The following is a 57671-nucleotide window of genomic DNA, read 5'->3' on the forward strand; positions in this document are numbered from 1 at the left end:
GGACCGCAACGCGGGCTTCTCCTCCTGTGATCCGGGGCGGCTGTTCCTGCCGACGATCATGGACCCGGTCTACGGCTACCAGGTCACCAATGTCGAGGCGTCCATGGCCTCGCCGTCCTCGCTGCTGCACTGGACCCGCCGGATGATCGAGATCCGCAAGCAGAACGTGGCGTTCGGGCTCGGCACCTACACCGAGCTGCCCTCGTCCAACCCGGCGGTCCTCGCCTTCCTGCGCGAGTACGAGGACGACCTGGTGCTCTGCGTGAACAACTTCTCGCGGTTCGCGCAGCCGACCGAGCTGGATCTGAGCGCCTTCGAGGGCCGGCATCCGGTGGAGCTGTTCGGCGGTGTCCGCTTCCCGGCGATCGGGGAGCTGCCGTATCTGCTGACCCTCGGCGGTCACGGCTTCTACTGGTTCCGGCTCCGCAAGGACGCCGCGTAGCGCCCGTCGCAGACGGGCCCGCACCCCGCGGCGGGGCGTTTCCTCCGCTCCGCCCGGGGCACGCATCAGTAACACCCCGCCCACCGGCGGCGCCCCTCGGGAGCCCGCCGCACCAGGGGAAAGGACGCGACGCCATGTCGGAAGCCGCCACCCGCACCGTCACGACCCCGCCCGGCCTGCTTGCGTCTCTGGAACCACTGCTGCGGGAGTGGCTGCCGCGGCAGCGGTGGTTCGCCGGCAAGGGCCGCCCGGTCACCGGGTTCACCCTGGTCCAGGCGACCGAGCTGCTGCCCGCCACCGCGAAGCTGGGGCTGTACCACCTGCTGGTGCGCGCCCACCAGCCGCTGCTGCCGGGGCACGGCGGCGCCGAGTCCCCCGGCGACTGCTACCAGCTGCTCATAGGCGTGCGCGAGGCGCTGCCGCCCCGGCTGGCGCCCGCGCTGATCGGTCATGTCGATGCGGGGCCCCTGGCCGGCCGGACGGTCTACGAGGCCCTGCACGACACCCGGCCCGCCGAACTGCTCCTGGAGGCACTGCGCACCCAGGCCAGGATCGGCGGGCTTCGTTTCGAGCGGGACCCGCACCAGGAGATACGCGGCGGCCTGGTGCCCCGCCTGGTGACCGCCGAGCAGTCCAACTCGTCGGTCGTCTACGGCGATACGTTCATTCTGAAACTGCTGCGCCGGATCGTGCCCGGGATCAACCCGGACCTGGAGCTGCCGCTGGCGCTGGCCCGCGAGGGCTGCACCCGGGTGCCCCCGCCCACGGCCTGGCTGGTCGCGGACCCCGACGACCCGCCCGGGCCGACGGCGGAACCGTATGTGCTGGCCGTGCTCCAGCCCTTCGTGCAGGGCGCCGCGGACGGCTGGGAGCTGGCCCTGCGGGAGCTGGCCAAGGGCGAGGACTTCGTCGCCGAGGCGCGGGCGCTGGGGCGGGCCACCGCCGAGGTGCACACCGCACTGGCCCGCGCCCTGCCGACCGTCACCCTGGGTCACACCCAGCTGCACGCGATGGTCGAGGGCATGCGGGAGCGTCTCGAGGCCGCCGTCCAGGCGGTGCCGGCGCTGCGCCCGTACGCGGACGGGCTGCGCTCGGCGTACTCGGCCCTCGACGAGCTGGCCGCTGAGGGACGCACCTGGACCGCGCAGCGGGTGCACGGCGACCTGCACCTCGGGCAGTGCCTGCGCTCCCCGGACGGCGACTGGTCGCTGATCGACTTCGAGGGCGAACCGGCCCGCCCGCTGAGCGAGCGGCGCATGCCGCAGCCGGTGGTGCGGGACGTGGCGGGCATGCTGCGCTCCTTCGACTACGCGGCCCGCTCGGTGGACCCGCCGCAGCCGGAGTGGGCCGAGCGCTGCCGGGCGGCGTACTGCTCCGGGTACGGGGAGGCCTCCGGGCGCGACCCTCGGACCGACCCGGTGCTGCTGCGCGCATACGAGACCGACAAGGCCGTCTACGAGGTCGTCTACGAGGCCCGCCACCGTCCCGAGTGGCTCGCCGTACCCCTGGCCGCGGTGCACCGGCTCACCGCGTCCGACCTGACCTGATCTCCCGCGCTCGCCCAGGAGGCTTCGCCCGTGATCCCCCGCCCCGAGTCCCACGAGACGCCCGAGCCGGCACCCGCGGCAGAAGGCCCGGCGCCGGCCGCCGCGCAGCAGACGACCGCCGAGCAGTCCGTGGCGAAGAAGGCCCACGCGAAGAAGGCGGTCGCGAAGAAGGCCGCGGCGCAGTCGGGGACGGCCAGGAAGGCCACCCCCAGGACGGTGGCCGAGAAGAAGGCGGCGGCCACCAGGTCGGCGCAGCAGCCGGCCCGGAAGGCCGTCGCGAAGAAGGCCGCGGCCGGGGACCCGGCGGCGAGCGCGGCCGCGTCACCCTCGTCGTCGCCCGCCTCGTCGGTGTCCTCTGCGGCGGCCGCGTCCGGGCAGGTCACCCCGCCCGAGATGGAGCTGGCCGTGTCCCCGGCGGTCGGGGCCGCGGACCGGGAGCGGCTGGTGAACGGCACGCATCACGCGCCGCACTCCGTGCTCGGGGCGCATCCGGTGCCCGGCGGGGTGGTGTTCCGGGTGTTCAAGCCGTACGCGCTGGGCGTGACCCTGCTCTCCGGCGGTGTCAGTGTCGAGCTGCACGACGACGGGGACGGCTTCTTCTCCGGGATGCTGCCGCTGCGCGAGGTGCCCGCGTACCGGTTGCGGGTGCGGTACGAGGAGGCGGAGCTGGAGATCGAGGACGCGTACCGGTTCCTGCCCACGCTCGGTGAACTGGATCTGCACCTGATCGGCGAGGGCCGCCACGAGCAGCTGTGGACGGTGCTCGGCGCGCACCCCATGACCCACCAGGGCGTGACCGGCACCCGCTTCTCGGTGTGGGCGCCGAACGCGCTCGGGGTGCGGGTGGCCGGCTCCTTCAACTTCTGGGACGGCACCGCCTGCCCGATGCGCTCCCTGGGCTCGACCGGGGTGTGGGAGCTGTTCCTGCCGGGCATCGGCGAGGGCGAGCTGTACAAGTTCGAGATCACCCGGCCCGACGGCTCGCGCACCCTGCGCGCCGATCCGCTGGCCCGCCGCACCGAGGTCCCCCCGGCCACCTCCTCGGTGGTGACCTCCTCGCACCACGTGTGGAACGACCAGGAGTGGATGGAGCGCCGCGCCGAGGTGCCCGCACACCGGGCGCCCCTGTCCGTCTACGAGGTGCACCTCCCCTCCTGGCGCCCCGGTCTCACCTACCGTCAGCTCGCCGAGCAGCTCCCCGCCTATGTCAAGGACCTGGGCTTCACGCACGTGGAGCTGATGCCGGTCGCCGAGCACCCCTTCGGCGGCTCCTGGGGCTATCAGGTCACCGGCTTCTACGCGCCCACCGCACGGCTCGGCACACCCGACGACTTCAAGTACCTGGTGGACGCGCTGCACCGGGCCGGCATCGGTGTGATCATGGACTGGGTGCCGGCGCACTTCCCGCGCGACGAATGGGCCCTGGCCGAGTTCGACGGGCGGCCGCTGTACGAGCACGAGGATCCGCTGCGGGCCGCGCACCCCGACTGGGGCACGCTGGAGTTCGACTTCGGGCGTCGCGAGGTGCGCAACTTCCTGGTGGCCAACGCCCTGTACTGGTGCGAGGAGTTCCACATCGACGGACTGCGGGTGGACGCGGTCGCCTCGATGCTCTACCTCGACTACTCGCGCGAGCCGGGGCAGTGGACGCCGAACGAGCACGGCGGGCGGGAGAACCTGGACGCGGTGGCGTTCCTGCAGGAGATGAACGCGACCGTCTACCGCAAGGTGCCCGGGGTCGTGACGATCGCGGAGGAGTCCACGGCCTGGGACGGCGTCACCCGGGCCACCCATCACAAGGGGCCCAGCGGTTTCGGCGGGCTCGGCTTCGGCTTCAAGTGGAACATGGGCTGGATGCACGACTCGCTGCAGTACATGAGCCACGACCCGATCCACCGCCGCTACCACCACCACGAGATGACCTTCTCGATGGTGTACGCCTACAGCGAGAACTATGTGCTGCCGATCTCGCACGACGAGGTGGTGCACGGCAAGAAGTCCCTGGTGTCGAAGATGCCCGGCGACTGGTGGCAGCAGCGCGCCAACCTCCGCGCCTACCTCGGCTTCATGTGGGCCCACCCCGGCAAGCAACTGCTGTTCATGGGCCAGGAGTTCGCCCAGGGCTCGGAGTGGTCGGAGGTGCACGGCCCGGACTGGTGGCTGCTGGACCCGAACTACGGTGCCGAGGCCGACCACCGCGGCGTGCGCGAACTGGTCCGCGACCTCAACACCGTCTACCGGGGCACCCCGGCGCTGTGGCAGTGCGACACCGAGCCGTCCGGCTTCCGCTGGGTGACCGGCGACGCCGCCGAGGACAATGTGCTGGCCTTCCTGCGCTACGACGAGGACGGCACCCCGCTGCTCGCGGTCTGTCACTTCGCCCCCGTGGTCCGCGACGACTACCGCATCGGCGTCCCCGACGACGTCCCCGCCTGGCACGAGACCCTCAACACCGACACCACCCGCTACGGCGGCAGCGGCGTCACCAACCCCGACCCTCTCAAACCGGACGCCCAGGGCTGGCACGGCCTTCCCGCCAGCCTCCGTCTCACCCTGCCCCCGCTCGCGACGATCTGGCTGCGCCCGGCCTGACCGGCCGGCCCGGACGGGGGCAGCCGGTGCCTGCTGCCCGGCCCGTCCGGTCGGCTCGGTCAGGCCACGTCGACCAGGCCCTTCGGGAGGGGCTCGGTGTGCAGGATGCCGAGGCGCTGGGTGGCGCGGGTCAGGGAGACGTAGAGGTCGCTGGTGCCGTAGCGGGCGGGCTCGACGACCAGGACGGAGTCGAACTCCAGGCCCTTGGCCTGCTTCGGGTCGAGCAGGACGACCGGCTGGGTGAGATCGGGCTCGGCGCCGGCGGTGAGGGCGTCCGTGCGGGCGGCGATCGTGCGGTGCAGGTCGCGCGGGGCGATGACGGCCAGCCTGCCCTCCTCCGGGGTCAGCTCGCGCACCGCATCGGCGACCGCGCCGGGCAGGTCGTCCACCGCCCGGATCCAGGGCTTCTCACCGGTGCTGCGCACCGAGCTGGGCGGCTCGAAGGAGGGGTTCTCCGCGCGGACCACGGCCGCGGCGACCTCCATGATCTCGGCAGGGGTGCGGTAGTTGACGGCGAGCCGGGTGTGCTCCCAGCGGTCCTCGACGTAGGGCGCCAGGATGTCCTCCCAGGAGCCGACCCCGCCGGCCTCCGAGGTCTGCGCCGGATCGCCGACCAGCGTCATCGACCGGGTCGGGATGCGCCGCATCAGCATCCGCCAGGCCATCGGCGACAGCTCCTGCGCCTCGTCCACGATGATGTGCCCGAACGCCCAGGTCCGGTCGGCGGCGGCGCGCTCCGCGGCGCTGCGGTGGTCCGCCTCCTCGTGCCGTTCCGCGAAGCGCTCCGCGTCGATGATGTCGTGTGCGGAGAGCACCTCGGAGGCCTCGGGGTCGTCCTCCTCCTTGTCCTCGAACTCGTAGGTCCGGGACGCGTAGGAGACGTCGAGCACGCCTTGCGCGTAGGCGATCTGCCGCAGCCGCTCCTGCTCCGCCCGCTCGCGCTCCAGGCGGTCGTCCTCGCCGAGCAGCTCCGCGGCCTCGTCGAGCAGCGGCACGTCGGAGACGGTCCAGTGCCGGGTGACCGGGCGGCGGACGGCGTCGGCGTCCTCGGGGGACAGGAACGCGTCGGGTTCGGCGAGGAAGCCGGCGACCAGCTGCTGGGGGGTGAGCCGGGGCCAGAGCCGGTCGATGGCGGCCCACACCTCGGGGTTCTCGGCGAGCTCGTCGCGGATCTGGGTGATGTCGCTCGCGTCGAGCAGGTTGGACCCGTCGAACGGGTCGGTGCCGATGCGTTCCGCGTACAGGTCGGTGAGGGTGTTGAGGATGTGGCCCTCGAAGTGCTCGCGGGCCGCGTTGTGCGGCAGCTTGGTGGCGCGGGTGCGTTCCCGGGCGACGTTCACCAGGCCGTCGTCGAGCATCAGGATGGTGCGGTCGTGCTCGATGGTGATGACCGGGTCGGGCAGCGCCTGCCGGCTGCGGACCACCTCGGCGAGCACGTCGGCCATGTCGGCCCGGCCCTTGACGGCCGCCGCCCTGGGCGTGTCGGTGCGGGTGGCCTTCACCCCGGGGAAGAGCTCGCCGACGGTCGACAGCAGCACCCCGGTCTCGCCCAGGCTGGGCAGCACCTCGCCGATGTAGCCGAGGAACGCCGGATTGGGGCCGACGATCAGCACGGCGCGGCGGGCCAGCAGCTCGCGGTGCTCGTAGAGGAGGTAGGCGGCGCGGTGCAGGGCGACGGCGGTCTTGCCGGTGCCGGGGCCGCCCTCGACGACCAGGACGCCGCGGTGCGGGGCGCGGATGATGCGGTCCTGGTCGGCCTGGATGGTGCGCACGATGTCGGCCATGCGGCCGGTGCGCGCGGAATTGAGCGCGGCGAGCAGCACGGCGTCGCCGCTGGGGTCCTCGTGCCCGGTGCGGGTCTCGTCGCCGAGGTCGAGGATCTCGTCGTGCAGGGCGGTGACCCGGCGGCCCTCGGTGGAGATGTGCCGGCGGCGCCTGAGCCCCATCGGGGTGTGGCCGGTGGCCAGGTAGAAGGGGCGGGCGACCTCGGCGCGCCAGTCGATCAGGATGGGGGTGCGGTCGGCGTCGTCGGCGCGCAGGCCGATCCGGCCGATGTGGTGGGACTCTCCGGAGGTCAGGTCGATCCGGCCGAAGCACAGCGAGCCGTCCACCGCGTTGAGCGCGGCGAGCAGCCCGGAGCGCTCGGCGACCTGGATGTCCCGCTCCAGCCGGGCCTGCATCGGCGTGTGGCCCTGGGCGAGCGCGTCGGTGAGGGAGTCCTCGGTGACGCCCCTGAGGGCGTCCACGCGTGCGTACAGCCCGTCGATGAATTCCTGTTCGCGCCGCAATTCATCGTCCGGAAATTCGGTGTTTGACAATTCCGCTCCCGCCCGGATATACTGTGCTCACTGAACTTCTCCGCGACTTCTTGATGAAGAAGTCGCGAATCAATGAATATACGCAAGGAAAACCCCCGAGCGCAATTGCCGGGGGTTTTCCTTTGTCTCGGGGCGGCTCGACGCTCCGCCCGGTGCGGCCCGCCCCTCGCCCCTCCGGGCGACGAGGCCCGTCCGCGGCCCGACGAGCGGACACGGCCCGGGTTCAGGCCCGGGCCGTGTCCGCGTGCCGCGGTGCGGGGAGGATGCCGGCGAGGGCCGGGTCAGGCCTTCGCCAGCTCCTTCTCACCGCCGCCGGACTCCGGCAGATCGGCACCGTCCGCATCCGCGGCCGTGCCGGAGCCGTGGTCGTCCAGGAGAGTCCTCTCGTCGAAGGGCAGCCGGCCGGCCAGGACCTCGCCGACGCGCTCCTTGTCGATCTCCTTGGTCCAGGTGCCCACCAGCACCGCGGCGACCGCGTTGCCGGCGAAGTTGGTCAGGGCGCGGGCCTCGCTCATGAAGCGGTCGATGCCGACGATCAGGCCGATGCCGTCCACCAGGGCCGGCTTGTGCGACTGCAGACCGCCGGCCAGCGTCGCCAGGCCGGCGCCGGTGACGCCCGCCGCGCCCTTGGAGGCGACCAGCAGGAACAGCAGCAGCGGGATCTGCTCGCCGACCGACATCGGCGTGCCCATGGCGTCGGCGATGAAGAGCGAGGCCATGGTCATGTAGATCATGGTGCCGTCGAGGTTGAAGGAGTAACCGGTCGGAACGGTGATGCCGACCACCGGCTTGCTGACGCCCAGGTGCTCCATCTTCGCGATCAGCCGCGGCAGCGCCGACTCCGAGGAGGAGGTGGACAGGATCAGCAGGAACTCCCGGCCCAGGTACTTGAACAGGGTGAAGATGTTCAGGCCCGAGACGATCCGCAGCAGCGCGCCGAGCACCAGGAAGATGAACAGCACACAGGTGACGTAGAAGCCGAGCATCAGCACCGCGAGGCTCTTCAGCGCGTCCAGGCCCGCCGAGCCGGTGACCGCGGCCATGGCGCCGAAGGCGCCGACCGGGGCCGCCCACATGATCATGGCGAGGACCCGGAAGACCAGCCGCTGGATGTGCTCGATCCCGCGCAGGACCGGCTGCCCCGCCTTGCCCATGGCCTGCAGGGCGAAGCCGCAGAGCAGGGCGACCAGCAGGGTCTGCAGCACCTCGCCCTGGGTGAAGGCGGAGACGATGGTGGTCGGGATGATGCCGAGCAGGAACTCGGTGGTGTCCTTGGCCTCCGCGTCGACCTGGGCGTGCCCGGTCTCCTTCACCGCCTCGGTGACGGCCAGCCCGGCGCCGGGCTCCAGGACGTTGCCCACGATCAGGCCGATGGCCAGCGCGACCAGCGACATCACCAGGAAGTAGACCAGCGCGATGCCGCCGACGGCGCCGACCTTGGCGGCCTTCCGCACCGAGCCGATGCCCAGCACGATGGTGCAGAAGATGATCGGCGAGATCATCATCTTGATGAGGTTCACGAACCCGGTGCCGATCGGCTTCAGCTCGACCGCGAAGTCCGGTGCGATCAGCCCGACCGCGATACCGAGTGCGACCGCGATGATCACCGCGATGTAGAGGTAATGCGTGCGGTCCCGTCTGGCTGCGGGGGCCGTTCTCGGGGTGCTGGCGGCCACGGCTGCCCTCCTTGACGTCTTCGTCGGCGAACACCGGCGTGCGGCTCACGTCCGGGGAATCGGGGAATAGGGGAATGCCGTGACTATGGCGTGCCCTGTGAGTGCGGTCACCCTTCCGTTCATTTAGTTCACCGGGCGGTGCCCGTGCAGACTGGCGGCATGCGCATCCCCGTCCCCCGGCCCCGCAGCCTCGCGGGCCAGCTGTTCGCCGTGCAGGCCGTGCTGATCGCGGTCGTGGTGGCCGGGTACGCGCTGTTCGCCTACGTCAGCCACCGCGGCCAGGCCGAGGACGCGGCGGGCCGGCAGGCCACGGCGGTGGCCCGCTCGGTGGCCGACTCGCCGTCGGTGCGCGAGGCCATCCGCGGCCCCGACCCCTCGGCCGGACTGCAGCCCTATGCGCTGGCGGTGGTGCGGCACACCGATGTCGACTTCGTCACGATCATGGATCCCAGGGGCGTCCGCTGGACCCACCCGGACCCGGACCAGATAGGGCGCCCCTTCATCGGCCACATGGCCCCGGCCCTGCAGGGCCGCACCTTCACCGAGACCTACACCGGCACGCTCGGCCCGTCCGTCCGCGCGGTGACCCCCGTACGGGACGGCGGCAGGATCGTGGGCCTGGTCAGTGCGGGCATCCGGGTGGAGGAGATCAGCCAGCGGGTGGAGGAGCAGCTCACGGCACTGCTCGCGGTCGCGGCCGGCGCCCTCGCTCTCGGTGCCGTCGGCACGTATGTGATCAACGCGCGGCTGCGCCGGCACACCCATGGCATGAACGCCACCGAGCTCAGCCGGATGCACGACTACCATCAGGCGGCGCTCCACGCCGTGCGCGAGGGGCTGCTGATGCTGGACGGGCAGTACCGGGTGGCGCTGATCAACGACGGCGGCCGGGAGCTGCTCGGCGTGGCGCCGGAGGTGGACGTGGTGGGCAGATCGGTGGCGGACCTGGGTCTGCCGGCCCCGCTGACGGGTGCGCTGCTGGCCTCCGAGCCCCGGGTGGACGAGGTGCACCTCACGGCGGAGCGGGTGCTCGTGGTGAACACCTCACCCGTGTCTGGCGGGGAGCGGCGCGGCACGGTGGTCACCCTGCGCGACGTCACCGAGCTGCAGTCGCTGATGGGCGAGCTGGACTCCGAGCGGGGCTTCACCCAGGCGCTGCGCTCCCAGGCGCACGAGGCGGCGAACCGGCTGCACACCGTGGTGTCGCTGATCGAGCTGGGGCGGGCCGAGGAGGCGGTGCGGTTCGCGACCGCCGAGCTGGAGCTGGCGCAGGCGCTCACCGACCAGGTGGTGGCGGCGGTGAGCGAGCCGGTGCTCGCGGCGCTGCTGCTGGGCAAGACGGCGCAGGCCCATGAGCGGGGCGTGGAGCTGGTGGTGTCGGAGGACAGCCGCCTGGACGACGGGCTGCTGCCGGACTCGCTCCCGCCGCGCGACCTGGTCACCATCCTGGGCAACCTGATCGACAACGCGGTGGACGCGGCGCAGGGCGGCGTCGGGCCCCGGGTGACGGTGACGGCGCTCACCGAGCGGGGCGAGGAGCTGGTGCTGCGGGTCTGCGACACCGGGCCGGGCGTGCGCCCGGAGCACGCGGAGGCGGTGTTCGAGCGGGGCTTCACCACCAAGCCCTCCGGCCCCGGCGGCCGCGGCCTGGGGCTCGCCCTGGTCCGCCAGGCGGTGAACCGGCACTCGGGCACGCTGGCGGTGAGCCCGGGGCCGGAGGGCGGGGCGTGCTTCGAGGCGCGGCTGCCGCTGACGCCGGCTCCGCCGGCACCGGCGGGCCCGGCCCGTCCGGCCGCGGTCCAGGGGGGCGAGTCGTGACCGGGCAGCCCATCAGAGTCCTGGTCGTCGAGGACGACCCGGTCGCCGCCGACGCGCATGTGATGTACGTGGGGCGGGTGCCGGGGTTCGTCGCCGTGGGCAAGGCGCACACCGGCGGCGAGGCCCGCCGGATGCTGGAACGCACCCCCGTCGACCTGCTCCTGCTCGACCTGCACCTGCCCGATGTGCACGGTCTGCAGCTGGCCCGCTCGCTGCGCGCCGCCGGGCATCACGCCGACGTCATCGCGGTGACCTCGGCCCGCGATCTCGCGGTGGTGCGGGAGGGGGTGTCCCTCGGGGTGGTCCAGTACGTGCTGAAGCCGTTCACCTTCGCCACCCTGCGCGACCGGTTGGTCCGCTACGCCGAGTTCCATGCCGCGGTCGGCGAGGCGAGCGGGCAGGACGAGGTGGACCGGGCGCTCGCCGTGCTGCGGGCGCCGGGCCCGGCCGCCCTGCCGAAGGGACTGAGCGGCCCGACCCTGGAACGGGTGACGGGCGCGCTGCGCGGCGCCGAGGAGGGCCTCACCGCCACCAAAGTCGCCGAGGCGGTGGGCATCTCCCGTATCACCGCCCGCCGCTACCTGGAGCACCTGGTCGACACGGGCCGGGCCCACCGCAGTCCCCAGTACGGCCAGGTGGGCCGCCCCGAACTGATCTACCGCTGGGTGCGGGGGAAGTAGACCGGGCCGCCGGTATCAGGCGCGGGGCGTCGGAGCAGCCCGCCCGCGTCCTGCGCCCCGGCCGATTCGCCGCACGCTCATTGACCTGACTAGACCACTCAACTTACGTTCGCCGGGCAGCCGTCCACGCGCCACGACGAAGTGCGCCCAGGAGGTCATGCCCGTGCGCCCCACCGCCGCCCTCCCCCACGTCATCGCCCTCGCTCTGGCCGCCGCAGCGACCCTCACCGCCTGCGGCGGCGGCTCCGGCAGCGACCCGGACACGCTGAGGGTCTCCTTCAAGCAGTCCACGGACAACAACATCAAGGTGATGGACACCTACATCGCCGGCATCAAGGAGCAGTTCGAGAAGGAGAACCCCGGCAAGAAGGTCGAACTGGTCCCCATCAAGGCCCCGGACGCGGAGTACTACACCAAGCTGCAGCAGATGCTGCGCTCCCCCAAGACCGCGCCCGACCTGGTCTACGAGGACACCTTCCTCATCAACTCCGACATCACCAGCGGGTACTTGAAGCCGCTGGACGCGTATCTGAAGAAGTGGAAGGACTGGGACCAGTTCATCGGCACCGCCAAGGCCGCCACCCGCGGTGAGGACGGCAGGATCTACGGCGTCCCGGACGGCACCGACACCCGCGGCCTGTGGTACAGCAAGGACATCTTCGCCCGGGCGGGCCTGCCCGGGACGTGGCAGCCGAAGACCTGGGAGGACGTCCTGGACGCCGCCCGCACCATCAAGAAGAAGGTGCCGGACGTCATCCCGCTGAACGTCTACACCGGCAAGCCGGTCGGCGAGGCCGCCACCATGCAGACCTTCGAGATGCTGCTCTACGGCACGGGCGACGGCACCTCGGACCCGCTGTACGACAAGAACAGCAAGAAGTGGATCACCGCCGGGAAGGGCTTCGAGGACTCCCTCGCCTTCGTCGAGACGGTCTACAAGGAGAAGCTGGGCCCTGAGGTCTCCGACGCGCTCGACCCGAACGTCGGCACCCGGGTGCGCGGCGAATGGCTGCCGCAGGGCAAGCTCGGCATCGCGCTCGACGGCTCCTGGCTGCCGCAGGACTGGCTGGAGGGCAGCGGGCACGAGTGGCCCGAGTGGTCCGAGGAGCTGGGGCTCGCCGCGATGCCGACCCAGAACGGGCAGGCCCCCGGCAAGGTGAGCATGTCCGGCGGCTGGGCCTGGTCCATCCCTGCCAAGGCCGCCAACCCCGACCTGGCCTTCGAGTTCATCAAGACGATGCAGACCAGGGCCAACGCCCAGAAGTGGTACATCGCCAACTCCGGCATCGCGGTGCGCAAGGACGTGGCGGGCGACCCCGAGTACGTCAGGGCGCAGCCCGGCATCAAGTTCTTCACCGACCTGGTGTCGAGCACCCATTACCGGCCCGCCTATCCGGCGTATCCGAAGGTGTCCACCGCCATCCAGGAGGCGATGGAGGGCGTGACCACGGGTGACCTGTCGGTCCGGGAGGCCGCCCGCGGCTACGACGAGGCCCTGAAGGACGCCACCGGCAACCAGGTCATCGAGAAGTAGCGACGGAACGAGCCCATGACCGCCGCCGCACCGCACACGGGCCCGGAACTCGCCAAGGTCCCTCCGGGCCCGCCCGCGCCCGCCTCCGCCCGCCGCGGCGGGCTGCACCGTCTGCTGCCCCGCTTCCTGCCGCTGGCCCCCGCGCTCGTCCTGCTGCTGCTGTTCCTGGCGGGCCCGATCGCGTACTGCGTGTTCATCGCCTTCACCGACCTGCAGCTCACCGGTCAGGCCGAGGAGTCCTTCATCGGTCTGGAGAACTTCCGGCGGGCGTTCGCCGACGACGAGTTCCTCGACGCCGTCTGGCTGACGCTGGTGTTCACCGTGGTGTCGGCGCTGGTCGGGCAGAACACGCTGGGGCTGGCGCTGGCCGCACTGATGCAGCGGGCGTCGAGACCCGTGCGCACCCTGACCGGTGGCATCGTTGTCACCGCCTGGGTGCTGCCGGAGGTGGTGGCGGGCTTTCTGCTCTACGCCTTCTTCCGGCGGGAGGGCACGCTCAACGCCGTCCTGGACTGGCTTCATCTGCCCACCCAGAACTGGCTGTTCACGCTGCCGATCCTCGCCGTGTCGTTCGCCAACGTCTGGCGCGGCACCGCCTTCTCGATGCTGGTCTACTCGGCCGCCCTCGACGAGATCCCACGGGAGATCACCGAGGCCGCCGAGGTGGACGGCGCCGGCGGCTGGCGCCGGATGTGGCACATCACGCTGCCGATGATCCGCCGCTCCATCGGCACCACCCTGATGCTCAACACCCTGCAGACCCTGTCGGTGTTCGGGCTGATCTGGGTGATGACCCGGGGCGGTCCCGGCGGGAGGAGCCAGACGCTGCCGCTGTTCATGTACGAACAGGCCTTCCAGAACAGCCTGATCGGGTACGGCACGGCCGTGGCCCTGCTGCTTCTGCTGGTCGGCGCGCTGTTCTCGGCCGTCTACATGCGTCTGCTGCGGACGGAGGTCTGATCCGCCGTGCCCCTGCCCCTCCCCCACCGCGCCCGCCCGCTCGCCTCCCGCCGCGCCGCACGCCGGCTCGCCGCCGACGCGGGGCTGCTGGTGGTGGCCCTCGCCTTCGTGCTGCCGCTGGCCTGGGTGGTGCTGTCCGCGCTCGATCCGCACGCCGGCCTGCGGGTGAAGGCGCCGGACGGGCTCACCCTGGAGCACTTCGACGCGGTCCTGACCGACGAGATCACCTTCACGCCGCTGCTGAACAGCCTCCTCCTGTGCGGCGGCGCGACCGCGCTGACCGTGGTGTGCGCGGCGCTCGCGGCGTATCCGCTCTCCCGGTTCCGTTCCCGCCTGAACCGGCCGTTCCTGCTGACCATCCTCTTCGCGACCAGCCTGCCGATCACCGCGATCATGGTCCCGGTGTACGCGCTGTTCGTGCAGGTCGACCTGATCGACACCCGGCAGGGGACGATCTTCTTCTTCGCCGCCTCCCAGCTGCCGTTCGCGATCTGGCTGATGAAGAACTTCATGGACGGCGTGCCCAGGGAGCTGGAGGAGGCGGCCTGGACGGACGGGGCGTCCACGCTGCAGTCGCTGGTGCGGATCGTGCTGCCGCTGATGGGGCCCGGTGTGGCGGTGGTGACCGTGTTCTCGTTCGTGATGATGTGGGGCAACTTCTTCGTGCCCTTCATGCTGCTGCTGAGTCCGGATCTGATGCCTGCCTCGGTGAGCATCAACGACTTCTTCGGCAACCGCGGCATGGTCGCCTACGGGCAGCTGGCGGCGTTCTCGATCGTCTACTCGACGCCGGTGATCCTGCTGTATGTGCTGATCGCACGACGTCTCGGAGGAGGTTTCGCGCTGGGCGGCGCGGTGAAGGGATGACCCGGGGCGGGTTCCGGACCGGCGAGGGTGACCGTCGGTAGCAGTAGCTTCCTACAATCCGTAACGTTGGCCGAACCGACCGTAGTCATCCGCGCGGCGGATTCCCTAGCTTGTCGGCCGTGCACCGAGCCACTCCCCCGAACGACCCCTCGCCCCCTCCGTTCAACGCACACGCCGCCCGCCGGCTGCGGGCCGCCCTCGGCATGGGCCCGGACCAGGTGGCGCACACCCTGCGCGCCTCCTACGGTCTGCCCCATGTGACACCCCACCTGGTGGTCGCCTGGGAACGCGGCACCGCCGCCCCCTCCGGTCCCGAACTCACCGCGCTGGCCGGGGTGTTGTGGTGCTCCCCCGGTGAACTCATCGGCCGCCCGGGCACCTTGCGCGAGCACCGCATCGCGCGCGGCCTGGCGGCCGAGGACGTCGCCCGCACGGTGGGGCACGAACTCCACGCGTATCTGCGGATGGAGGAGACCGGCCAGTGGCGCGGCTCCGACCGGCAGACCGCCGTGCTGGCCGAACTGCTCGCGCTGACCCTGGCCGACCTGATCACGGTCACCGGGCGCGAGGACCGGCTGGCGGAGCTGCTGCGCAGTGCCGCGACCACGCGCTGGCAGGGCTACGTCCGGCCGGTCGGCAGACTGGCCCCGCTGGACCGGCGGGTGCTGGAACGGGCGCTGCAGCGGCTGCACCAGGACTACCAGGGCCACATGGCCGCCACCCTCAGCTGGGGCGGCGGCAGCGGTGACGCGGGGGACGAGGGCCGGCAGTTCCTGGAACGCGTCGTCGACCACTTCTGGGCGGCGGTGGAGGAGTACTCCGGCTCCCGCTAGGCACCTCGCGACGGGGGCTCCGGCTCCCGCTAGGCACCTCGCGACTGGGGCTCCGGCGCCCGTAGGCACCTCGCGACACGGGGCTCCGGCTCCCGGCAGGGGCCGGCCGGCGGGCGACCAGGCGGCCGGCACGGACCGGGAGACGGCACCCCGCGCAGGCCGGACGGCGGACCGGTACCGGCCGGACGGCGGGCTAGAAGACCGACTCGGCCTCGTCCATGCGGTCCTTCGGCACCGTCTTCAGCTCGGTGACCGCCTCCGCCAGCGGGACCATCACGATGTCCGTGCCGCGCAGCGCGGTCATCTTGCCGAACTCGCCCCGGTGCGCGGCCTCCACCGCGTGCCAGCCGAAGCGGGTCGCGAGCACCCTGTCGTACGCGGTCGGCACGCCGCCGCGCTGCACATGGCCGAGGATGACCGGCTTGGCCTCCTTGCCCAGGCGCCGCTCCAGCTCGTGGGCGAGGGCGGTGCCGATGCCCCGGAAGCGCTCGTGACCGAACTGATCGATCTCGCCCTTGCCGTAGTCCATGGTGCCCTCCGCCGGGTGCGCGCCCTCGGCGACGCAGATGACGGCGAACTTCTTGCCGCGGGCGAAGCGGGCCTCGACCATCTTGACCAGGTCGGCGGGGTCGAAGGGGCGCTCGGGCAGGCAGATGCCGTGGGCACCGGCGGCCATGCCGGACTCCAGGGCGATCCAGCCGGCGTGCCGGCCCATGACCTCGACGACCATCACCCGCTGGTGGGACTCGGCGGTGGTCTTCAGCCGGTCCATCGCCTCGGTGGCGACGCCGACGGCGGTGTCGAAGCCGAAGGTGCGGTCGGTGGAGGAGATGTCGTTGTCGATGGTCTTGGGCACGCCGACCACGGGCAGGCCGGCGTCGGAGAGCATGCGGGCCGCGGTGAGCGTGCCCTCGCCGCCGATCGGGATGAGCGCGTCGATGCCGAAGTCGCGGATCATGTCGGAGGCGTTCGCGCAGGCCTCGCGCAGCCGGTCCCGCTCGAGCCGGGAGGAGCCGAGGATGGTGCCGCCGCGGGCCAGGATTCCGCTGACCGCGTTGAGGTCCAGGGGCCGGTAGCGGCCGTCGAGCAGGCCGGAGTAGCCGTCCTCGAAGCCGATGACCTCGTCCCCGTAGTTGTCGACCGCGCGGTGCACGACCGACCGGATCACGGCGTTCAGGCCGGGGCAGTCGCCGCCTGCGGTGAGAACTCCGATGCGCATCGTGCTGTGTCTCCTGGTCGCTGTCGATACCGGTGAGCCATGTCCGATTCTTTCACGTCCCCCGGGGCGGCGCCGACGCCGGACGGGTGGGCGCCCTAGCCAGCGCCAGAGGTATTGTCAAGAGGGTTCTGCTCACCTTCGCGGGTGATCTTGCAGACGCCGGTATGACAACGCGGTCCCGGCGTACGCGAACCCCGGCAACGACGCATCACACCCCGACGACGGCACACCCCGGCCCCCGGCGACGACGATCACCACCACCGACGAGCACCGGCGGACCCGGACCCGGAACGCCGGAACCGGCGAGACAGACGAAACGGAGAGCGCGCGTGACCCGCAGCGTGTACGTGACCGGCATCGACCGCGGCGACGGCCGCCAGGTGGTCGAGCTGGGAGTCATGGAACTGCTGACCCGGCAGGTCGACCGGGTGGGCGTCTTCCGCCCCCTGGTGCACGACGGGCCCGACCGCCTCTTCGAGCTGCTGCGCGCCCGCTACCGCCTCTCCCAGGACCCGGCCACCGTCTACGGCATGGACTACCAGGAAGCCTCCGCGCTCCAGGCCGAGCGGGGCACGGACGAGCTGGTCTCCACCCTCGTCGACCGCTTCCACCTGGTCGCCCGGGACTACGACGTGGTGCTCGTGCTGGGCACCGACTACGCCGACACCCAGTTCCCGGACGAGCTGTCGCTGAACGCCCGGCTCGCCAACGAGTTCGGCGCCTCGGTGATCCCGGTCGTGGGCGGCCGCAAGCAGACCGCCGAGTCGGTGCGCGCCGAGACCCGCAACGCCTACCGGGCCTACGACACGCTCGGCTGCGATGTGCTCGCCATGGTGGTCAACCGGGTGGCCCGCGAGGACCGGGACGAGATCGCCGAGCGGCTGGCCACCCGGCTGCCGGTGCCCTGCTGGGTGCTGCCGGACGAGCCGGCCCTGTCCGCGCCGACCGTCGCGCAGGTGGCGAACGCGCTGGGCGCCAAGGTGGTGCTCGGCGACGACTCCGGGCTCGCCAGGGACGCCCTGGACTTCGTCTTCGGCGGCGCCACGCTGCCCAACTTCCTCGCCGCGCTGACCCCCGGCTGCCTGGTGGTGACCCCGGGCGACCGCGCCGATCTGGTGGTGGGCGCGCTCGCCGCGCACAGCGCCGGCACCCCGCCGATCGCGGGGGTGCTGCTCACCCTGGACGAGGTGCCCGGCGAGGACGTCCTCACCCTGGCGTCCCGCCTCGCCCCCGGCACCCCGGTGCTGTCGGTGTCCGGCACCAGCTTCCCCACCGCGGAGCAACTGTTCTCCCTGGAGGGAAAGCTGAACGCGGCCACGCCGCGCAAGGCGGAGACCGCGCTCGGCCTGTTCGAGCGGTACGTGGACACCGCCGGGCTGACCCGGCGGGTGTCCGCGCCCAGCAGCGGCCGGGTCACCCCGATGATGTTCGAGCACAAGCTGCTCGAGCGGGCCCGCTCCGACCTCCGGCGGGTGGTGCTGCCCGAGGGCACCGAGGAGCGGGTGCTGCACGCGGCGGAGGTGCTGCTGCGCCGGGGCGTGTGCGAGCTGACGCTGCTCGGCCCCGTGGAGCAGATCCGCAAGAAGGCCGCCGACCTGGGCATCGACCTCGGCGACAGCCGGCTGATCGACCCGGCGGTCTCCGAGCTGCGGGACGGCTTCGCCGAGAAGTACGCCGCGCTGCGGGCGCACAAGGGCGTCACCGTGGAGCTGGCCTACGACGTCGTCTCGGACGTGAACTACTTCGGCACGCTGATGGTCGAGGAGGGACTCGCCGACGGCATGGTCTCCGGTTCCGTGCACTCCACGGCCGCGACCATCCGGCCCGCCTTCGAGATCATCAAGACCAGGCCGGACGCCCGCATCGTCTCCTCGGTGTTCTTCATGTGCCTGGCCGACAAGGTGCTGGTCTACGGCGACTGCGCGGTCAACCCGGACCCGGACGCCGAGCAGCTCGCCGACATCGCCGTGCAGTCGGCGGTGACCGCGGCCCGGTTCGGCGTCGAGCCGCGGATCGCGATGCTGTCGTACTCCACCGGCACCTCCGGCTCCGGTGCCGACGTGGAGAAGGTGCGCGAGGCGACCGAGCTGGTGCGTGCGCGCAGGCCCGATCTGAAGATCGAGGGGCCGATCCAGTACGACGCGGCGGTGGAGCCGTCGGTCGCCGCGACCAAGCTGCCGGGCTCGGAGGTGGCCGGCCAGGCGACCGTGCTGATCTTCCCCGACCTGAACACCGGCAACAACACCTACAAGGCGGTGCAGCGCTCGGCGGGCGCGATCGCCGTGGGACCGGTGCTGCAGGGTCTGCGCAAGCCGGTCAACGACCTGTCCCGGGGCGCCCTGGTGCAGGACATCGTCAACACCGTCGCCATCACCGCCGTCCAGGCCCAGAACGACTCCACGACCGGGAAGGCTTCCGCCCAGTGACTGCCACGCGTGTCCTCGTCCTCAACTCCGGCTCCTCGTCAGTGAAGTACCAGCTGCTCGACATGCGCGACAGCAGGCGGCTGGCCACGGGGCTGGTGGAGCGGATCGGGGAGCAGACCTCCCGGGTGAGGCACACCTCGGCGGCGGCCGGGGACAGCCGGGAGCGCACCGGGCCGATCGCCGACCACGACGCCGCCCTGAAGGCCATGGCCGAGGAGCTGGCCGCGGACGGCCTGGGCCTGGACTCCCCGGAGCTGGCCGCGATCGGCCACCGGGTGGTGCACGGCGGGAAGCACTTCACCGAGCCGACCGTCATCGACGACACCGTGCTCGCCGAGATCGAGCGGCTGATCCCGGTGGCGCCGCTGCACAATCCGGCCAACCTCACCGGCATCCGCACGGCCATGACCCTGCGCCCCGACCTGCCCCAGGTGGCGGTGTTCGACACCGCCTTCCACACCACGATGCCGGAGTCCGCCGCCCGCTACGCCATCGACGTGGCGACCGCCGACGCGCACCGCATCCGGCGCTACGGCTTCCACGGCACCTCGCACGCCTATGTCTCGCGCGAGACGGCGCGGCTGCTGGGCCGGGCGCCGGAGGACGTGAACGTGATCGTGCTGCACCTGGGCAACGGGGCGTCCGCCTCGGCGGTGCGGGCCGGCCGGTGCGTGGACACCTCGATGGGGCTGACTCCCTTGGAGGGGCTGGTGATGGGTACGCGGTCCGGAGACATGGACCCGGCCGTGATCTTTCATTTGATGCGCGTCGGGGGAATGTCCGCCGACGAGATCGACACTCTGCTCAACAAGAAGAGCGGCCTGATCGGGCTCTGCGGCGACAACGACATGCGCGAGATCCGCCGCAGGATCGACGAGGGTGATGAACAGGCGAAGCTGGCGTTCGACATCTACATTCACCGGTTGAAGAAGTACATCGGTGCCTATTGCGCCGTTCTCGGGCGGGTGGACGCGGTGGCCTTCACCGCCGGGGTCGGCGAGAACTCCGCGGAGGTGCGCGCGGCGGCCGTGGCGGGCCTGGAGCCGCTGGGTCTGGCGGTCGACGCGGAGCGCAACGCGGTGCGCGGCGAGGGACCGCGGCTGATCTCGCCCGAGGGCGCGCGGGTCGCGGTCGCGGTGGTTCCGACGGACGAGGAAATGGAGATCGCCACTCAGACATACGCACTGGTCGGAAACAACGACTGAGAACAAGTGAGCGTCGGGAATCTCATTTGTATATTCCGCCAGACGGAATATTCCGCTGCGAAACAAACCGATAGGATCGCCCCATGCGCCGTTCGAAAATCGTCTGTACTCTCGGCCCCGCGGTCGACTCCCACGAGCAACTCGTCGCCCTGATCGAAGCCGGCATGAACGTGGCCCGCTTCAACTTCAGCCATGGCAGCCACGCCGAGCACCAGGCCCGCTACGACCGGGTCCGCGCCGCGTCCAAGGAGACCGGCAAGGCCATCGGTGTGCTCGCCGACCTCCAGGGCCCCAAGATCCGCCTCGAGACCTTCGCCGAGGGTCCCGTCGAGCTGGTGCGCGGTGACGAGTTCACCATCACCACCGAGGACGTGCCGGGCGACAAGACGATCTGCGGGACGACCTACAAGGGGCTGCCGGGCGACGTCTCCCGCGGCGACCAGATCCTGATCAACGACGGCAACGTCGAGCTGAAGGTGCTGGACGTCGAGGGCTCGCGGGTGAAGACGATCGTCATCGAGGGCGGCGTCATCTCCGACCACAAGGGCATCAACCTGCCCGGCGCGGCCGTGAACGTGCCCGCGCTGAGCGAGAAGGACGTCGAGGACCTGCGGTTCGCCCTGCGGATGGGCTGCGACCTGGTCGCGCTGTCCTTCGTGCGGGACGCCAAGGACATCGCCGACGTCCACCGGGTGATGGACGAGGAGGGCCGCCGGGTCCCGGTCATCGCCAAGGTGGAGAAGCCGCAGGCGGTGGAGAACATGGAGGACGTCGTGATGGCGTTCGACGGTGTGATGGTCGCCCGCGGCGACCTGGCCGTCGAGTACCCGCTCGAGAAGGTCCCCATGGTGCAGAAGCGCCTGATCGAGCTGTGCCGCCGCAACGCCAAGCCGGTGATCGTGGCGACCCAGATGATGGAGTCGATGATCACCAACTCCCGGCCGACCCGCGCCGAGGCCTCCGACGTGGCCAACGCGATCCTGGACGGCGCGGACGCGGTGATGCTGTCGGCGGAGTCCTCGGTCGGCGCCTACCCGATCGAGACGGTCCGGACGATGTCGAAGATCGTCCAGGCGGCCGAGCAGGAGCTGCTGTCCAAGGGCCTGCAGCCGCTGGTGCCGGGCAAGAAGCCGCGCACGCAGGGCGGTTCGGTGGCCCGCGCGGCCTGCGAGATCGCCGACTTCCTCGGCGGCAAGGGCCTGGTGGCCTTCACCCAGTCGGGCGACACCGCGCGGCGGCTGTGCCGGTACCGCGCCGTGCAGCCGATCCTGGCGTTCACCACGGACGAGAGCACCCGCAACCAGCTGACGCTCAGCTGGGGCGTGGAGCCGCACGTGGTGCCGTTCGTCAACAGCACCGACGAGATGGTGGAGCTGGTGGAGCAGGAGCTGGTCCGGCTCAGCCGGTTCAACGAGGGCGACATCGTGGTGATCACCGCCGGTTCCCCGCCCGGCGTCCCCGGCACCACCAACATGGTCCGCGTCCACCACCTGGGCGGCCCGACCGGCTGACGGCCACCGGCAGGCCGGCCGGCGCACGTCGGGCGAGGACGCCGAAGACACCGAGGGCGCCCCCTGGGATCAGGGGGCGCCCTCGGTGTGAGCGGCTCCCGGAATGGTCTTGACGCGGGCTCAGTCCGTGACGAACTGGTGCAGCCCGGGCACGTGCAGGGTGCCGCCGAACTGGCCGGCCTGCTGCACCTTCACATTGGTGAAGTAGATCAGCGGGATGTTCAGCGGCGGCGGGTGCTCCGGGTCGAACGTGACGGGTATCAGCCCGAGCAGGTTGCCGGAGATGCGCTCCGTGTACATCACGGTGTCGCCGTTGCGGATGGTGGACGTCGAGCCCTTGGCGGCCTGCACGTGGTACGTCTTGCCGGACTGCGGGTCCTTGACGGTCTGGTGCAGGTCGCCGATGTCGGTGCCGGCCGAGACGACGTACTTCAGCACCTTCTTGGTGGTGCCGTTGGCCGTCTTCACCTTGACGATGCCCTTGTAGTCGGCGCCCTTCAGCAGCAGCGAGCTGGCGTCCAGGAACCAGGGATCGTCGGGCAGCGGCACGGTGTTGTCGATGCCGCCCTCGGCATCGGTGGCGACCGGGCAGTCCTCGAGATCGACCGCCGCGGCGCTCTCCGACGGGCTCGGCGAGGCAGAGGCCTCCGGAGTGGCCTCCGCGGCCTCCTCGGCGGCCTTCTGGGCCTTCTCCGCCGCGCCCTCGGCCGCCTCGCCCGCCGTGCCGGCGGCGTCCTCGGCGGCCTCCTTCGCGGCACCCGCGGCCTTCTCGGCGGTCTCCTCGGCCTTGCCCCCGGCGTCCGCGGACTTCTTGGCGTCCCCGGCGGCCTTCCCGGTCTCCGAGGGGGACGGGGCGGGACTCTCGCTCTCCTCCGCCTCGGCGGCCCGGCCGGGCGTGAGAAGGTCCTTGATCCCCTCGCCGATCTTCTCCAGGAGGTTCTTGTCGGTCTCCGAGGGGGACGGCGCGGGCTGCTCGGAGGCGGTGGCGGACGGGGCGGGCCCGGCCTCGTCGTCGGAACCTGAATCCGGCGAAGAGGACGTGCCCTTGTCCGCCTGCTCCCGCGCCTGCGGGGCCTGCTGCGCATCCGGCTTCGCGGCCGGCTTCTCGGCAGCGGCGCTCGCCGAGGGGGTGGGCGTGGGCGACGCCGGGGCGTCGTCCTTCTTCTCGTCCTTGTCCTTGGCGTCCTCGTCCTTGGCGTCCTTCTCGGCGTCCTCCGCCGCCTCGATCGCCGTCACGCAGTCCTTGTACTCGTCCGCGGTCAGGCTGTTCGACGAGCCCGGCTCGTCCTTGGCCTGGGCGAGCGTGGGGGTGAACCCCATGCCCATCAGGACCGCGGTCGGCATCGCCGCGAGGGCTATCGCCTTGCCCGCCGGCATCTGGAACCTGGTGAACAGCGGCTTCTTGGGAGCCGCGTGACGCGGCCCGGTTCTCACACGGGACGCCTCCGCATCAGTCCCGTGGGTCACCTCGTCAGCCGGCACTGTGCCTCCCGTTCGCCCCGTTCGCCGGGCTCGTTCCTGACAGATCGTTCGGCTCGCCCACCGTGGTGTCGTCGGCGGACTTCAGCAGCGTGGTGTCGCGGTCCGCGCTCTCCGGGGCGTCGCCCTGGTCGCCCGCGGCGGCCGCGGGCTGCTCCTCGGGCGGGGTGCCCGGCGCCCACGACACGGCCATCGCCCCGCCCACCAGGGCGAAGAGGAAGCCGATGAGGAAGCCGCCGAGGTTGGAGACGGGAATGGACACCAGCGCCAGCAGGATCGCGGCGACACCCGCGAAGACCCGTACGTGCTTCTGGAACCAGAGGCTGACGCCGAGGACGACGAGCAGCACGCCGATGATCAGGGACCCGGCGCCCGCCGTGGTCGCCATGGCCAGCGTCAGATGTCCGATCTGGAGGTTCGCGTACGGGAAGTAGGCGATGGGGAGTCCGCCGAGCATGACGAACAGGCCGGCCCAGAACGGCCGCGCGCCCCGCCAGGCGCGGAACTGCAGCCTCCGGCGAGTGAACTGGCCGGATGCGGCAGGAGTCTCGGCGCTCATGGAAAACAGCTCCCTGGTACGGCGTTGCTGTGGTGGTGATGTGCTCCGCGCGTGAAGACGCGGGCGGAAGGTGGACGGGCGGGGGCGCCGCGGCTCCCCCGCCCGTCACAGAGTGCTCAGTAGCACTCCTTGACACCCTTCGAGAGCGACATCTTCAGGCCGCTCAGCTTGAAGGTTCCGGCGGTGGTGGCCCACGCCGTCTGCTTCACGTCGGTCAGCGTGGCCGACTCGGCCTGCTGAGCGAACCCGTACGGGTTGGCCTGCTCCTTGCCGCCCTTCATGCCGGGACCCTTGTTGGCGTCCTTGGCCGCAACACCGATGTCGATGTTGTTGAAGGTGGCGTTGGCCTCGAGGTCCTCGACGTCGATGTAGAGGTTCTCGGCCTCGACCGGCTTGTCGGCACCGGCCTTCAGCATGAGGCTGACATTGCCGAAGAGCGGCACGTCCGGGGTGACCACGGACTGGCACATGTTCCGGATCTTCGCGGACTTGAACGCCGAGACGGCGACGGGGTGAGCCGTCTTCTCGCCCTTGAGCGTGTAACCCGAGTCGATCGCCCCGTACTGGGAGAAGCCCGTACCGTCGAGCCGGTCCGCCGTCACCTTGAACGACTGGCCGGAGACGCTGAACGAGGCGGCGAGAGCACCCTGCGCGAGGGCGACACCTATCGCTGCCGTGGCGGCAACGCTGGGCACCATGACCACAGCGAACCGCTTCCATCTGGTCCCGCCACGCACCTGGGACTCCATATTTCCTCCTTCTCGGACGTACATCTCCTGCTCCGACCCGCCGCCTTGGACGACGGCTCAGCCGGGCAGGGATGGGAGAAGTGCTACGTCCTCGGGAAGGAGAGCGCCTGCACCCGGCGGCGCACTGAGCGCCCGAGTCACCGGCGTTCACCCCCGAGCGACAACCACTGGTCGCGCCTGACACGCATCACGCACAACCCTGCCGGACAGGCTTCGCCGAGCCGGCGAAGACCCCCCTGTCCAAGAGCCGGCACCACTGCCGCCGGCTCTGCTCGGTGGGGACCCAGGAACTCCCGTGACCCGACCGGCTGTCGGGTACGGGAATGGACCGAGCGTCGCCGATCGTGGTGCATTCTCGCCGCCCGCACAAGGGGGTTCGTTACTGGCTAGTAACGGGCCGATAACCGCGACACGACGCAGGGGTCTCGGTCGGCAACGGAGGGTGTCCCGGAGGTGGTGTACAAAACCATTGATCACCGGACAGAATCCGACAGATCAACGGGGACGGTTTACTCGCAGTAACAGCGGCCGCGATTACCAAGATTTGGTAAAGCGCGGCCGCAGCGACCTCTTCTCGACCAACCTTTCACTCGGGCACCAGGGTTCCGGTACCCGGCGGGGCGGGCGTGAACCAGCCGCGCGCCCCGCTCAGACGGTGGCGTGCCCCGGCTCAGAACAGGGCACGGGCCAGCGCCCTGCGCGCGGCGACCACGCGCGGATCCTCGGCGCCGACGACGTCGAACATCTCCACCAGCCGCACCCGGGCGGCCTCCCGGTCGTCACCCTTCGTGCGCGAGACGGTGTCGATGAGGCGGCCGAAGGCGTCCTCCACGTGTCCGCCCGCCAGATCCAGGTCGGCGGCGGCGATCTGCGCGGCGGCGTCGTCCGGCTTCTCGGCGGCCTCCCTGCGCACCTGCTGCGGGTCCATGTCCCGCACCCGCTGGAGCAGCTCCGCCTGGGCGAGGCCCAGTTTGGCCTCCGTGTTGCCCGGCTCCTCGGCCAGCACGTTCTTGTACGCCTGGATGGCACCGGGCAGGTCGCCCGCGTCCAGCGCCTGCACGGCGGCGTCGAGGAGGGCGTCGTGCGGTCCCGCGGGCCTGGCCTCGGCGGCCTTGGCGCCGCCGCCCGGCTCCGCCTCGGGGTCGACGACGAGCCCGGTGAGGCCGAAGCGCTGCTCGGCTACCTGCACCAGCTGGTCCAGGGTCTGACGGATCTGCGCCTCGCCGGCCGCGCCCTGGAAGAGCGGCAGCGCCTGGCCGGCCACCACCGCGAAGACCGCCGGGATCCCCTGGATCCCGAACTGCTGCATCAGCATCTGGTTGGCGTCGACGTCGATCTTGGCGAGGAGGAAGCGCCCGTTGTACTCGACCGCGAGCCGCTCCAGCACGGGGCTGAGCTGCTTGCAGGGCTCGCACCACTCGGCCCAGAAGTCGATGACGACCGGGACCTCGGTGGAGCGCTGCAGGACGTCGCGCTCGAAACCGGCCTCGTCGACGTCGATGACGAGATCGGCCGGGGAGACGGCACCGGGGCCGCCGCCCTTGCGCGCCGCCTCGGCGCGCGCCTGCTCCGCCTTCGCCTTGGCCTCCTGGGCCGCCTTCACCGCGGCGAGGTCGACGACTCCGCTCATGGACATGTTCCGTGGCTGCATGCGTCTATCCTCCCCCGTACTGCGCGCCTGCGTGAAAACCGCGGTGAAAGCCTGGCCGGCGGGGGCTGCGCGGCCCCCGCGACGCCTGCGGTGTATCGGCGCCGGGGTCCCCACCCCGCGCCTGGTGCTGCTGTGGTTGTCGCTCCGGCACGTCGGTCACTCGTGCTTTCGCTACGACTCGTAGCGTAATGCCAAGCGGAGCCGGAGGGACCCCTTCAGCCGGTGATCTCCCTCACGACTGCACGGAAACCGGCCGGTTATGGTCGTTCCATGCAGACGCGCACCCCGGCAGGCCGCACCGGCCGCCCCCGCAGCGCCAGCGCGGATGCCGCGATCCTGGCGGCCACCCGTCAGGCGCTGGTGGAGCTGGGCTGGTCCAAGCTGACGCTGGGCGACGTGGCGACCCGCGCCGGGGTCGCCAAGACGACCCTCTACCGCCGCTGGTCGGGCAAGAACGAACTGGTCGTCGACGCGGTGGCGGAGCTCTTCGACGAACTGAGCCTGCCCGACCGCGGCTCGCTGGCCGCCGACATGGAGGGCGTGGTGCTCCAGTTCGCGGCGATCCTGGCCCGCCCCGAGGCGCGCAGCGGCCTGATGGCGGTGGTCGCCGAGGCCACCCGCGACGAGGCGCTTCGCGAACGCATCCGGGCATCCATCGTCGACCGCCAGAAACGGCTGGTTCTCGCGGGCCGGGCGCGCGCCGAGGAGCGCGGCGAACTCCCGCCGTCCACGGACCCCGAGGAGTCGGCCCGCACGGTGGACCTGATCTTCGACATGGTGGCCGGCGCGGTGGTCCACCGCACCCTGGTCAGTGCGCAGCCGGCGGACGAGGAGTGGGTCAGGGCCTTCACCCGGGTGATGCTGCAGGGCCTGGCGGCGGCGTAGCGAAAGCGAATCACCGCGCAGCCGGATGCCCACCGGAGATCCGGGAGCCGCGTGCACCAACACGCCCGCAGTTCCGCGGCACGCGGGGCGCCCGGGACCCCCGGAAGGGCCCCGGGCGACCGGTGTTCCACTCTCCTGCGGCTGGAGCTCCTCAGCGGCTCCGGGCTGCGGCGGCCGGGCTGCTCAGAAACCGGCCGGCTCGGTGTACACGCCCCACTCGTCGCGCAGCGCGTCGCAGATCTCGCCGAGGGTGGCCTCCGCCCGCACGGCCTCGAGCATCGGCTCGATCATGTTGGCGTCGGACCGGGCGGCCTCGATCATCGCGTCCAGGGCGCGGCGCACCGCCGCGTCGTCGCGGGCGGCCTTGCGCTCCTTCAGCAGGCGCACCTGCTCGCGCTCCACCTCGTGGCTGACCCGGAGGATCTCCAGGTCGCCGGTGACGGAGCCGGTGTGCACATTGACGCCGACGACCTTCTTGTCGCCCTTCTCCAGAGCCTGCTGGTAGCGGAAGGCGGACTCGGCGATCTCGCCGGTGAACCACCCGTCCTCGATGCCGCGCAGGATGCCGGAGGTCATCGGTCCGATCGGGTGCTTGCCGTCGGGGTGGGCGCGCAGACCGCGCTCCTTGATCTGGTCGAAGATCTTCTCCGCGTCCGCTTCGATGCGGTCCGTGAGCTGCTCGACGTACCACGAACCGCCCAGCGGGTCGGCCACGTTGGCGACGCCGGTCTCCTCCATCAGCACCTGCTGGGTGCGCAGCGCGATCTCGGCGGCCTGCTCGCTCGGCAGGGCGAGGGTCTCGTCCAGGGCGTTGGTGTGCAGCGAGTTGGTGCCGCCGAGCACCGCGGCCAGCGCCTCGACGGCGGTGCGCACCACGTTGTTGTACGGCTGCTGGGCGGTCAGCGAGACACCGGCGGTCTGGGTGTGGAAGCGCAGCCACTGCGCCTTCTCGGTCCTGGCGCCGTAGACGTCCCGCATCCAGCGGGCCCAGATCCGGCGCGCGGCGCGGAACTTGGCGATCTCCTCGAAGAAGTCGACGTGCGCGTCGAAGAAGAACGACAGGCCCGGGCCGAACACGTCCACGTCCAGGCCGCGGCTGAGGCCCAGCTCCACGTAGCCGAAGCCGTCGGCGAGGGTGTACGCCAGCTCCTGCGCGGCCGTCGCACCGGCCTCACGGATGTGGTAGCCGGAGACGGACAGCGGCTTGTAGGCGGGGATGCGCGCGCTGGTGTACTCCATCAGGTCGCCGATGAGGCGCAGATGGGGCTCCGGCTGGAAGAGCCACTCCTTCTGGGCGATGTACTCCTTGAAGATGTCCGTCTGCAGCGTGCCGTTGAGCACGGAGGTGTCCACGCCCTGGCGCTCGGCGGCCACGAGGTACATGCAGAAGACGGGCACGGCGGGCCCGCTGATCGTCATGGACGTGGTGACGTCCCCGAGCGGGATGTCCTTGAACAGGACCTCCATGTCGGCGGCCGAGTCGATGGCCACGCCGCAGTGGCCGACCTCGCCGAGCGAGCGGGGGTCGTCGGAGTCGCGGCCCATGAGCGTCGGCATGTCGAAGGCGACGGACAGGCCGCCTCCGCCGTTGCCGAGGATCATCTTGTACCGCTCATTGGTCTGCTCGGCGTTCCCGAACCCGGCGAACTGCCGGATGGTCCAGGTCCGCCCCCGGTATCCCGTCGGATACAGCCCGCGGGTGAACGGGAACTCACCCGGCCACCCGATCCGCTCGAACCCCTCGTACCGGTCCCCGGGCCTCGGCCCGTACACCGGCTCAACGGGATCCCCGGAGAGCGTGGTGAAGTCGGCGTCCCGCTTGCGAGCAGCGTCGTACCGGGCCTGCCAACGACGGCGGCCCTCCTCGATGGCGTCAGCGTCCATGCTCCAAATTTACTTGGACGTCCTACTAAATGATAGTGGCGCAGCTCAGGACGGGTGACCGAGTGCCGTCGGCCACCGGATACCCTCGACGGCATGAAGAAGAGCGTCCTGACCCGCTACCGCGTGATGGCCTACGTCACCGCAGTCCTCCTGGTACTGCTGACGGTGGGCGTGATCGGCAAACGCCTGCTGCACCTGGACGGGTTCGACAGCTTCGTCACGGTGGTGGGCATCGCCCACGGCTGGCTGTACGTGCTCTACCTGATCTTCGCCTTCGACCTGGGCAACAAGATGAAGATGCCGGTGGGCCGCCAGCTCTGGGTGCTGATCGCCGGCACCATCCCCACGGCCGCCTTCTTCGTCGAGCGCAAGGTGACCCGCGAGGCCGAGCCGCTGATCGCCGGCAAGACCGACGCCGAGCCCGCGACGGCCTGACACCCCGGCGCGAGCCCGGTTCTCATCCGGTGAGGCCGGGCCTCACGTGGTGACTCACTCCTCCTTGAAATCCCCCGCAGCCATGCGCAGGGGGCGGAGGATGGCGAAGAGTTCGGCGCACTCCTCGGCGTCGTAGACGCCGAGGCCGAAGTCCATGGCCATCAGGTCGCGGGTGGCGGACTCGACGACCTCGCGGCCCTTGTCGGTGATGGAGGCGAGGGTGCCGCGGCCGTCGTTGGGGTTGGGGCGCTTGGCGACCAGGCCGGAGCGGACCAGGCGGTCGACCGTGTTGGTGACCGAGGTGGGGTGGACCATCAGGCGCTCGCCGATCTTGGACATCGGCAGCTCGCCCGACTTGGAGAAGGTCAGCAGCACCAGGGCCTCGTAGCGCGCGAAGGTGAGCCCGTACGGCTTGACCACCGCGTCGACCTCGGCCAGCAGGATCTGGTGCGCGCGCATGATCGACGTGATCGCCGCCATGGACGGCACATTGCCCCAGCGCTGCTTCCAGAGCTCGTCGGCGCGGGCGATGGGATCGAACGAGAGACTGAGCGGCTTCGGCACGGCACCGACCTTACCGGCCGGTCATATGCTGGTCAGCCCTGTCTCGGAGTTCGGTACCGGAAGCGTGCGGTGAGGCGTCCGGTCATCCCTCGGCGAGGTGGCGCTCGACCGTCTCGACCTTGGAGGTCAGGCCGTCCGTGACGCCGGGACGGATGTCCGCCTTGAGGACCAGGGAGACGCGGGGCGCGCGGGCCTCCACGGCGGCCACGGCGCGCCGGACGACGTCCATGACCTCGTCCCACTCGCCCTCGATCGAGGTGAACATCGCGTCGGTGCGGTGGGGCAGCCCGGACTCGCGGACCACGCGCACGGCGTCGGCGACGTACTCCCCCACGTCCTCACCGACGCCGAGCGGCGTCACCGAGAAGGCGACGATCACGCGTTCACCACACCTTCCTTGCGGGCGCGGGAGGCGATCACCGCGTCCTCGGCCTCGCGGCGCAGCCTGCGGTCGGCGAGGAATCCGCCGGCGGGCAGCACCGCCATCACGAAGTAGTAGGCGGCGGTCTTCAGCGGCCACTTGGTGCGGTTCCAGGCGTCCGCCCAGAACAGCACGTACAGCGTGAAGAGCAGGCCGTGGACCGCGCCCATCACCGGGACCGCGTTGAACTCCGTGGTCCGCTTCAGCACCGAGCAGACGAGCAGCAGCAGGAAGGACACGGCTTCCGGCGCGGAGACGAGGCGCAGCCGGCGGAGCGCGGTGGCGGTTTTGATGTCCACGGATCACCTTCGGGGGGAGAGGCGGGAACGACTGTTCTTGTGAATGTACGCACAAGCGCTCGGCCATTGTGGCAAACGGTGTTCCTGGGGGTTCGCTCAGGGTCCGTCTCCGCCTTCAGGCCCTGTTCGGCCCGGCAAACCGGCCGCTACCGTGCCATCTGTGGCGATGTTCCGACTGCAGAGCAGCAAGGTGCTCGCCGTCGACATGACCGGAGATGCCGTGAAGGCCAAGAACGGCTCGATGGTCGCGTACGACGGCGAGATGGCGTTCAAGAAGCTCACCGGGGGCGGTGAGGGCATCCGGGGCATGGTGACCCGCCGGCTGACCGGCGAGCAGATGACCCTGATGGAGGTGAAGGGACACGGCACCTGCTTCTTCGCCGACCGGGCGAGCGAGATCAACCTGATCACGCTGCAGGGCGACAAGCTGTACGTGGAGTCCAGCAACCTGCTGGCCACCGACGGCGGCCTGCGCACCGGCACCACCTTCACCGGCCTGCGCGGCGCCTCCCAGGGCAACGGCCTGTTCACCACGACGGTCGAGGGGCACGGACAGGTGGCGGTGATGTCGGACGGTCCTGCGGTGGTGCTCCGGGTCAGCCCGCAGTACCCGCTCTCCGTCGACCCCGGCGCCTACGTCGCGCACCGGGGGAACCTGCGCCAGTCCTTCCAGTCGGGCGTGACCTTCCGCACCCTGATCGGCGAGGGCGGCGGCGAGGCCTTCCAGATCCGCTTCGAGGGCGACGGACTGGTGTACGTCCAGCCCAGTGAGCGCAACACCATCGCGGGGGACGTCTGACATGGGCTTCCGGGAGATCAACTCCAAGATGATCGAGGCCACCGTGGCGCCCGGTCAGAAGCTGTTCAGCCAGCGCGGGGCGATGCTCGCCTACAAGGGGGAGGTCAGCTTCACCCCCAATGTCATGGGCGGCCAGGGCGGCGTGATGTCGATGATCGGCCGGCGCGTGGCGAACGAGGACACGCCTCTGATGACGGTGGAGGGCAACGGCACGGTCCTGTTCGGGCACGGCGGCCACCACATCGAGGTGATCAACCTCTCCGGCGACACCCTCTACGTGGAGGCGGACCGCCTGCTGGCCTTCGAGGGCACCCTGCGGCAGAGCACGGTCTTCCTGGGCTCCCAGGGCGGGGTGATGGGCATGGTGCGGGGCCAGGTCTCCGGGCAGGGCCTGTTCACCACCAGCCTCACCGGGCACGGCGCGGTCGCGGTGATGGCGCACGGCGGCGTGATCGAGCTTCCGATCACCCCGGGCCGCCCGGTCCATGTGGACCCGCAGGCCTATGTCGCCCACCACGGCGACGTCCGCAACAAGCTGTCCACGGCACTCGGCTGGCGGGACATGGTGGGCCGCGGCTCGGGCGAGGCGTTCCAATTGGAGCTGAGCGGCAGCGGAGCGGTGTACGTCCAGGCCTCGGAGGAGAAGCTGTGAGCACCTACGGAACGGCCCCGGGCGCGGGCCCCGCCGTGTACGACCCGGTGACCCTGCCGTCCGACGACAACGTCGACCCGTACACCTTCTGCGTGGAGCTCAAGGGGAACCAGTGGTTCCTGCAGAAGGGCAAGATGATCGCCTACTACGGCTCGGTCGAGTTCAACGGCATCGGGCACGGGCGACTCGACCGACTTGTCCGAACCTCGTTCCATTCGCCACTGCACGCGAGCGACTGGGTGGTGGCCGAGGGCTCGGGCAAGATGCTCCTCGCCGACCGGGCCTTCGACGTGAATGCGTACGACCTGGATGAGGGCAACCTGACCATTCGCTCGGGCAACTTGCTCGCTTTTCAGCCAAGTCTGTCACTGAAGCAGTCCATCGTTCCCGGCTTTCTCACGCTCATCGGAACCGGGAAGTTCGTGGCTGCGTCAAACGGTCCGGTGGTGTTCATGGAGCCCCCGGTCCGGGTCGACCCCCAGGCCCTGGTCGGATGGGCCGACTGCCCCTCTCCGTGCCACCACTACGACCATGGGTACATGACCGGCGTAATGGGCGGTCTACGTGCGCTGACGGGCCTCGGCGGGACCTCCGGCGAGGAGCATCAGTTCGAGTTCGTGGGGGCGGGCACGGTGCTGATGCAGTCGTCGGAGGAGCTGATGCCGGAGCTGGACACGGGGGCCACTCCGCAGCAGGCGGGAGTGCCGGGCGCCGGGATGTCCGGCGGTCACGGGCAGGGCCCGGGCACACCGCGCCTTCCCGGACAGCTGGGGGACCTCCAGCGTCGCTTCGGGCTGTGAGCGGTAGTCTGCGGAGTGTGACATCGAACGCGTGCACGCCGTCTACGTCACACGCCACCCCTCACTAGTTCGCTTTTCAACTTCTTAGGTAGACTTCATTCATGGAGACCGAGACGGCCACCCGCTGGCTGACCGATGCGGAGCAGTGCGCCTGGCGCACCCACCTGGAGGTCAACAAGCTGTTGACCTACCAGCTCGAGAAAGACCTGCAGCCGTTCGGCCTGACAATGAACGACTACGAGATCCTGGTGAACCTCTCCGAGACGGACGACCACCGGATGCGGATGAGCGACCTCGCGTCCGCCACCCTGCAGTCCAAGAGCCGCCTCTCCCACCAGATCACCCGGATGGAGAACGCCGGCCTGGTCCGGCGGGAGAACTGCGAGTCCGACCGCCGCGGCCTCTACGCCGTGCTCACCGACTACGGCATGGAGACCATGCAGAAGGTCGCACCGCACCACGTGGCATCCGTACGCCGGCACTTCATCGACCTGCTGTCGCCGGACGCCCTGATGGAACTCGACAAGGCGCTCAAGCCGATCGCGGAGCATCTGCGCGGCCAGCGCGGACGGCCCTGACAGGGGGCACACCACATCCGGTCCGGGCCCGTGTCCGGATCGGTGCCCGATCCGGATGCACGGAACGACGGACCGGCCCTCCGAGGCGGCCCGACCGGCCGGCCGGTCAGTTGCCACGCCGGTCGCCGCCCCGGCTGCCACGTCGGTGGCCGCGCCGACTGCCACGTCGGCTACCACGTCGGTGGCCGCGCCGGCTGCCGCGTCAGTCGTCGCGCCGCTCGCCGCCCAGCAACGGCAGGCGGAGCTCGAACAGGGCTCCGCCCGCCGGGGCGTCGCCGACCGTGAGCGTCCCGCCGTGCCGCACGGCGACGTCCCGGGCGATGGCCAGGCCCAGACCCGCGCCGCCCGCGTCGCGGCTGCGGGCCGCGTCCAGCCGCACGAACCGCTCGAAGATCCGCTCCCGGTCGGCCTCCGGGACGCCCTCGCCGTCGTCGGCGACCCCCAGCACCGCCCGGCCGCCCTCGCGGCGGACCACGACCGTGACCGTCTCCCGGGCGTGCCGCTGGGCGTTGTCGAGGAGATTGGCCAGCAATCGCCCCAATTGCCCCCGCGATCCGGCCACTTCGACCGGCTCCGCGTCCACGACCACCCCGGTGCGCCCGGCGCACTCCTCCCGGGCCAGCGCCGCCAGGTCCACGGGCGTCTCGGCGGGCCTCTCCCCCGCGTCGAGACGGGCGAGCAGCAGCAGGTCCGCGGCGAGCTGCTGGAGCCGCACGGTGTCGTGCACGGCGCCGTCGATGTCCAGCAGGTCGGGGTGGGCGGCTGCCACCTCCAGCTGGGTGCGCAGGGAGGCGATGGGGCTGCGCAGCTCGTGCGAGGCGTCCGCGACGAACCGCCGCTGGCGTTCCACCGACGCCTCGAGCGCGGCCAGTGTCTCGTTGGTGGTGCGGGCCAGCCGGGCGATCTCGTCGTGCGTAACCGGCTCCGGCACCCGCCGGGCGAGGTCCTCGGAAGCGGTGATCGCGGCCATCTCCCGGCGGATGCCCTCCACCGGGCGCAGCGCCCGACCGGTGACCAGCCAGGTCACCCCGGCGACCACGGCCAGCAGCACGGGGAAGCCGATCAGCATGCCGGTCAGCGCGGTGCTCACCGCGCTGCGCTCGGCGGACAGCGCCGCACCGGCGTGCACGGTGAGGCGGCCCCGGTCCTTCGTCTCCACCTCGACCGTGGCGAAGCGGTAGTCCTCCGTGTCGCCGTCGAGGGTGGCGGACCCGCTGGTGAAGCCGGTCTCCGGGGCGATCTCGCCCGGCTCCAGGCGCTCGCCGCCGTCGTCGTCACCGTCACCGTCGCCGTCGCCGTCGCCGTCGCCGTCGCCACTGTCGTCGGAGTCGTCGCCGTCCCCCCGGCCCTCCCGGCCGTCGGTGCGCTCCGTCGCGGACGGCGCCGGGGCCACCTCGTCGACTCCCGTACCGCTGATCCGCTCCAGGTCCTCGGTCGCCGCGACCAGCCGCCCTTCCTCGTCCACGACCTGCACCGGGCCGTCATCGCCGTCCAGCCCCGACAGGTCCTCGTACGCCGTCCCCGCGGCCAGCTCGGAGGCGACGGCGCGGGCGGAGCGCTCCGCCCGCGTGCCCGCCTCCTCGGTCAGACTGGAGCGCAGGGAGAGCAGGACGGCGGCGCCGGCGGCCAGCAGCGCCACGGCGACCACCAGGGTCGCGGCGACGGTCGCCCGGGCACGCACCGAGCCGAACAGCCGCCTCATCGGGCCGTCTCCGGCTCTTCCGGAACCTCCAGGCGGTAGCCCGCGCCGCGCACGGTGCGGATCAGCGCGGAACGCAGCTTGCGGCGCAGGGCGCTGATGTACACCTCGACGATGTTCGGGTCGCCCTCGTAGGCGAAGTCCCAGACGTGCTCCAGGATCTCCGCCTTGGACACCACCTCGCCCGCGCGCAGCACCAGGAACTCCAGAACGGCGAACTCCTTCGCGGTGAGCGCGACTTCACCCGCCCCCAGGAACACCCGCCGGGCGGCCGTGTCCACCTTCAGATCGCCGTGCACATGGACCGGGGAGGCCCCGGCGGTCCGGGCGTGGCGGCGCAGCAGCGCCTTGACCCGGGCGACCAGGACGACGTACGAGAACGGCTTGGTCAGGTAGTCGTCCGCGCCGGTGTCCAGGCCCTCGGCCTCGTCGTACTCGCCGTCCTTCGCGGTGAGCATCAGAATCGGCACGTCGTGCCCGGCGGCGCGCAGGGCGGCGCAGACGCGGTAGCCGTTCAGGCCGGGCAGCATGATGTCGAGGATCACCAGGTCGTACGTGCCCTCGGTGGCCTGGTGCAGGCCCTCCCGGCCGTCGTGGACGACGTCCACGAGGTAGCCCTCGGCGGCGAGGCCCTTGGCGAGCGAGACGGCGAGACGCTTCTCGTCCTCGACGATCAGCAGCCGGTACGGGCGGCGCGGGGCGCCTCCGGCGGGGCGGTGGCGGGACACGGGCGGGCGCATGCCACCAGGGTGGCAAAGAGAACCTGAAGTTCTTTTCAGGTGGCTTCAGCTTCCTCTCAGGGTCGTTCGGCGACATTGGCGGTGTCGGACATCGCAGTGACTCGGGAGGAGTCGGCATGAAGCGCAACATTGTGATCGCCGTGGTGACGGCTGCGGCACTGGCGGGCGGCGGCACGGTCACCGCACTCGCGCTGTCGGGGGACGACGACGCGCAGGCGACGAAGACGCGGAACGCTGCGCAGGCCCAGCGGACAACGGAGGACGACGACGCGGCCCGAGGCGACCGCGACGACCGCGACGACGACCGGGACGACCGCGACGACGACCGGGACGACCGTGACGACTCCCGGGGGCCCGGGGACGACCAGGGGCCCGGGGACGACCGGGACGACTCCCGGACCCCCGCTCCCGGAGAGGTGACCGCGGCCGAGGCCATCGCCGCCGCGCTCGGGCACACCCCGGGCACGGCCGTCTCCGCGGAGCTGGAGGACCACGGGGACGACGGCGGCACGGCCGTGTGGGAGGTCGACGTCCTGGACAAGGACGACACCTGGTACAGCGTGCGCATCGATCCGGACACCGGGAAGGTGCTGGGGTCGTACCAGGACGACGAGGACGACACGGCCGAGGTTCGTGCCGCTCTGAAGGGCGCGTCGGTCACGGCCGAGGAGGCGGCGAAGGCCGCGGCGGCCAAGGGCACCGTCACATCGGTGGATCTGGACGACGACAACGACAGGGCCTGGGAGGTCGAGACGAACGGCTCCACCGAGTGGAAGGTCGCCCTCACCGGCACCACGGTCACTCCGGACCGCGACGACTCCACCGACGACGACTGATCCGAGCTGACCCGGGCTGATCTCGCCCCCGCCGCCCCTTCCCATCCCCGACCCCCGGGGGCTCCGCCCCGGACCCCCGCATCGGCCCTCGACGCGCCTCGTCCTCAAACGCCGGACGGGCTGATTCTGCGCACCCTCCCTCCTCACAGCCGGGGAAGTCACAGCAACGGGCACACAGGCCCGAACACCCCGAACGGGCACGGCCACCCCACCGACTCCCACGGCGACCGGGCAGCGTCCCGAATGGTTCGGGGGAGCTTCAGTCGAGCACGACAGGCCGCCCGAGTCAGGCGGCCGGCGGCAAAGAAACCGGGGCCCGGGGCCGGAGCTCTCAAGAGGCGCACTCGCACCCGACCCATCCGGACACCGGGCGGGCAAAGCCCGGGTGCCGGGGGTTCGGGGGCGGAGCCCCCGACACAGACACCCCCAGCCGACCGAGCCGACCAGCAAGCACAAACCCGAACACCCCAGGCCGGCACTCTCAACCGACCGCACCGGACGGCGGGCAGGCAAGACACGAGGCCCGGAGACCGAGCCCTCGAGACAGGCACTCCAGCCGACCCAGCCACCCACCCACCAAGCAGGCGAGCCGGACACCCCAAGCCGGCACTACCAGCCAACGCCCAACGGGCGGCGGGCAGACAAGGCCAGGGTTCGGGGGCGGAGCCCCCGGGGCGGGTGGTTGCAGCCGACCGAGTCGGGTGGGGGGGTGGACAAAGGGCGGCGGAATCCGCGAAGCGGGGCGCGTCAGTTTTCGGTCAGGCTCTGGATGAGCTCGTCCGCCGCGCGGTACGGGTCCAGCTCGCCGGAGACGATGCGCTCGGCCAGTGCACCGAGCCGCCGGTCGCCGTGCAGGTCTCCGATGCGCTCCCGCAGGGCGGTCACGGCGATCGTCTCGACCTCGCGCGCGGCCCGCGCTCTGCGCCGCTCCGCCAGAACGCCCCGCTCCTCCATCCACGCCCGGTGCTTGTCGAGCGCCTCGACGACCTCCTCGACGCCCTCCCCCTTCGACGCCACCGTCTTGACGATCGGCGGACGCCAGTCACCGGGCTTGCGGGCCTCGCCGAGGCCCAGCATGTGGTTCAGCTCCCGCGCCGTCGCATCCGCCCCGTCCCGGTCGGCCTTGTTGACGACGTAGACGTCACCGATCTCCAGGATCCCGGCCTTGGCCGCCTGGATCCCGTCGCCCATGCCCGGCGCCAGCAGCACCACCGACGTGTCGGCCTGGGAGGCGATCTCCACCTCCGACTGCCCGACGCCGACCGTCTCGACGAGGATCACGTCGCAGCCGGCCGCGTCCAGCACCCGGATCGCCTGGGGTGCCGCCCAGGCGAGGCCGCCCAGGTGGCCCCTGGTGGCCATGGAGCGGATGTAGACGCCGGGGTCGGAGGCGTGCTCCGACATCCGGACCCGGTCCCCGAGCAGCGCCCCGCCGGAGAACGGCGAGGAGGGGTCGACGGCCAGGACGCCGACCCGCTTCCCCTGTTTGCGATAGGCGGTGACCAGCGCCGAGGTGGACGTCGACTTGCCCACCCCGGGAGAGCCGGTCAGGCCGACCACGTACGCGTTGCCGGTCAGCGGCGCCAGCGCCGCCATGACCTCCCTGAGCTGGGGGGACGCCCCCTCCACCAGGGAGATCAGCCGGGCCACGGCCCGGGGCCTGCCCTCCCTGGCCTGGGCCACCAGAGTGGAGACGTCCTGCATCACAGCTCCGTTCACGAGAGTCAACCGGCAAACAACGAGGCAAGGCTCAGGCCTTCGGCACCCGCACGATCAGCGCGTCACCCTGACCGCCGCCACCGCACAGCGCCGCCGCACCGACACCGCCGCCGCGCCGCTTCAGCTCCAGCGCCAGGTGGAGCACCAGCCGGGCACCGGACATGCCGATGGGGTGGCCGAGGGCAATCGCACCACCGTTGACGTTCACCTTTTCGGTGGACACGCCGAGGTCCTTCATCGACTGCACGGCGACCGCGGCGAACGCCTCGTTGATCTCGATGAGGTCGAGGTCGGAGACCTCCAGGCCCTCCTTCTTCAGCGCGTGCCGGATCGCGTTGGACGGCTGCGACTGGAGCGAGTTGTCCGGTCCCGCCACGTTGCCGTGGGCGCCGATCTCGGCGATCCACTCCAGGCCCAGCTCCTGCGCCTTGGCCTTGCTCATCACGACCACGGCCGCCGCACCGTCCGAGATCTGTGAGCTGGAGCCCGCGGTGATGGTGCCGTCCTTAGCGAAGGCGGGGCGCAGCTTGCCGAGGGACTCGACGGTGGTGTCGCCGCGGATGCCCTCGTCCTTGCTGAAGAGCACCGGGTCGCCCTTGCGCTGCGGGATCTCCACCGGGGTGATCTCGGCCTCGAAGACGCCGTTCTTCTGGGCGGCGGCGGCCCGCTGGTGGGACAGCGCGGCGATCTCGTCCTGCTCGGCGCGGCCGATGCCGAGGCGGGTGTTGTGCTTCTCGGTGGACTCGCCCATGGCGATGCCCTCGAAGGAGTCGGTCAGACCGTCGTACGCCATGGCGTCGAGCATCTGGACCGCGCCGTACTTGAAGCCCTCGCGGGACTTGGGCAGCAGGTGCGGGGCGTTGGTCATGGACTCCTGGCCGCCGGCCACGATCACGTCGAACTCGCCCGCCCGGATCAGCTGGTCGGCGAGGGCGATGGCGTCGAGGCCGGAGAGGCAGACCTTGTTGACGGTGAGCGCCGGCACGTTCATCGGGATGCCGGCCTTGACGGCGGCCTGACGGGCCGGGATCTGCCCCGCCCCGGCCTGGAGCACCTGCCCCATGATCACGTACTGGACCTGGTCGCCGCCGATCCCCGCACGGTCGAGGGCGGCCTTGATCGCGAAGCCGCCGAGGTCGGCTCCGGAGAAGGACTTCAGCGAACCGAGCAGCCGCCCCATCGGGGTGCGGGCGCCGGCGACGATGACGGACGTCGTGCCGTTCGCTGCGGAAGTCGTTGCGGAAGATGCAGAAGACATGAGCTGCGATCCCCTTACCGGCCTGCACAGCCGAGGAGTGAACGAGGGTTTACTTCGAATGTACTGACGCTGTACGGACCGCGTCATCGGCCCTTCGGTGTGATCGCGCGCACGTTGCGTAACCAGGCCGGGGGCGCTCCACTGAATCCATGCTGACGCGAATCGACCACATCGGGATCGCCTGTTTCGACCTGGACAAGACCGTCGAGTTCTACCGGTCGACCTACGGCTTCGAGGTCTTCCACACCGAGGTCAACGAGGAGCAGGGCGTGCGCGAGGCCATGCTCAAGATCAACGAGACCTCGGACGGCGGCGCCTCCTACCTGCAGCTGCTCGAGCCGACCCGGGAGGACTCCACCGTCGCCAAGTGGCTCGCCAAGAACGGCGAGGGGGTGCACCACATCGCCTTCGGTACGGCGGATGTGGACGGGGACGCGGCCGCCATCAAGGACAAGGGCGTACGCGTTCTGTACGAAGAGCCCCGGCGCGGCTCCATGGGGTCACGCATCACCTTCCTGCACCCCAAGGACTGCCACGGCGTACTGACCGAACTGGTCACTTCGGCGCCCGTTGAACCGTCCGAGCACTGACCCACGTACATATGGGCCGGTAGGGTTGGGTGCGGTCGCCGCTCGATCCAGGGTGACCAGGTCCTGCCGTCACGGGTGGCAGGACCACCGGGGTCCGGTTTCGGGGGGCGAGCGCCGGGGCAGCAGCCCATGCTCAGCCGTTGATCTGACACCATTCCCCGGGGGCCCCGTTCGGCGGATGGACGGGAGCCCGGCCAGACTTGCGACCAGGGGACGGATGGGACCGCGCAGTGCGGGGCTACGAGAGCCAGGAGCGAGAGCCGGCGGCTGACGTCGACCACCTCTCTCGGTTCGAAGCCGAGATGAAGCGGCTGAAGACCGAGCGGGAGAAGGCGATCCAGCACGCCGAGGACCTCGGCTACCAGGTCGAGGTGCTGCGCGCCAAGCTGCACGAGGCGCGCCGCACCATCATGTCCCGGCCCGCCTACGACGGCGGCGACATCGGTTACCAGGCCGAGCAGTTGCTGCGGAACGCACAGCTGCAGGCCGATCAGCTGCGGGCGGAGGCCGAGCGGGAGCTGAGCCAGGCCCGCGCCCAGACGCAGCGCATCCTCCAGGAGCACGCGGAGCAGGCGGCGCGGCTCCAGGCCGAGCTGCACCAGGAGGCCGTGACCCGGCGCCAGCAGCTCGACCAGGAGCTGGCGGAGCGCCGGCAGACGGTGGAGAACCACGTCAACGAGAACGTGGCTTGGGCCGAGCAGCTGCGGGCCCGCACCGAGCAGCAGGCCCGCCGGCTGCTGGAGGAGTCCCGCGCGGAGGCCGAGCAGGCGATGGCCGCCGCGCGTGCGGAGGCCGAGCGGCTGACCGCCGAGGCCCGTCAGCGGCTGCAGAGCGAGGCCGAGGCGGCCCGCGCCGAGGCGGAGCAGATCCTGCGGCGGGCCCGGGCGGACGCCGAGCGGCTGCTGAACGCCGCCTCCACGCAGGCGCAGGAGGCCACCGACCACGCCGAGCAGCTGCGCACCTCCACGGTCACCGAGTCGGAGGCCGCGCGCCGCCAGGCGATGGAGATGAGCAAGGCCGCCGAGCAGCGGATGGCCGAGGCGGAGGCGGCGCTGCGCGAGGCGCGGGCCGAGGCGGAGAAGGTGCTCGCCGAGGCGAAGGAGACCGCCGCCAAGGCGATCGCCTCCGCGGAGGCCGCCAACGAGACCCGTACGCGCACCGCCAAGGAGCAGGTGGCGCGGCTGGTCGAGGAGGCCACGAAGGAGGCCGAGCAGACCAAGGCCGAGGCCGAGCAGGTCATCGCCGACGCCCGCGCGGAGGCCGAGAAGATCGTCGCCGAGGCCTCGGAGAAGGCCAGGACGCTCACCGCCGAGGAGACCGCGACCCAGCTGTCGCAGGCCGCACGGACCGCCGAGGACGTGCTCAACAAGGCGTCCGAGGAGGCCAAGCAGACCACCAGGGCGGCCGCCGAGGAGGCCGAGCGGATCCGCCGTGAGGCGGAGGCCGAGGCGGACCGGCTGCGCGCGGAGGCGCACGACATCGCCGAGCAGCTCAAGGGCGCGGCGAAGGACGACACCAAGGAGTACCGCGCCAAGACGGTCGAGCTGCAGGAGGAGGCGCGGCGGCTGCGCGGCGAGGCCGAGCAGCTGCGCGCCGACGCGGTGGCCGAGGGCGAGAAGATCCGCGCGGAGGCCCGCAAGGAGGCCGTGGCGCAGATCGAGGAGGCGGCGAAGTCCGCCGAGGAGCTGCTGGCCAAGGCGAAGGCGGACGCGGACGAGCTGCGTACCACCGCGCAGACCGACAGCGAGAAGGTCCGCACCGAGGCGATCGAGCGGGCCACCACGCTGCGCCGGCAGGCCGAGGAGACGCTGCAGCGCACCCGCAAGGAGGCCGAGCGGCACCGCGAGGAGGCGGCGGAGAAGGCCGAGGCGGTCCTGGCGGACGCCGAGCGGGCGGCGCGGGAGCTGCGCGAGGAGGCGGAGCGTGCCGCCGAGGCGCGGCGTGCGGAGGCCGCCGAGGAGCTGACGCGGCTGCAGCAGGAGGCCGAGGAGCGGCTGGCCGCGGCCGAGCAGGCGCTGAGCGAGGCCCGCGAGGAGGCGGCCCGGATCCGCCAGGAGGCCGCCGAGGAGACCGAGCGGCTGCGCACCGAGGCCGCGGAGCGGATCCGCACCCTGCAGCAGCAGGCGGAGGCGGAGGCCGAGCGGCTGCGCACCGAGGCGGCGGCGGACGCCTCCGCGTCCCGCGCGGAGGGCGAGGCCGTGGCGGTGCGGCTGCGCAGCGAGGCCGCGACGGAGGCGGAGCGGCTGAAGGCGGAGGCGCAGGAGAGCGCGGACCGGGTGCGCGCCGAGGCGCAGGCGGCCGCCGAGCGGCTGGGCACCGAGGCGTCGGAGACGCTGGCCGCCGCGCAGGAGGAGGCCGCCCGGCGCCGGCGCGAGGCGGAGGAGCTGCTGGGCGCGGCCCGGCAGGAGGCGGACCAGGAGCGCGAGCAGGCGCGGGAGCAGAGCGAGGAGCTGCTGGCCGCGGCGCGCAAGCGGGTCGACGAGGCGCAGGCCGAGGCCGTGCGGCTGGTGGAGGAGGCCGACCGGCGGGCCACCGAGATGGTGTCGGCGGCCGAGCAGCACGCGGCGCAGGTGCGCGAGTCGGTGGCCGGGCTGCACGAGCAGGCCCAGGAGGAGATCACCGGGCTGCGCAGCGCCGCCGAGCACGCGGCGGAGCGCACCCGGCGGGAGGCCGAGGAGGAGGCGGACCGGGTCCGCGCCGACGCCTACGCGGAGCGGGAGCGGGCGAGCGAGGACGCGAGCCGGCTGCGCGCCGAGGCCCGGGAGGAGACCGAGGCCGCCAAGACGATGGCCGAGCGCACGGTGTCGGAGGCGATCACCGAGGCCGACCGGATCCGCGCGGAGGCGAGCGAGTACGCCCAGCGGGTGCGCACGGAGGCGTCGGAGGCGGTCGCCGGGGCCGAGGAGAGCGCGGCGCGCACCCGTGCGGAGGCCCGCGAGGACGCCAACCGGATCCGTTCCGAGGCGGCGGAGCAGGCGGACGCGCTGGTCAGCGAGGCGCGCAAGGAGGCGGAGCGGCTCACCGCGGAGACGGTCACGGAGGCGGACCGGCTGCGGGCCGATTCGGTGGCCAAGGCCGAGAAGCTGATCTCGGACGCCACCAGCGACGCGGAGCGGCTGCGGTCCGAGGCGGCGGAGGCGGTCGGTTCGGCGCAGCAGCACGCGGAGCGGGTGCGCGAGGAGGCCGACCGGGTGAAGGCCGAGGCCGAGGCGGAGGCGGAGCGTCTGGTGGCGTCCGCCCGCGAGGAGGCCGAGCGCACCCTGGACGAGGCGCGCAAGGACGCCAACAAGCGGCGCAGCGAGGCGGCCGAGCAGGTCGACAAGCTCATCACGGAGACCACGGCCGAGGCGGACAAGCTGCTCGCGGAGGCGCAGCAGCAGGCGCTGAAGACCAAGGCGGACGCGGAGTCGCAGGCGGACACCATGGTGGGCGCGGCCCGCAGCGAGGCCGAGCGGATCGTCTCCGAGGCGAAGGTGGAAGGCAACTCGCTGGTCGAGAAGGCCCGTACGGACGCGGACGAGCTGCTGGTCGGCGCGCGCCGGGACGCCACGCAGATCCGGGAGCGCGCCGAGGAGCTGCGGGACCGCATCACCGGCGAGATCGAGGAGCTGCACGAGCGGGCCCGCCGGGAGGCGGCCGAGACGATGAAGTCGACCGGTGACCGCTGCGATGCGCTGATCAAGGCGGCCGAGGAGCAGCTGGCCAAGGCCGAGGCGAAGGCGAAGGAGATCGTCTCGGAGGCCAACTCGGAGGCCGGCAAGGTGCGTATCGCCGCCGTGAAGAAGGCCGAGGGCCTGCTGAAGGAGGCCGAGCAGAAGAAGGCGGCGCTCGTCAAGGAGGCCGAGGAGCTGAAGGCCGAGGCGGTCCGCGAGGCGCGGCGCACGGTCGAGGAGGGCAAGCGCGAGCTGGAGGTGCTGGTGCGGCGCCGTGAGGACATCAATGCCGAGATCTCGCGGGTGCAGGACGTCCTTGAGGCCCTGGAGTCCTTCGAGGCTCCGTCCGGTTCCAAGGAGAACGGCGTCAAGGCGGGAGCGTCGGTGGGGGCGCCCCGCTCGGGAGGCAAGTCCTCCGAGAGCTAGGGGCCGTTGGACGGCCGGTCCCCCGGCGGCCGGAACCGGTCGGGCGGCCCGTTCCCGGGCTGCGGCGACGGGGGCGCCCCGTCCCGGGACTGCGGGGGCCGGCGCGGCGGCCTGCTCCCGGGCGGCGGGGGCCCGTTGGGCGGCCCGTCCCCCGGCGGCCGGGGCCCGAGGGGCGCTCCGCCACCGGGCCGCAAGGACCTTCCGGCCGCCCCGTCCCGGGCGGCAGGCACCTTCCGCCGGGCCTGTCTCCGCCGCCCGCGGTGCCGCTCCGACGGCGCACGGTCCGCCTCCGTGTGCGGCCAGGGGGTCACGCGGGCGGCGGAGACAGGCCCGGCGAAACGGATGAAATCACCCCGGCTCGGGGGGCTTTGACCAAGGCTTTGGCAAGTGGTCCGGCGGTCAGCCACTCAAAAGGGGTGTCATTCTCCGTATCAAACGTGCATCCGCTCGATGACACACCGCTTCGGCCCCTAGGATTCCACCTATCACCTCACCGGTCTCATTCGACAGGAACCCCATGAGCGACACTTCCCCCTACGGCTTCGAGCTTGTGCGGCGTGGGTACGACCGCGCTCAGGTGGACGAACGTATCTCCAAGCTCGTCTCCGACCGTGACAGTGCACTCGCCCGCATCAGCGCCCTGGAGAAGCGGATCGAGGAGCTCCACCTCGAGACGCAGAACGCACAGGCACAGATCAACGACGCCGAGCCGTCGTACGCCGGCCTCGGCGCCCGCGTCGAGAAGATCCTGCGGCTCGCCGAGGAAGAGGCGAAGGACCTGCGCGAGGAGGCCAGGCGCGCGGCCGAGCAGCACCGCGAGCTCGCCGAGTCGGCGGCCCAGCAGGTGCGCAACGACGCCGAGGCCTACGCGGCGGAGCGCAAGGCCAAGGCCGAGGACGAGGGCGCCCGGATCATCGAGAAGGCCAAGAGCGAGGCCGCCCAGCTGCGCGCCGAGGCGCAGAAGGACGCGCAGTCCAAGCGCGAGGAGGCGGACGCCCTCTTCGAGGAGACCCGCGCCAAGGCCGCGCAGGCCGCCGCCGACTTCGAGACGAACCTCGCCAAGCGCCGCGAGCAGTCCGAGCGCGACCTGGCCTCCCGTCAGGCGAAGGCGGAGAAGCGCCTGGCGGAGATCGAGCACCGGGCCGAGCAGCTGCGTCTGGAGGCGGAGAAGCTGCGCACCGACGCCGAGCGCCGTGCCCGCCAGACGGTGGAGACCGCGCAGCGCCAGGCCGAGGACATCGTGGCGGACGCCAACGCCAAGGCCGACCGGATCCGTTCGGAGTCCGAGCGCGAGCTGGCCGCCCTGACCAACCGCCGCGACTCCATCAACGCCCAGCTGACGAACGTCCGCGAGATGCTCGCCACGCTGACCGGTGCCGCGGTGGCCGCGACCGGCACGCCCGCCGAGGAGGAGCCGGTCTCCCGCGGGGTCCCCGCCCAGCAGTCCCGGTAACGTCCTCGCGGACGCAGGCCATAAAAGTGTGAAGCCCTCTGCCACTGAGGTGGCAGAGGGCTTTGTCGCCCTCTAGCGTGGGCGTCATGATCGAGCTCGAGGGGCTGACCAAGCGGTACGGCGAGAAGATCGCGGTGAACAATCTGACGTTCACCGTCAGGCCGGGCATCGTCACGGGCTTTCTCGGCCCCAACGGGGCGGGCAAGTCCACCACGATGCGGATGATGCTGGGCCTGGACCGGCCCACCGCGGGCGATGTGCGGATCGACGGCAAGCACTACGACCAGCTGAAGGACCCGCTGAAGTACATCGGTGCACTGCTCGACGCCAAGGCGGTGCACGGCGGGCGCACCGCCTTCAACCACCTGCTCTGCCTCGCCCAGAGCAACGGCATCCCCAAGCAGCGGGTGCACGAGGTGCTGGACACGGTGGGCCTGACCGCGGTGGCGAAGAAGAAGGCCAAGGGGTTCTCCCTCGGCATGGGCCAGCGGCTCGGCATCGCCGCCGCGCTGCTCGGCGACCCGCAGATCCTGATGTTCGACGAGCCGGTCAACGGCCTCGACCCGGAGGGCATCCACTGGATCCGCACGCTGATGAAGTCCCTCGCCGCGCAGGGGCGTACGGTCTTCGTCTCCTCCCATCTGATGAGCGAGATGGCGCTGACCGCGGACCATCTCGTGGTCATCGGCCAGGGCAGACTGCTCGCCGACACCTCGATGGCCGATTTCATCGCCCGCAACTCGCGCTCCTACGTCCGGGTGCGCAGCCCGCAGCGGGAGAAGCTGCTCGACGTGCTGCACCAGGCCGGCCTGACCGCCCAGGACGCGGGGGACGGGGCGCTGGAGGTGGACGGCGGCAAGGCCGAGTACATCGGGGAGCTGGCGGCCCGGCACCAGCTGGTGCTGCACGAGCTGAGCCCCCAGCAGGCCTCCCTGGAGGAGGCGTTCATGCAGTTGACCGCGGAGTCGGTGGAGTACCACGCGCACTCCGGCACGCCCGCCGCCCCGCAGCAGTGGGGCGAGGGCTGGAAGAAGGGCTGAGCTGAGCATGGCGGCAACACAGGTCGTCCGGTCCGAATGGACCAAGATCCGGTCGGTGGCGTCCACGGTGTGGACGCTGTCCCTGGCGGCGGTGGTCACCATCGCGCTCGGCATGCTGATCTCGGCGCTGTCGAAGGCCGAGTTCGACAATCTGAGCACCCGGGACCGGCTCTCCTTCGATCCCACCTTCATCAGCTTCGCCGGGATGAGCCTCGGCCAGCTGGCGATGATCGTGTTCGGGGTGCTGGTGGTGTCGAACGAGTACAGCACGGGCATGATCCGCGTCTCGCTGGCGGCCGTGCCGCAGCGCGGCACCTTCCTCTTCGGCAAGATCGCGGTCGCCACCGCGCTCGCCCTGGCCGTCGGCATGGCCACCAGCTTCGCCGCGTTCTTCCTCGGCCAGGCGATGCTCGGCGAGCACAAGGCCTCGATCGGGGACGACGGGGTGCTGCGGGCGGTGATCGGCGGCGGCCTCTACATGACGCTGATCGCGATGTTCTCGATGGGCGTGGCCGCGATGCTGCGCTCGCCGATGCTGTCGCTGGGCATCCTGATGCCGTTCTTCTTCCTGATCTCCAGCATCCTCGGCAATGTGGACGCCACCAAGAAGGTGGGCCAGTTCCTGCCCGACCAGGCCGGCAGCAAGATCATGCAGGTGGTCACGCCGATCGGCGACGACACCCCGTACGGGCCCTGGGGCGGACTCGGGATCATGGCGCTGTGGGTGGTGGCGGCGCTGATCGGCGGCTATGTGCTGCTGAAGCGGCGCGACGCACAGTGAATGATCACCTGCGAGCAGTTTTTACCTCGTCTTGAACGGAACCGTCAGCGCCTGGATATCCTCCTAACCCTTACGGGGGCGTGTGCCCCGCTGTCCTAACCTTCCGATGGGTGCGGAGCATGATCGAGGCAGTCGGCCTGACCAAGCGGTACGGCGACAAGACCGCTGTGTACGACCTTTCCTTCCAGGTGCGGCCCGGAGCTGTCACCGGCTTCCTGGGCCCCAACGGCTCGGGCAAGTCGACGACGATGCGGATGATCCTCGGCCTGGACAACCCCTCGGCCGGGCATGTCACGATCAACGGCTACCCCTACCGCCGGCTGCCCAACGCCGCCCGCCACGTCGGCGCGCTGCTCGACGCCAAGGCCGTGCACGGCGGCCGGTCCGCCCGCAACCATCTGCTGTGTCTCGCCCAGATGTCCGGCATCCCGGCCCGGCGGGTGGACGAGGTGCTCGGGGTCGTCGGCCTGCACGAGGTGGCCAGGAAGCGGAGCAAGGGCTTCTCCCTCGGCATGGGCCAGCGGCTCGGCATCGCCGCCGCGCTGCTCGGCGACCCGCAGGTGCTGCTCTTCGACGAGCCGGTCAACGGCCTCGACCCGGAGGGCATCCTCTGGGTGCGCAATCTGATGAAGTCCCTCGCCGCCGAGGGCCGCACCGTCTTCGTCTCCTCGCACCTGATGAGCGAGATGGCGCTGACCGCCGACCACCTCATCGTGATCGGCCGCGGGCGGCTGCTGGCCGACATGAGCGTGAAGGACTTCATCGCCGCCAACTCGGCCGGCTTCGCGCGGGTGCGCACCCCGGACACCGAGCCGCAGGCCAGGGAGAAGCTGTCGGCCGCCCTCACCGAGGCCGGCGGGCACGTGCTGCCCGAGCAGGACGGCGCGCTGCGGGTGACCGGGCTGCCGCTGCCGCGGATCAGCGACATCGCCCACGACAACGATGTACGGCTGTGGGAGCTGTCGCCGCATCAGGCCTCGCTGGAGGAGGCGTACATGCGGATGACGCAGAGCGCGGTCGACTACCGCTCGACCACCGACCAGAAGGCCGGGCTCCAGCAGCCGTTGCCGCCCGGCGCGCTGCCGCCCGTCCCGGTACCGGGCCAGGGCCAGCCGGGCTGGTATCCCCCGCCGCCGCCCCAGCAGGGGCAGCCCTACGCGCCGGCGCAGGCCCCCGCAGGCACCCCCGCGGCCAATCCGTACGCCCAGCCGGCCGGGCAGCCCGGGCAGCAGGCCCCGCAGGCCCCTGCCGCGCCCGCCGCGCCGCCCGCGAACGCCCCCTCCGCCGACGACCTGACCAAGCCCGAGGACGCCCGATGAGCACGCCCCAGCCCCCGATGCCGCAGACCGCGCCCGAGTGGCAGGCCGCCGAGTCCGGCTACACCTCGCCGATCCCGGTGGTGCGCACGCACCTCGGGCACGCCATCGCCTCCGAGTGGACGAAGATCCGCTCGGTGCGCTCCACGATGTGGACGCTCGGGGTGTTCGTGCTGCTGGTCGTCGGCATCGGTCTGATGACCGGTCTGGTGATCGCCGGCCAGGACGCCGACCTCGGCGGCGAGAGTCCGCTGGGGCTCGGCTTCTTCGGGCTGCTGCTCGGCAGCATGTGCCTGATCACGCTGGGCGTGCTGACCACGGCTTCCGAGTACGGCACCGGCATGATCCGCACCACCATGGTCGCCTGCCCGTCGCGGGCCCGGGTGCTCGCGGCGAAGGCGATCGTCTTCTTCCTGGTCGCCTTCGTGGTGACCCTGGTGTCCGCCACGCTCATCGGGATGCTGCACGTGGCGATGCTCGAGGGCAACGGGGCGAAGGACCCCTCGGGCGGCGAGTGGCTGAAGGGCACCGTCGGCGTCTCGCTCTACCTCGCCCTGCTCGGCACGCTGTCGCTCGCGGTGGGCTCGCTCATCCGGCACTCCGCCGGGGCCATCACCATCATGATCGGTGTGCTGCTCGCCCCGCTGGTGGTGGCACTGTTCATGTTCTCGGACTCGCTGAGGGACGTGCAGCAGGCGCTGTTCGAGTACTCCATCCCGAACCAGATGAGCGTCTTCTACGCGAACTCCCTGAGCGAGTCGGGCCCGTCCGGCTGGGATCCGGTGCTGATCATGCTGTGCATCACCGGGGTGGCTCTGGGCGCCGCCTTCGCCGTGCAGGAGAGCCGCGACGTGTGATCACCCCGCGGCTGCCCGCGGACAACCCGCGGACTCGGACTCCCCGCGGACTCCGCCGGGGCTCCCGCGCCGGCCGCGGGGCGCTCAGAACCTCGGCGCGTTTCGGGACCGCTGCACCCGCGTGGTGCGGCGGTCCTTCGCGTTCCAGCAGGCCTTGTGCCAGTGCCGGCGCTCGTCCACCCCGGAGAACTCCGGCCAGGCCACCACGTGCGGCACCCCGTCCGGGATCAACTGGTCGCAGCCCGGGCAGCGGTAGGACTTGCCCCGCGCGCTGGCGCCCGCCACGTGCCGCACGCTCCAGTCCTCGCCCTGCCAGCTCTCCGTGGACTGCCAGCCGCCGTAGCGGCCGGAACGGTCCTCCTCGGCGCTCCGGCCGGACGAACCGGATCCCTTCGGTCGGTTGCGACGCGGGGACACAGGACACCTCACGGGGCTATACAGGATGCACGGGCCGCATCCAGCCTACGTGCCCGCCGCCGGGGCACGCGCAAGGCTCCGGCCGTCACACGGCCCCGTCCGGCGACGCCGCGCCCGCTTCCGAGCGGCCGATTCTGCAGACAATCCGCAAATTCCTCCGCCCGGCCGTGTCCTCGGCACGTGTCAGGCGGTTATGCCGTGTGGGGGAGCTCCGCGTCGGAGCCAAGGAAGCAGGAAAGCAATGCGCGTTGGAAGTTTCGTGTTGGCCGCCCAGTTCCCCGGGCAGGGCGAGGGGGAGGCGCTGCACCGCGCGGTCCGCTCGGCCGAGGTGGCCGAGGAGGCGGGGCTCGACACGGTCTGGCTGGCCGAGCACCATTTCGTGCCGTACGGCACCTGCCCGTCGGCGGTCACCCTGGCCGCGCTGCTGCTGGGCCGCACCCGCCGGCTCAGGGTCGGCACGGCGGTCAGTGTGCTGCCCACCACCCACCCGGTGACCCTCGGCGAGCAGGCCGCGCTGCTGCACATCACCAGCGGCGGCCGCTTCTCGCTGGGCGTGGGGCGCGGCGGCCCCTGGGTGGACCTGGAGGTCTTCGGCTCCGGTCTCGAGGCGTACGAGAAGGGCTTCCCGGAATCACTCGATCTGCTGCTGCGCTGGCTGCGCGAGCCGTCCGTGGCGGCCGACGGCGAGCGCTACCGGTTCCGTGAAGTCCCCGTCGTGCCCCGCCCGTCGGAGGCGCTCACGGAGACGGAAGGACCCGAGGTGGTCGTCGCCTGCACCTCGCCGTCCAGCGTGCGGCTGGCCGCCGAGCGCGGTCTTCCGATGCTGCTCGGCATGCACGTGGGCGACGAGGAGAAGGCCGAGATGGTCGCCCTGTGGCGGCGGCACGCCCGCGCCAGCGGCCGGTCCCCCGAGGAGATCCACCGCGCTGCGCATGTGTCGGCCGGTGTCTGCCAGATCGCCGACCGGCGGGCCGACGCGGCGGAGGCGCTGCTGAAGGCGATGCCGGGCTGGCTGCGCCAGGGCCTGGGCGCCCATGTCACGGTGGACGGCCGGGCACGGCAGATGCGCGATCCGCTGGCGTACACCGAACTGCTCTGCGGACTGCACCCGGTGGGCACCCCGGCGCTGTGTGCGGACCGGCTGGCGGCGACCAGCGAGCGGACCGGCATCTCCCGTTTCGCGCTGCTCGTCGAGGGATCCGGCGATCTCGCGGCGACCGAGGAGAACGTACGGCGCCTCGGTGCCGAGGTGCTGCCCCGGCTCGCCTGACCGAGCGGGGCCGCCTGCGCGGATCACGTGCCATGGAGGCTTGCCGCCCCTGGTACTGACTGCACCTCCCGCGGTACGGAGCGGCAAGCAGACGATGGGGCGCGTCAGCAGTCGCGCAGCTCCGGCGACTGGTTCAGCAGCTGACTTCGGACCGAGGTGAAGCGGGCCAGCGTCTCGTCGACCGAGGAGTCAAGCGGGAACACGGCCACCCGGTGGCAGTTCTGGAAGGCCAGCCGAACACCGAAGTGCCGTTGCAGCGCGCCGCGTATCGCGTCACTCGCGAGCGCACGCAGCAGCTGACCGCGTGCCTGCTCGTCCGGCGGAGGCGTCTGGTTGTCGGCGAACTCTCCGCCGTCCACCTTCAGCTGGGCCACCAGGGAGCTGATCATCTCCCACGCGTAGGGCAGGGAGGTCCGGACGCAGTCGACGAATTCTGCTTCGTCGACCTCGCCTCGCTCGGCCTGTTCGAGTAGGGCCGGTGAGACGTCGAGCGACATGGGTTCTCCTCTCGCACCCCCGACGAGCAGGGGTTGCCTGACAGATAGGGGAGCCCGCGTAATCGGACACGCTGCGTACCCATCTCGCGACCTCCCGTTCAATACCGTAAGCAACCGGAGGTGCCCGCACCAGGACATTGCCCGGATGACCAACATCCAGTGGGCAGGTAATCGGCCATCGTGGAACACGGGTTTTCCAGGAGATTCAGGACGTGTCGCAGCGCCGGACGGGGCGGGTGTGAGGACGCCTCGAGCCCGGCCGGACCGGGCCGGGGCACACGGGCGAATCGCGTCGGGGCGGGGCGGTCGAGTAGCGTTGCCGACCATGCGTCTCGTCATTGCCCGCTGCTCCGTGGACTACGCCGGACGGCTCACCGCGCACCTGCCGTCGGCACCCCGTCTCATCCTGATCAAGGCGGACGGCAGTGTCTCCATCCACGCCGACGACCGGGCCTACAAGCCCCTGAACTGGATGTCGCCGCCCTGCACCCTCAAGGAGGGCACGGGCGACCAGGAAGGCGTGTGGACCGTCGTCAACAAGGCGGGTGAGAAACTCATCATCACCATGGAGGAGATCCTCCACGACTCCACGCACGAACTGGGCGTGGATCCCGGCCTGATCAAGGACGGCGTGGAAGCGCACCTCCAGGAGCTGCTCGCCGACCGGATCGAGACCCTCGGCGAGGGCTACACCCTGATCCGCCGCGAGTACATGACCGCCATCGGCCCGGTCGACATTCTCTGCCGGGACGCCGAGGGGCAGACCGTGGCGGTGGAGATCAAGCGGCGTGGCGAGATCGACGGGGTGGAGCAACTCACCCGCTACCTCGAGCTGTTGAACCGCGATCCGCATCTCGCCCCGGTGCGCGGCATCTTCGCCGCCCAGGAGATCAAGCCGCAGGCGCGGGTGCTCGCCACCGACCGGGGCATCCACTGCCAGATCCTCGACTACGACGAGCTGCGCGGCATCGAGGACGACAAGCTGCGGCTGTTCTAGGACTCTCTCCGCGGCTGCTACCGGGCTCTTCGGCACACACGCGGGGGCTCGCCCGCACACGCACAAGGGCCGGATCCCGTGGACGGGATCCGGCCCTTCGTCCTGCGTGCGGGCGGCGTCGGTGCCGGCGTCAGATGACCGTGCCGGCGCTGCCCGACGTGCTGGGCGTGCCGGCCTCGCTGCTCTCGGGGGCGCCGGCCGAACTGCTCGTCTCCGCCGGGGAGGACGAGGCGGGACCACTGGCCGAGTCGCTGGTGGACGGCTCGTCGGGCGGCGTGGTCGGGGTGTCGGTCGGGTCCGGCTCGGTCCCGGTGGGCTCCGGGTCCGGCGAGGTCGGGTCCGGGGACTCGGACGTGGGCGGCTTGGTGGTCTTCGTCGGCTTGGACGTGGGCGACTTCGTGGGCGACTTCGTCGGGGACTTGGTCGGCTCGTCCGGCTCCTCGCTGTCGTCCTCGGACGGCTCGCCCGACGTCGAGGCCGTCGGCGTCGGGTCGTCCGCCGTGCCCAGCTTGCCGTCCGGGCCCGGGTCGGAGGGCCGGCTGGTGGCCTTGCCGGTGTCGCCCTCGTCGCCGGCCGCCGGGTCGGCGCCCAGGCTGCCGTCGTCGGGGCCCTGGGTGGCGGAGGGGTTGACGCCCACGTTCTCCGAGGGCCGGCCCGCCTCCCCGTCCGAGGTGGCGCCGAGGGTGACGACGGTGCCGAGGACGGCGACGAGCAGCGCGCCCGCGCCGGCGGCCACCAGGTTGCGCCGCGCCAGGTTCTTCAGACCGCCGCCCTGCTTGGGCGCCGGGGCGGCGGGCGAGGGCGTGGCCGCGGAACGGTTGATGATCAGCGCGGTGTCGGCGGGCGGCTTCACCTCGGGGAAGGCCGTCGGCACTCCGCGGGGCGGCGAGGCCGACTCCTCGGCGTGCGCCTCGGGCACCTCCTCCCCCGCGGTCGGCGCCAGTGCCAGCGGGGTGCCGGAGCGGTCGGCGACCAGGGCGAGGGCCCGGCGTCCCGCGACCGTGCCGCGCTTGTCGGAGAGCGCGCCGCGCAGCCCGATGGACGCCTCCAGTTCGGCGCGCGACCGGTCGAGCTGCCCGCAGCACAGGGCGTGGATGCCGAGCTCGTGGTGGAAGTAGCCCTGTTCGGCCACGTCCCCGGCGAGGCGTGCGGCCTCGGCGCCGGCCCGCAGCGTGCGCTCCCAGGCGCTCCAGTGCAGGCCCGCGGCGAAGGCGGGCGCCGCGGTGCGGGCCAGCTGCACGGCGACGGGCTGCTCGTCGTCACCGGTGGCCGTGGTGAGCGGCACGACGGCGGTGAGCGCGGCGAGCACCGCGTCCGCCTCCGCGCAGACCCGCTCGGGGGTGACCGAGGGGTGCCCTGCCCACCAGGCGTAGTGCTGGGCGGCCGTGGTGGCCTGGGCGGTCAGGTCCTCGGCGTATCCGGCGGCCTCGAGCTGGGTCAGCACCCCGGCGGCCAGACGGTAGTGGGCGCCGACGGGCGTGACGAGGCCGCAGGCGGCCAGTTCGCCGAGCGCGGCGTCCGCGTGGGTGTCGCCCACCAGGGCGGGCAGATGCGCCTGGTGCGGCACCTCGCCGCCGAGCGCCACCGCGAACCGCAGGGTGGCACGGGCGGAGGCGCTGAGCCGGGAGGCGAGCAGCGGCGCGGGCGCCGCGGCGTCGCCCAGCGGGGGCAGCGGGACCTCGTCGCCGCCGACGGGGTCGTAGGGCAGGTCGTCGGGGCGGGCGTCGGCGAAGACGCCGAACTCGTCGACCGCGCCGGCCCCGGCGCGCAGCCGGTCGAGCTGCCGCAGCAGGGCGCCGGCCTGGACGAAGCGCAGCGGCAGCCCCTCGGACTCGAACCACAGGTCGCCCGCCCAGTTGGCCTCGTCCTCGGTGAGCCGGCGCCCCACGGCGTGCTCCAGCAGGTCGAGGCCCGCGGCGCGGTCGAGGCCCTCGAGGACGACCTCCTCCACGCCGGCGTCGGCGGAGGGCGCGGGCACGTCCGGGGTGGCGGCAAACAGGAAGGCGCACTCCGGGGTGGCGTCCAGCAGCTCGTCGAGGCTCTCCCCGCCGAACTCCAGGTCGTCCAGGACCACGACGGCGCCGATCTCGCGGACGTGCTCGACCAGCTCCGCCCGCTCCGGCCGGTACAGCGGGGCGTTGTGGACGGCGTAGAAGAGGTCGTGGAGCAGGTCGTCGGGAGTGCGCCGGTGACCGCTGAGGCGGACGACGCCGTCGGGGGCGAGGTCCGCGCAGTCCTCGGCGACGGTGTCGAGCAGCCGGGTGCGGCCGGATCCCGCGGGGCCGGTGAGGCGCACCGAGCGGCCACGGGCGAGCAGCCGGACCAGCTGTTCGCGGGTCTCCTGACGGGCCAGCAGCGGCAGCGCGGGCTGCGCGGGGCCGGGCGGGACGGGCGGGCGGGCCGCGCGCTCCACCTCGGCGCGCTCGGCCGCGTCGAGCTTCACGGGCCGGGCGGGCCGCTCGGCCGGCGGGCAGGGTTCTATCTCGCTGCCGTCGACGGGGTTGACGGTGAGCAGGAAGTCGCCGGAGACCAGCTGCACCGTGCGGGCGAGTGCGGGCGGTGAGAAGTCGGATGTGAGGGAGTCCCGGGGCGGGCGCTGGCGCGGTGCGTCACCGTCACCGTGCCGGCCGTACTCCTCGGGTCCCGGAGTGTTCGGGTCCATCAGTACCTAGCCCCCAAAAGCGTCGTGTGCCCGAGCCCCATGGACAGGACCCAAAGCCCCTCCCGGCCTTGCTGTGCACACCGCGCTGTCGCTTCTGGTCCGGGCCCGCTCGAGGGTTGCAGGGCAGCGGGCAGCCGAACCCTAAACCTTTGCTCAGTATCTACGACAGTCCGGGGTACCGCGCCGCCCGAGACGTCACAGTCTCGTGAGGATTGTGCGGACCACCCGCACCGGACCGGCCCGTACCGGAACCTCTGACCGGCCCCTGCCGGGCCCTCGGCGGGACTCACACCCGGGGCAGGCTGTCCACTCCGATGCCGCCCTCGATTGCCAGGATCCGGTGCAGCCGGGTGGCCACCAGCAGGCGCTGCATCTGCGGCGGCACACCGCGCAGCACCAGGCGCCGGCCGCAGCGGCCGGCCCGCCGGTGGGCTCCCATGATCACCCCGAGTCCGGTGGCGTCCCAGGAGTCCAGTTCGGACAGGTCCAGCACCAGGTCGCCGACTCCGTCGTCGACGGCGGAGTGCAGGACCGTGCGGGCGTCCGCCGCGCTGCGGACGTCGAGGCGGCCCCCGACGACCAGCTCGGCGTGGTCGCCCCTGATGTGCATATGCGCTCCCCGTGGCCTGCGTTCTCGTGCTCCGAGTGGCTTGTCGTTGATCGTTGTTCGTTTTTGTACAGCCGGTGATGCAAGGTCTGACTGCGCGAGGGCCGCCGAGGTTGCTGGCTGTGAGCGAACCGATACCGAATTCACCCCGGCGTGTGATGCCACGCCGGGGTGAGGCGGTGTCAGTGCTTGTAGAAGCCCTGCCCGCTCTTGCGGCCGATGTCACCGGCGTCAACCATCCGGCGCATCAGTTCGGGGGCGGCGAACTTCTCGTCCTGGGACTCGGTGTAGATGTTGCCGGTCGCGTGCAGCAGGATGTCCACGCCGGTCAGGTCGGCGGTGGCGAGCGGACCCATGGCGTGGCCGAAGCCCAGCTTGCAGGCGAGGTCGATGTCCTCGGCGCTGGCGACGCCCGACTCGTACAGCTTCGCGGCCTCGACGACCAGGGCGCAGATGAGGCGGGTGGTGACGAAGCCGGCGACGTCGCGGTTGACGACGATGCACGTCTTGCCGACGGACTCGGCGAACTCCCGCGCCTTGGCCAGCGTTTCGTCGCTCGTCTTGTAGCCGCGGACCAGCTCGCACAGCTGCATCATCGGCACCGGCGAGAAGAAGTGCGTGCCGACGACGCGCTCCGGGCGCTCCGTCACGGCCGCGATCTTGGTGATCGGGATGGCGGAGGTGTTGGAGGCGAGCACCGTGTCCTCGCGGACCAGCTTGTCGAGGGTGCGGAAGATCTCGTGCTTGACCTCGAGCTTCTCGAACACGGCCTCGACCACGACATCGGCGTCCGCGCAGGCGTCCAGGTCGGTCGTGGGGGTGATCCGGGCGAGGGCGGCCTCGGCGTCCTGCGCCTGCAGCTTGCCCTTGCTCACGAACTTGTCGTACGAGGCCTTGATGCCGTCGGTGCCCCGCGTGAGCGCCTCGTCGGTGACGTCGCGCAGAACGACGTCCCAGCCCGCCTGGGCGGAGACCTGGGCGATACCGGATCCCATGAGACCGGCTCCGATGACGGCGAGCTTGCGTGCCACTGTGCGACTCCCCTGATACGCGCTGTCGTTGTTCTCTCGGGCGGACACTAGCGCCCGTGGGACGCCATGTGGCGGGTTAGTAACGCGCGTCACGTCTCACATGACGGACATCACACCGCCCGGCTCCTCTCGGCGCTCCGGACGGCGTACGTGAGCACCCTGGGACTGAGCAGTTCCTCCATCTCGTCCAGCAGGACGAGCGCCTCGCGGGAGACCTCCGAGGGCCGGCCGCCGGCGAGCATGCGCTCGCCGATGACGGCGATGACCGTCGAGTGGAGCCAGCTGATCTGACCGGCCATCAGCCGGGGCGTGAGGTCGTCGTCCCGGGCGCCGGTCTCTTCGCGCAGGGTCTGCTCGAGGTCCGCAAGCGTCTCCTGTCCGATGGCCCACATCCGGGAGCGCAGGGCGGGCGAGTCCTGGATCACCCGCATGAAATCGG

Annotated in this window: 49 protein-coding genes (1 of these 49 running past the window's edge); 28 read left to right on the plus strand and 21 right to left on the minus strand. The window is 71.6% G+C overall.

The window, feature by feature from the left end:
• The 3 genes from HCJ93_RS22530 to glgB all read left to right on the plus strand — a co-directional run.
• Nucleotides 1-442, plus strand: a 442-nt coding sequence (locus HCJ93_RS22530) for an alpha-glucosidase C-terminal domain-containing protein (RefSeq protein ID WP_206317817.1), incomplete at its 5' end; no start/stop codon positions are given.
• Nucleotides 443-576: 134 nt separating this feature from the next.
• Nucleotides 577-1989 (plus strand): maltokinase N-terminal cap-like domain-containing protein, encoded by a 1413-nt coding sequence (locus tag HCJ93_RS22535; protein ID WP_167997606.1) that lies wholly within the window; start codon nt 577-579, stop codon nt 1987-1989.
• Between the two features lie 393 nt (nt 1990-2382).
• Nucleotides 2383-4581, plus strand: a complete 2199-nt coding sequence (gene glgB / locus HCJ93_RS22540) for a 1,4-alpha-glucan branching enzyme (protein ID WP_206317820.1) — start codon at nt 2383-2385, stop codon at nt 4579-4581.
• Nucleotides 4582-4640: 59 nt separating this feature from the next.
• On the opposite strand, the gene HCJ93_RS22545 is transcribed toward glgB, so the two are convergent.
• Both HCJ93_RS22545 and HCJ93_RS22550 read right to left on the minus strand, forming a co-directional pair.
• Entirely contained in the window at nt 4641-6869 is a 2229-nt protein-coding gene (locus HCJ93_RS22545; protein ID WP_206317821.1) for a HelD family protein, read from the minus strand.
• Between the two features lie 311 nt (nt 6870-7180).
• Nucleotides 7181-8575, minus strand: coding sequence for a cation:dicarboxylate symporter family transporter (locus HCJ93_RS22550; RefSeq protein WP_167997607.1), 1395 nt, complete (start codon nt 8573-8575; stop codon nt 7181-7183).
• A 159-nt stretch (nt 8576-8734) separates the two neighbouring features.
• Between HCJ93_RS22550 and HCJ93_RS22555 the strand changes: the two genes are divergently transcribed.
• The 6 genes from HCJ93_RS22555 (at nt 8735) to HCJ93_RS22580 (ending at nt 15267) form a co-directional block, all read left to right on the plus strand.
• On the plus strand, nt 8735-10393 hold the full coding sequence (locus tag HCJ93_RS22555; RefSeq protein WP_167997608.1) for a sensor histidine kinase: 1659 nt from the start codon (nt 8735-8737) through the stop codon (nt 10391-10393).
• On the plus strand, nt 10390-11073 hold the full coding sequence (locus HCJ93_RS22560; RefSeq protein WP_167997609.1) for a response regulator: 684 nt from the start codon (nt 10390-10392) through the stop codon (nt 11071-11073). The genes HCJ93_RS22555 and HCJ93_RS22560 overlap by 4 nt, the downstream gene beginning before the upstream one ends.
• A gap of 157 nt (nt 11074-11230) precedes the next feature.
• Nucleotides 11231-12607: an extracellular solute-binding protein gene (locus HCJ93_RS22565; protein WP_167997610.1), complete on the plus strand. Its 1377-nt coding sequence runs from the start codon at nt 11231-11233 to the stop codon at nt 12605-12607.
• A 15-nt stretch (nt 12608-12622) separates the two neighbouring features.
• Complete coding sequence (locus tag HCJ93_RS22570) at nt 12623-13567, plus strand: carbohydrate ABC transporter permease (protein WP_167997611.1); 945 nt, start codon at nt 12623-12625, stop codon at nt 13565-13567.
• 6 nt (nt 13568-13573) lie between these two features.
• Nucleotides 13574-14434, plus strand: coding sequence for a carbohydrate ABC transporter permease (locus HCJ93_RS22575; RefSeq protein WP_309141482.1), 861 nt, complete (start codon nt 13574-13576; stop codon nt 14432-14434).
• A 119-nt stretch (nt 14435-14553) separates the two neighbouring features.
• On the plus strand, nt 14554-15267 hold the full coding sequence (locus HCJ93_RS22580) for an XRE family transcriptional regulator (RefSeq protein WP_167997612.1): 714 nt from the start codon (nt 14554-14556) through the stop codon (nt 15265-15267).
• A gap of 193 nt (nt 15268-15460) precedes the next feature.
• Here HCJ93_RS22580 and HCJ93_RS22585 read toward each other — a convergent pair whose 3' ends face one another.
• Nucleotides 15461-16486: an ATP-dependent 6-phosphofructokinase gene (locus tag HCJ93_RS22585; RefSeq protein ID WP_167997613.1), complete on the minus strand. Its 1026-nt coding sequence runs from the start codon at nt 16484-16486 to the stop codon at nt 15461-15463.
• A gap of 329 nt (nt 16487-16815) precedes the next feature.
• Between HCJ93_RS22585 and pta the strand changes: the two genes are divergently transcribed.
• The 3 genes from pta to pyk all read left to right on the plus strand — a co-directional run bounded on the left by pta (nt 16816) and on the right by pyk (nt 21628).
• Nucleotides 16816-18912 carry a phosphate acetyltransferase gene (pta, locus tag HCJ93_RS22590; protein ID WP_167997614.1) on the plus strand — a complete coding sequence of 699 codons (2097 nt, stop codon included), beginning with the start codon at nt 16816-16818 and terminating at the stop codon, nt 18910-18912.
• Complete coding sequence (locus tag HCJ93_RS22595) at nt 18909-20117, plus strand: acetate kinase (RefSeq protein WP_167997615.1); 1209 nt, start codon at nt 18909-18911, stop codon at nt 20115-20117. Before pta ends, HCJ93_RS22595 begins: the two co-directional genes overlap by 4 nt.
• Before the next feature lie 83 nt (nt 20118-20200).
• A complete protein-coding gene (gene pyk, locus HCJ93_RS22600) occupies nt 20201-21628 on the plus strand; it encodes a pyruvate kinase (RefSeq protein WP_167997616.1) in 1428 nt (475 codons plus the stop codon).
• Nucleotides 21629-21748: 120 nt separating this feature from the next.
• On the opposite strand, the gene HCJ93_RS22605 is transcribed toward pyk, so the two are convergent.
• From HCJ93_RS22605 to HCJ93_RS22620, 4 genes are all read right to left on the minus strand, one after another.
• A complete protein-coding gene (locus tag HCJ93_RS22605) occupies nt 21749-23110 on the minus strand; it encodes a hypothetical protein (RefSeq protein WP_167997617.1) in 1362 nt (453 codons plus the stop codon).
• Nucleotides 23100-23666: a DUF6114 domain-containing protein gene (locus tag HCJ93_RS22610; protein ID WP_167997618.1), complete on the minus strand. Its 567-nt coding sequence runs from the start codon at nt 23664-23666 to the stop codon at nt 23100-23102. Before HCJ93_RS22610 ends, HCJ93_RS22605 begins: the two co-directional genes overlap by 11 nt.
• A 116-nt stretch (nt 23667-23782) precedes the next feature.
• Nucleotides 23783-24415: a DUF6230 family protein gene (locus HCJ93_RS22615; protein ID WP_167997619.1), complete on the minus strand. Its 633-nt coding sequence runs from the start codon at nt 24413-24415 to the stop codon at nt 23783-23785.
• 670 nt (nt 24416-25085) lie between these two features.
• Nucleotides 25086-26066: a tetratricopeptide repeat protein gene (locus tag HCJ93_RS22620; protein WP_167997620.1), complete on the minus strand. Its 981-nt coding sequence runs from the start codon at nt 26064-26066 to the stop codon at nt 25086-25088.
• Between the two features lie 270 nt (nt 26067-26336).
• On the opposite strand from HCJ93_RS22620, the gene HCJ93_RS22625 reads away from it, so the two are divergent.
• Nucleotides 26337-26951, plus strand: coding sequence for a TetR/AcrR family transcriptional regulator (locus tag HCJ93_RS22625; protein ID WP_167997621.1), 615 nt, complete (start codon nt 26337-26339; stop codon nt 26949-26951).
• A gap of 183 nt (nt 26952-27134) precedes the next feature.
• Here HCJ93_RS22625 and icmA read toward each other — a convergent pair whose 3' ends face one another.
• Nucleotides 27135-28835 (minus strand): coenzyme B12-dependent isobutyryl-CoA mutase large subunit, encoded by a 1701-nt coding sequence (gene icmA, locus HCJ93_RS22630; RefSeq protein WP_167997622.1) that lies wholly within the window; start codon nt 28833-28835, stop codon nt 27135-27137.
• 93 nt (nt 28836-28928) lie between these two features.
• Here icmA and HCJ93_RS22635 point away from each other — a divergent pair, with 93 nt between their 5' ends.
• Complete coding sequence (locus HCJ93_RS22635) at nt 28929-29270, plus strand: DUF3817 domain-containing protein (RefSeq protein ID WP_167997623.1); 342 nt, start codon at nt 28929-28931, stop codon at nt 29268-29270.
• A 54-nt stretch (nt 29271-29324) separates the two neighbouring features.
• Here HCJ93_RS22635 and HCJ93_RS22640 read toward each other — a convergent pair whose 3' ends face one another.
• From HCJ93_RS22640 to HCJ93_RS22650, 3 genes are all read right to left on the minus strand, one after another.
• Entirely contained in the window at nt 29325-29834 is a 510-nt protein-coding gene (locus HCJ93_RS22640; RefSeq protein ID WP_167997624.1) for a MarR family winged helix-turn-helix transcriptional regulator, read from the minus strand.
• Between the two features lie 82 nt (nt 29835-29916).
• On the minus strand, nt 29917-30213 hold the full coding sequence (locus HCJ93_RS22645) for an MTH1187 family thiamine-binding protein (protein WP_167997625.1): 297 nt from the start codon (nt 30211-30213) through the stop codon (nt 29917-29919).
• A complete protein-coding gene (locus tag HCJ93_RS22650) occupies nt 30210-30554 on the minus strand; it encodes a DUF3817 domain-containing protein (protein WP_167997626.1) in 345 nt (114 codons plus the stop codon). Before HCJ93_RS22650 ends, HCJ93_RS22645 begins: the two co-directional genes overlap by 4 nt.
• Nucleotides 30555-30720: 166 nt before the next feature.
• On the opposite strand from HCJ93_RS22650, the gene HCJ93_RS22655 reads away from it, so the two are divergent.
• The 4 genes from HCJ93_RS22655 to HCJ93_RS22670 all read left to right on the plus strand — a co-directional run bounded on the left by HCJ93_RS22655 (nt 30721) and on the right by HCJ93_RS22670 (nt 33383).
• On the plus strand, nt 30721-31353 hold the full coding sequence (locus HCJ93_RS22655) for an AIM24 family protein (protein WP_167997684.1): 633 nt from the start codon (nt 30721-30723) through the stop codon (nt 31351-31353).
• Between the two features lies 1 nt (nt 31354).
• On the plus strand, nt 31355-32005 hold the full coding sequence (locus tag HCJ93_RS22660; protein WP_167997627.1) for an AIM24 family protein: 651 nt from the start codon (nt 31355-31357) through the stop codon (nt 32003-32005).
• Nucleotides 32002-32805: an AIM24 family protein gene (locus HCJ93_RS22665; RefSeq protein WP_167997628.1), complete on the plus strand. Its 804-nt coding sequence runs from the start codon at nt 32002-32004 to the stop codon at nt 32803-32805. Before HCJ93_RS22660 ends, HCJ93_RS22665 begins: the two co-directional genes overlap by 4 nt.
• Before the next feature lie 101 nt (nt 32806-32906).
• On the plus strand, nt 32907-33383 hold the full coding sequence (locus HCJ93_RS22670; RefSeq protein WP_167997629.1) for a MarR family winged helix-turn-helix transcriptional regulator: 477 nt from the start codon (nt 32907-32909) through the stop codon (nt 33381-33383).
• A gap of 202 nt (nt 33384-33585) precedes the next feature.
• Here HCJ93_RS22670 and HCJ93_RS22675 read toward each other — a convergent pair whose 3' ends face one another.
• Nucleotides 33586-35085, minus strand: coding sequence for a sensor histidine kinase (locus tag HCJ93_RS22675; protein ID WP_167997630.1), 1500 nt, complete (start codon nt 35083-35085; stop codon nt 33586-33588).
• Nucleotides 35082-35822 carry a response regulator transcription factor gene (locus tag HCJ93_RS22680; protein WP_167997631.1) on the minus strand — a complete coding sequence of 247 codons (741 nt, stop codon included), beginning with the start codon at nt 35820-35822 and terminating at the stop codon, nt 35082-35084. Before HCJ93_RS22680 ends, HCJ93_RS22675 begins: the two co-directional genes overlap by 4 nt.
• 116 nt (nt 35823-35938) lie before the next feature.
• Here HCJ93_RS22680 and HCJ93_RS22685 point away from each other — a divergent pair, with 116 nt between their 5' ends.
• Entirely contained in the window at nt 35939-36658 is a 720-nt protein-coding gene (locus HCJ93_RS22685; RefSeq protein ID WP_167997632.1) for a PepSY domain-containing protein, read from the plus strand.
• A gap of 747 nt (nt 36659-37405) precedes the next feature.
• On the opposite strand, the gene meaB is transcribed toward HCJ93_RS22685, so the two are convergent.
• Nucleotides 37406-38362, minus strand: coding sequence for a methylmalonyl Co-A mutase-associated GTPase MeaB (gene meaB, locus HCJ93_RS22690; protein ID WP_167997633.1), 957 nt, complete (start codon nt 38360-38362; stop codon nt 37406-37408).
• Nucleotides 38363-38408: 46 nt separating this feature from the next.
• A complete protein-coding gene (locus tag HCJ93_RS22695) occupies nt 38409-39635 on the minus strand; it encodes an acetyl-CoA C-acetyltransferase (protein WP_167997634.1) in 1227 nt (408 codons plus the stop codon).
• A 149-nt stretch (nt 39636-39784) separates the two neighbouring features.
• Here HCJ93_RS22695 and mce point away from each other — a divergent pair, with 149 nt between their 5' ends.
• The 7 genes from mce (at nt 39785) to HCJ93_RS22730 (ending at nt 49751) form a co-directional block, all read left to right on the plus strand.
• Nucleotides 39785-40225: a methylmalonyl-CoA epimerase gene (gene mce, locus HCJ93_RS22700; protein ID WP_167997635.1), complete on the plus strand. Its 441-nt coding sequence runs from the start codon at nt 39785-39787 to the stop codon at nt 40223-40225.
• 230 nt (nt 40226-40455) lie between these two features.
• Nucleotides 40456-44304, plus strand: coding sequence for a polarized growth protein Scy (scy, locus tag HCJ93_RS22705; RefSeq protein ID WP_167997636.1), 3849 nt, complete (start codon nt 40456-40458; stop codon nt 44302-44304).
• A gap of 517 nt (nt 44305-44821) precedes the next feature.
• Entirely contained in the window at nt 44822-45757 is a 936-nt protein-coding gene (locus HCJ93_RS22710; protein ID WP_167997637.1) for a coiled-coil domain-containing protein, read from the plus strand.
• Nucleotides 45758-45843: 86 nt separating this feature from the next.
• Nucleotides 45844-46797, plus strand: coding sequence for an ABC transporter ATP-binding protein (locus HCJ93_RS22715; RefSeq protein WP_167997638.1), 954 nt, complete (start codon nt 45844-45846; stop codon nt 46795-46797).
• Between the two features lie 7 nt (nt 46798-46804).
• Entirely contained in the window at nt 46805-47578 is a 774-nt protein-coding gene (locus HCJ93_RS22720; RefSeq protein ID WP_167997639.1) for an ABC transporter permease, read from the plus strand.
• Nucleotides 47579-47697: 119 nt separating this feature from the next.
• Nucleotides 47698-48897, plus strand: coding sequence for an ABC transporter ATP-binding protein (locus HCJ93_RS22725; RefSeq protein ID WP_167997640.1), 1200 nt, complete (start codon nt 47698-47700; stop codon nt 48895-48897).
• Nucleotides 48894-49751, plus strand: coding sequence for an ABC-2 transporter permease (locus HCJ93_RS22730; protein WP_167997641.1), 858 nt, complete (start codon nt 48894-48896; stop codon nt 49749-49751). Before HCJ93_RS22725 ends, HCJ93_RS22730 begins: the two co-directional genes overlap by 4 nt.
• A gap of 84 nt (nt 49752-49835) precedes the next feature.
• Here the strand turns inward: HCJ93_RS22730 and HCJ93_RS22735 are convergent, their stop codons facing one another.
• Complete coding sequence (locus HCJ93_RS22735) at nt 49836-50168, minus strand: Rv1322 family protein (RefSeq protein ID WP_167997642.1); 333 nt, start codon at nt 50166-50168, stop codon at nt 49836-49838.
• A gap of 241 nt (nt 50169-50409) precedes the next feature.
• Between HCJ93_RS22735 and HCJ93_RS22740 the strand changes: the two genes are divergently transcribed.
• Nucleotides 50410-51438, plus strand: a complete 1029-nt coding sequence (locus HCJ93_RS22740; RefSeq protein ID WP_167997643.1) for an LLM class flavin-dependent oxidoreductase — start codon at nt 50410-50412, stop codon at nt 51436-51438.
• A 104-nt stretch (nt 51439-51542) separates the two neighbouring features.
• Here the strand turns inward: HCJ93_RS22740 and HCJ93_RS22745 are convergent, their stop codons facing one another.
• A complete protein-coding gene (locus HCJ93_RS22745; RefSeq protein WP_167997644.1) occupies nt 51543-51935 on the minus strand; it encodes an SCO5389 family protein in 393 nt (130 codons plus the stop codon).
• 325 nt (nt 51936-52260) lie between these two features.
• On the opposite strand from HCJ93_RS22745, the gene nucS reads away from it, so the two are divergent.
• The gene (nucS, locus tag HCJ93_RS22750) at nt 52261-52932 is read left to right on the plus strand and encodes an endonuclease NucS (protein WP_167997645.1); all 672 of its coding nucleotides are present in this window, start codon (nt 52261-52263) and stop codon (nt 52930-52932) included.
• Nucleotides 52933-53062: 130 nt separating this feature from the next.
• On the opposite strand, the gene HCJ93_RS22755 is transcribed toward nucS, so the two are convergent.
• The 4 genes from HCJ93_RS22755 to HCJ93_RS22770 all read right to left on the minus strand — a co-directional run.
• A complete protein-coding gene (locus tag HCJ93_RS22755; RefSeq protein ID WP_167997646.1) occupies nt 53063-55594 on the minus strand; it encodes an ATP-binding protein in 2532 nt (843 codons plus the stop codon).
• Between the two features lie 286 nt (nt 55595-55880).
• Nucleotides 55881-56204 carry an STAS domain-containing protein gene (locus HCJ93_RS22760; RefSeq protein WP_167997647.1) on the minus strand — a complete coding sequence of 108 codons (324 nt, stop codon included), beginning with the start codon at nt 56202-56204 and terminating at the stop codon, nt 55881-55883.
• 179 nt (nt 56205-56383) lie between these two features.
• Nucleotides 56384-57232, minus strand: coding sequence for a 3-hydroxyacyl-CoA dehydrogenase family protein (locus HCJ93_RS22765; RefSeq protein WP_167997648.1), 849 nt, complete (start codon nt 57230-57232; stop codon nt 56384-56386).
• Between the two features lie 110 nt (nt 57233-57342).
• On the minus strand, nt 57343-57671 hold the 3' portion of the coding sequence (locus HCJ93_RS22770; RefSeq protein WP_167997649.1) for a TetR/AcrR family transcriptional regulator. Its footprint extends 328 nt past the window's final position; the window shows 329 of its 657 coding nt (coding positions 329-657); the start codon falls outside the window, past its right edge; its stop codon occupies nt 57343-57345.

It is taken from the genome of Streptomyces composti, from assembly GCF_012034205.1.
GTDB classification, from domain to species: Bacteria; Actinomycetota; Actinomycetes; order Streptomycetales; family Streptomycetaceae; genus Streptomyces; species Streptomyces composti.

Coding starts and splice junctions, on each gene's coding strand:
- HCJ93_RS22535 (WP_167997606.1), top strand. CDS start 577: ATGTCGGAAGCCGCCACCCGCACCGTCACGACCCCGCCCGGCCTGCTT.
- glgB (WP_206317820.1), top strand. CDS start 2,383: ATGGAGCTGGCCGTGTCCCCGGCGGTCGGGGCCGCGGACCGGGAGCGG.
- HCJ93_RS22555 (WP_167997608.1), top strand. CDS start 8,735: ATGCGCATCCCCGTCCCCCGGCCCCGCAGCCTCGCGGGCCAGCTGTTC.
- HCJ93_RS22565 (WP_167997610.1), top strand. CDS start 11,231: ATGCCCGTGCGCCCCACCGCCGCCCTCCCCCACGTCATCGCCCTCGCT.
- HCJ93_RS22570 (WP_167997611.1), top strand. CDS start 12,623: ATGACCGCCGCCGCACCGCACACGGGCCCGGAACTCGCCAAGGTCCCT.
- HCJ93_RS22585 (WP_167997613.1), bottom strand. CDS start 16,486: ATGCGCATCGGAGTTCTCACCGCAGGCGGCGACTGCCCCGGCCTGAAC.
- pyk (WP_167997616.1), top strand. CDS start 20,201: ATGCGCCGTTCGAAAATCGTCTGTACTCTCGGCCCCGCGGTCGACTCC.
- HCJ93_RS22610 (WP_167997618.1), bottom strand. CDS start 23,666: ATGAGCGCCGAGACTCCTGCCGCATCCGGCCAGTTCACTCGCCGGAGG.
- HCJ93_RS22615 (WP_167997619.1), bottom strand. CDS start 24,415: ATGGAGTCCCAGGTGCGTGGCGGGACCAGATGGAAGCGGTTCGCTGTG.
- HCJ93_RS22620 (WP_167997620.1), bottom strand. CDS start 26,066: ATGCAGCCACGGAACATGTCCATGAGCGGAGTCGTCGACCTCGCCGCG.
- HCJ93_RS22625 (WP_167997621.1), top strand. CDS start 26,337: ATGCAGACGCGCACCCCGGCAGGCCGCACCGGCCGCCCCCGCAGCGCC.
- icmA (WP_167997622.1), bottom strand. CDS start 28,835: ATGGACGCTGACGCCATCGAGGAGGGCCGCCGTCGTTGGCAGGCCCGG.
- HCJ93_RS22635 (WP_167997623.1), top strand. CDS start 28,929: ATGAAGAAGAGCGTCCTGACCCGCTACCGCGTGATGGCCTACGTCACC.
- HCJ93_RS22655 (WP_167997684.1), top strand. CDS start 30,721: ATGTTCCGACTGCAGAGCAGCAAGGTGCTCGCCGTCGACATGACCGGA.
- HCJ93_RS22660 (WP_167997627.1), top strand. CDS start 31,355: ATGGGCTTCCGGGAGATCAACTCCAAGATGATCGAGGCCACCGTGGCG.
- HCJ93_RS22670 (WP_167997629.1), top strand. CDS start 32,907: ATGGAGACCGAGACGGCCACCCGCTGGCTGACCGATGCGGAGCAGTGC.
- HCJ93_RS22675 (WP_167997630.1), bottom strand. CDS start 35,085: ATGAGGCGGCTGTTCGGCTCGGTGCGTGCCCGGGCGACCGTCGCCGCG.
- HCJ93_RS22680 (WP_167997631.1), bottom strand. CDS start 35,822: ATGCGCCCGCCCGTGTCCCGCCACCGCCCCGCCGGAGGCGCCCCGCGC.
- HCJ93_RS22685 (WP_167997632.1), top strand. CDS start 35,939: ATGAAGCGCAACATTGTGATCGCCGTGGTGACGGCTGCGGCACTGGCG.
- meaB (WP_167997633.1), bottom strand. CDS start 38,362: ATGCAGGACGTCTCCACTCTGGTGGCCCAGGCCAGGGAGGGCAGGCCC.
- HCJ93_RS22695 (WP_167997634.1), bottom strand. CDS start 39,635: ATGTCTTCTGCATCTTCCGCAACGACTTCCGCAGCGAACGGCACGACG.
- mce (WP_167997635.1), top strand. CDS start 39,785: ATGCTGACGCGAATCGACCACATCGGGATCGCCTGTTTCGACCTGGAC.
- HCJ93_RS22710 (WP_167997637.1), top strand. CDS start 44,822: ATGAGCGACACTTCCCCCTACGGCTTCGAGCTTGTGCGGCGTGGGTAC.
- HCJ93_RS22715 (WP_167997638.1), top strand. CDS start 45,844: ATGATCGAGCTCGAGGGGCTGACCAAGCGGTACGGCGAGAAGATCGCG.
- HCJ93_RS22720 (WP_167997639.1), top strand. CDS start 46,805: ATGGCGGCAACACAGGTCGTCCGGTCCGAATGGACCAAGATCCGGTCG.
- HCJ93_RS22725 (WP_167997640.1), top strand. CDS start 47,698: ATGATCGAGGCAGTCGGCCTGACCAAGCGGTACGGCGACAAGACCGCT.
- HCJ93_RS22730 (WP_167997641.1), top strand. CDS start 48,894: ATGAGCACGCCCCAGCCCCCGATGCCGCAGACCGCGCCCGAGTGGCAG.
- HCJ93_RS22740 (WP_167997643.1), top strand. CDS start 50,410: ATGCGCGTTGGAAGTTTCGTGTTGGCCGCCCAGTTCCCCGGGCAGGGC.
- HCJ93_RS22745 (WP_167997644.1), bottom strand. CDS start 51,935: ATGTCGCTCGACGTCTCACCGGCCCTACTCGAACAGGCCGAGCGAGGC.
- nucS (WP_167997645.1), top strand. CDS start 52,261: ATGCGTCTCGTCATTGCCCGCTGCTCCGTGGACTACGCCGGACGGCTC.
- HCJ93_RS22755 (WP_167997646.1), bottom strand. CDS start 55,594: ATGGACCCGAACACTCCGGGACCCGAGGAGTACGGCCGGCACGGTGAC.
- HCJ93_RS22760 (WP_167997647.1), bottom strand. CDS start 56,204: ATGCACATCAGGGGCGACCACGCCGAGCTGGTCGTCGGGGGCCGCCTC.